This window comes from Streptomyces sp. NPDC058662, from assembly GCF_042716255.1.
In the GTDB taxonomy this organism is placed as follows: domain Bacteria; phylum Actinomycetota; class Actinomycetes; order Streptomycetales; family Streptomycetaceae; genus Streptomyces.
Genome location: NZ_JBHXRU010000003.1, coordinates 1 through 55882, shown reverse-complemented (window position 1 = coordinate 55882; position 55882 = coordinate 1). Strand labels below are relative to the sequence as shown.

The following is a 55882-nucleotide window of genomic DNA, read 5'->3' as shown; positions in this document are numbered from 1 at the left end:
GCCCTGCAGCAGCTGTGGATCATCGACATCTACGGCCTGGTCCTCGGCGGTCTGCTCGTCACGACGGGCGCGATCGGCGACCGGTACGGGCGCAAGCGCCTCTTCCTGGCCGGCTTCGTGCTGTTCGGTGCGGCCTCCGTGGTCGCGGCGACCGCCACGGGCCCCGCCACGCTCATCGCCGGCCGGGTCCTGCTCGGCGTCGGAGGCGCCATGGTCATGCCGTCGACGCTCTCGCTGATCCGCAACATCTTCACCGACCCGCGGGAGCGGACCCGCGCCATCGGCATCTGGGCCGCCGTGGCGGGCGCCGGCGCCGCGATCGGCCCGCTCGTGGGCGGACTGCTCGTCGAGCAGTACGGCTGGTCGGCGGCCTTCTGGGTCAACGTCCCCGTCGTCGTCGTGACCGTGGTCGCGGGCCTGCGGCTCCTGCCCGAGTACAAGGCGGCGGGCGCCCATGCCCTGGACTGGCCCAGTGCCGCCCTGTCCGTCGTCGGCGTCGTCGCCCTCGCCTGGGGCGTCAAGCACGTCGCCAGGGGCGCTCCGGCACTCTCCGACCTGGCCGTCCTGGCCTTCGGGCTGCTGGCACTGGTCACGTTCACGCTCCGCCAGCTGAGGCTGCCGGACCCGCTGCTCGACGTACGGCTCTTCCGCAGCCGGCCCTTCACCGCTGCGGCCCTGGTCACCCTCATGGCGATGCTCGCGGCGGGCGCGGCCCTCTTCCTGGTCTCCCTGTGGTTCCAGTACGTGCACGGCTACTCCCCCTTCGAGGCGGGGCTGCGCACGCTTCCGGTGGCGGCGGCCATGCTGGTCGGCTCCCTGCTCGCCCCGCGCCTGCTGCACGGCCTCGGGGTACGCGCGGTGATGGGAATCGGCCTGGCCGGACTGCTGGCGGGCTTCCTCCTGCTGGCACTGGCGCCGGAACCGACCTCGTACGGCTACGTGGCCGCCTTCCTGGCCGCCCTCGGCCTGGGGGACGGGCTGGCCGTCACCTCCGCCGCCGCCGTGCTGGTGTCCGCGGTCCCGGCGGCGCGGGCCGGGCAGGCCGGGGCCGTCTCGGAGACCTCGTACGAACTGGGCGTGGGTCTCGGGGTCGCGCTGCTGGGCTCGATCCACGGCGCCCTCTACGCCGCCGCGATGCCGCGTACGGCGCCGGCGTTGGCCCACGAGTCGATCGGCGGCGCGAAGGAGGTGGCCGAGGCACTGCCCGGTCCCGCCGGGGCACGGCTCCTCGACGCCGCCCGGCACGCCTTCGACAGCGCGCTCACTACGACCTCGTACGTGTCCGCGGGCATCGTGGCGGTCGTGACCGTGCTCGTCCTGTGGATGGTGCCGCGCGATTTCAGGGCGCCGGGCGGCGGCCACTGAGTGCCGCGGGTACGGCTCCTCAGCCGGGACCGGCGCCGGGCTCGAACCCGGCGAGCATCCGCTCCAGCGCCTGCTGGTCCGGCCCGACGAAGGGGTCGATGCCCGGGGCGCCCCCGAGGGTGTCGAGGAACCGCGCGGTCAGGCCCTGGGCCGGGGGGAGGTGGGTGGAGAGGATGGTCAGGGGATCCATGGACCGCAGCGGTTCGACGGTGGCCAGGAAGCGTTCCTTGTCGACGAGTTGCACCCAGGGACTGTCCACGCTCGCCCAGAACAGCTGGGCCGCCCGCAGGTCCTCGGCGCCCACCCCGGCCACATCGGCCCCGGTGGCGACCTCCGCGGTGGGCATGGGGCCGCCGAAGCAGTCGGAGCTGAAGCAGGTGCGGGAGCGGTCGTCGTAGAAGCCGACGGTGGCCGGGTTGTCGAACAGCGGCGGCCGGAACGCGTGCAGCGTGCGGTCGCCCGCGTCCAGGCTCTGGCCGGGGTTGAGGAGGTGCACCCGGTCCATGGGCAGGGGGCGCTCGGTGGACATGATCCCGGCACCCAGGAACGTGGTCACCAGACGGGCCCGGGGCGCGGCTTCGAGCAGCGCGAAGAGGCCTCCGGTGTGGTCCCGGTCCGGGTGCGTCAGCCAGATCCACCGGACGTCGGCGGGGTCGATGACGGAGCCGAGGGCGTTGAGGAAGTCCCGGTCCGGCAGCCCGCAGCCGGTGTCGACGACGACCGGCTGCTCCGCGTGGACGACGAAGGTGTTGATCGGGAGGAAGCCGACCCCCGGCACCTCCAGGCAATCGGCGAGGACGGTGGTGTCGGGTCCCGCCTTGTGCGTGCTCATGGCGTCCTCCACGGCGCTGCGCCGAACGCGGCCCCCTCCCTCCATCGTGACGCCGCCGGGTTGCGGGCGCGCGCGGGGCATGCGGGGGCGGCGGGGCGGCCCCGGGGCGGCTCCCGGGGCATCAGGGGCAGGGCAGCGGGGTCGGGGCAGCCGGGTCAGGGCAGCGGTACGCCCCTGGCGGTGATCCACAGCTCGTACCACTCCTCGTGCGTGAGGTCCGGCTCCCGCATGGCCGCGTCCCGGCAGGCGCGGATGCGGTCGGGGCGCGCGGTGCCGATGACCGGCGCGATGGCGGCGGGGTGCCGCATCAGCCACCACAGCAGGACCGTTTCGGGCGTCGTGCCCTTGCGGTGGGCGAGGTCGGCCAGCAGGTCGGCCGTGGCCTGCTCGGCGGGCGTCTGCTGCTGCCCGGTGAAACGCCCCTGCGCCAGCGAACCCCAGGCCTGGAGGCCGATCCCCTGGTCGCGGCAGTACTCCAGGGTGCCCAGGGGGAAGCCGTTGCGGCCGGCGTCCGCGGTGTTGACCACCACGCCGGCCTCGACCCAGTCCCGGCTGTGCAGGCTCATCTCCAGCTGGTTCGCGGCGAGCGGTACGTCGAGCACGGCCTGGAGGGAGGCCATCTGGGCGGCGCCCATGTTGGAGACGCCGAAGCTCCGTACGAGGCCCTGCCCGTGCAGCGCCGTCAGCGCCGACGCGATCTCCTCCGGGTCGGCGAGCGGGTCGGGGCGGTGCAGCAGCAGGACATCGATCACGTCGGTGCGCAGCCGGGTCAGGCTCTCCTCCACCCGCCGCGTGATGCTCGCGGCGCGCAGGTCGTACCTGCCCGGTCCGTCCTCGTCGGCGAGGCGGATGCCGCACTTGGTCTGGAGCGTGATGCGCTCCCGGAGCCCGGGGGTGCGGGCCAGTACCTCGCCGAACACCGCCTCGGCCTTGCCGTGCCGGTAGATGTCGGCGTGGTCGAAGGCGGTGATCCCGCTGTCCAGTGCCGCTTCGACCGCGCTCTCGGCGGCGTCGATGTCTCCCGGTTCGTACGTGCCGGGCTCCCAGCTGCCGCCCAGCCCCATGCAGCCGTACAGCACCCGGCTGTCCTTCGTTCCCGCATTCGCGTTCGCCGTCACGGGCTCACCCTATGCGCTGTCGCGGGCCGGGCCCCGGGGGTTGCGTCCGCCGGCGGTACGGTCGCGGGGCCGGCCGGCGGCGCGGAGGTCCGTCGGGTCGGCGTGTTGACCCGCCTGAGCGGGAACGCGTACCGGCCGCGGGCGGCAACCGCCGTAGGCCCCCCGCCGTACGCCGGCGGGCGGTATCCGCTCAGCTCCTCGCCGTGGCGGGTGGGGCGGCGGCGATCTGGTGCACGCGCTGGCTGGTCAGTTCGTACCGGGCCGCGACGACGGCCAGTTCCCGGGCCTCGATGCGGGCGGTCAGGACGGGCTCCGCGGCGAGCCGGGTCCGTACCAGGCCCACGTTCGCGGAGATCGCCGCGTCCACGCGCGCGGCGCCCGTCAGGCTGTGGTCGATCGCCGGGCGGATCTGATCGGCTAGGTACTGCATGTGGCCCGCCAGCCGGCCTCCGGTCTCGTCGGCGTGGACGGCGGCGGCCACGGCTCCGCAGGACTGGTGCCCCAGGATCACGACCAGCGGAATGCGCAACTCCTCCACCCCGTAGACGATGCTGGCGAGGACCGCCTCGTCCAGGACCTCGCCCGCCGAACGCACGGTCAGCAGATCGCCGAGGCCCTGGTCGAAGACCAGCTCCGGCGGCACGCGCGAATCGACGCAGCCCAGGATCACGGCGAAGGGGTGCTGTCCGGCCACCAGCGTCTGCCGCACCGCCCTCGTCTCGTCGGGATGCCGCTCGTGGAGGGTGCGCCAGCGCCGGTTCCCCGTGGCGAGGGCGCGCAGGGCGGACGCGGGCGTGTGCGGCCGCGGGCCGTTGAGCCCGACCGAGGCGTCGGGCGGGAGGACGGGGGTAGCGGAGACCAGCCCCGCCGTCACGGCGACCGCTCCCGTCAGCCCGGCCCGCACGAACCGGCGCCGCCCCGGATTCCCCTGGCGTTCAGCATCGACGGTCATGCCTGGAGAAGGTAGGCCCACCCCGGGCCCGAGGGGCGGTCCGGCACCCGCCCTTGATCGAGCCTTGGGCAAACCATGGGCAGACATCACACGGTCGGCCACGGGTGGTCGGGATCGGGCCGCGCCGGGGGGCGGGGCGCGCCGGGGGCAGGGCGCGGGCGCAGGCCGGGCAGGGTCCGTACGGGGTGCCTCAGCGGCGCCGGGTGTCAGGGCCGGGTGGCGGTGACGAGGTAGTAGTCCAGGATGTCCTGCTCCCAGGCCGCCAGGAAGTTGCGGGGCCAGGTGCCCGGCTCCCAGAGGCGGGCGAGCCACCGGTCCCAACCGGGCCAGACCTGCGGGCCGATGGAGCGGACCCGGACGTCGACGAGACCGGCGTCGGTCAGTGCGTCGGCGAGCCGGGAGACGGGGCGGGCGATGTCCAGGCCGCTGGCGAAGGAGTCGAGCAGCCCGGCGAGCCGGTCGGCGTGCGCGGGGGCGTCGTCCACGGTGAAGAAGCTGGCGACGGCCACCCGCCCGCCGGGCCGCAGGACGCGCGCCGCCTCCCGGGCGAAGGCGGGCAGGTCGGGGAAGTGCTGCGCCGCCTCGACGCTGTACAGGCAGTCGAACTCTGCGTCGTCGAGCGGCAGCTTCTCCGCCGCCCCCAGGGCGAAGCGCAGCCGCTGAGGCCGGGCCCGCAAAAGCGGGGCGTTGGCTTCGCGGGCCCGTCGCAGTTGGTGGGGGTGGATGTCCACGCCGGTGATCGCCGCGGGCCGGTACTCGTCGAGGGCGAGGGCGCATCCCAGGCCGAGTCCGCACCCGATTTCGACGGCGCGTGCGCCCTCGGGGGCAGCGGCGTCGAGGACGTGCCGGTAGAGGTCCTGCTCGCTGCGGACCCGGTCGCTCTCCGCGAGGGGCCGTTCCAGGTCGATGGACCGCCAGTAGCCGAAGTTGATGAACCCGCCCGCGAACACGGGAACGGCACTGAGGTCGGCCGGTCCGTACGTCTCCCACACCTCGGGCCGTACGGCCGGAGCGGGCTGCTGCCCGGGCTCGCTCGTCAACACCCCACCGCCTCCGTGGACACCGCCGCCGTCCGGCGCCGGGGCCACCAGTGTGGCGCGCGGAAGGCGCCGACGACAGACCGCCTTGCCGAGCGGCCGCGTGTCGGGGCCGGCCGCCGGGCGGCTCCGGGCGGCTCCGGGCGGCTCCGGGCGGCTCCGGCCGTCTCCGGGCGGCGCCGGGCGGCTCCGGGCGGCTCCGGCCGTCTCCGGGCGGCGCCGGGCGGCTCCGGCGGGAGGGTCCGTACGGGTCGGGGTCTCCTACGCGGCGGGGTCCGTACACATCGGGGTCCCTACAGGTCGGGGTCCGGCCACCGCCGTGGTCGTCCCGCGCCCGTGGTGCGGCCGGGGCCGTTTACCCTGCAGTGTGCCTGCTCTGTTAGCCCTTGTTGGAGGTCAACCGTGTCCCGGACCCTGCTCGTACTGGCCCATCCCCGGTCGGATTCCCTCTCCGCCGCGGTAGCCGACCGCACCCGTCGCCTCCTGGAGGCCGATGGCGGTTCCGTGGACCTGCTCGACCTCTACGCGGAGGGCTTCGACCCCCGTATGACGCCCGTCGACGAGCCCGACTGGAAGAACCGCGAGAAGGAGTACTCGCCGGAGGTCCACGCGCACATGGAGCGCATGGAGGCCGCCGACGACGTGATCGTGGTCTTCCCCGTCTGGTGGTTCGCGCCGCCGGCCATCCTCAAGGGCTGGATCGACCGGGTCTGGAACTACGGCTTCGCCTACGGCCGCAGCAAGCCGCGCCTGGCGGGCAAGGGGATCCTGTGGCTCCCCCTGAACGGCGAGGCCGGAAACTCCGCCCTGACCGACGCCCTGGTGGTCCAACTGCGCAGCGGTATCTCCGAGTTCTGCGGGTTCAGCCACGCCGAGGTCCGGGTCCTGTACGGGACCGAGCTCTCGGGCTGCGCCGAGGACGAGCGGGAGACCCGTGCCAAGGAGGTGTTCGCCGAGGCCGAGAGCGCGGTGACCGCGTTCGCCGCCCGCACCCGCGAGCCGGCCGCGGCCCCCGCCTCCGCTTCCGCCTGACCCGCGCCCGCACTCGGCCACGCGGCCCCGGTGTCCCGCCCGCATGGGCCAGGGTGCCGGGGCCGTCGGCGTCTCCGGCCGGGGTGGGAGAGGGGCAGTGCCTGGGACGGGGTCCGGCCGCCGTGCCCAGGACGTCGCACAGCGGCCCGGCGGCCTCGGCGGAACAGGACTCCCGCCGGATCCTGAGGGGCGAGGCCAACTACTTCCGGCCAATGTTCGGCGCCCGAGTCGCGCCCGTGCGGGGGCCGGACGGTGGCCGGGCCGGTCTCTCCGGCATCGGGGGCACCCCGTACGCTCGGCCCGGAACGGCGCGCGTACGGAAGAGACGATGACTGAAGCACCCCGGCACGGTACGGAACCCATCGAGGGCGAACAGGCTCCGGTCGCGACCGTGCGCATATTCATCGCCCTCGCGCCGCCCGACGAGGCGAAGGCCGAACTGGAGCGGGCGCTGCGCCCCGCCTACGAGGCGTACCCGCGCATGCGGTGGAACCGGATCGAGGACTGGCACATCACCCTCGCGTTCCTCGGGGAGCTCCCGGTCGGGACGGTCCCGCTCCTGCGGCCGCCGCTCGCGGACCTCGCGACGGCGCGACGGCCGGTAGGGCTGTCGTTGCGCGGCGGCGGCCACTTCGGCGAGCGGGTGCTGTGGAGCGGTATCGACGGGGACCTCGAAGGGCTGCACCGGCTGGCCGCCGAGGTACGGACGGTCGTCAAGGAGTGCGGAATCCCCTTCGAGGACCGTCCTTTCCGCCCGCACCTGACGCTGGCCCGCGCACGCCGTGACGATCCGACCTGCGCGGCGGAGGCCGCCGCCGGACTGGCCGGGTTCACCGGCAGCCGGTGGGAAGCCGCGCGCCTCCACCTGGTCGGCAGCAACATCGGACGCGGCCCCGGGCCCATCCACTACCGCGACATCGAAGCATGGCCCTTCCCCCCGAACGCCGCCCCGACGCCCCCGCACTGAGCCCCGCGCCCACCCGCTCCACACCCCGTCACGCCCCTCCACCCGACCGAGGCACCGAGACTCTCGGCACCTCCAGCGTGCACCTCTCATACAAATGTGATGCGAATGAGCACACTTCTGGTGCACGCTGACGGCGACCGATGACGACGAAAGGAACTGCCATGGACGAACTCCCCTCCCACCCCGACAGCGAGCGGTACTCCGTCACCCTGTGCCCTCCGGCGGTCACCACGGTCGCGGAACTCACGGCCGCGAGCGGCGTGAGCAAGTCCGACGTGATCAACCGCGCGGTTCTCCTGCTCGGGTTCATCGAGGCCGAACGAGCCAAGGGGCACGACCTGATGATTCGCGACACCGCAGGTTCCCTGGAGCGGATCCACATCATCTGAGCCGGTGGCGACCGCTCATCCAGCCGCGGCACCGAAACCATTCCTCGCGGGTGGCCGGCCCCAGTTGGCCGGCTACCGGCGAGGCGTATCCAGTGAGGCGTGGATGCGGGCGATGGCTCGCAGCACCTCGTCCCGGTTCCTGGCCTGCTGCATCCATACGGGCAGGCGGGCCACCACGGTCATCTTTCGGCCGTGGTCGTGCCAAGGGATCCCTTCGCGCAGCGATGCCTGCACAAATCGCCTGATCAGGTCCAGGTGCTCCAGGTTGTACGCCCATACCCACCCGTGCCGGGTCTCGGTCTGCAGCCAGAGCCGCGTGCCGAAGTAGGGGTCTGTGGCCGGCGCGTGCCGGTCCCGGTGGAAGGCCACACCACCACGGCTCCACTCCTTCACCATGCCGCAGCTCCGACACACGAGACGCCGCCCCGGCGCGGCGAGGCCACAGTCGTGCACCCCGGCCGGGTCCGGTGCTGTACCGACATACGCGACCTTCCCGCAGCCGGGACAGCACACGAGAACCGACGCGAGGAAGTCGTACTTCGTACTGCGCGGGTCCCGGAACCGGCGGTGGGCGGAGTCCGAACTCATCCCACCAGTATGCGAGCCCCGCACCGAAGCTTCTCCCGGGTTACCTCTCACGCTGCGCTCGACGTGCAACCCGCGACCCCTCCGCGTGGACCAACCGATCCAGATCAACTCGCGAGACCGGTGGACGCGCCACCCCGGAGGAACCGTCGCAGGGAGATAGTCTCCGGCTGAGAGCTGTCCCGTGACTACTGATCGGGGCGGACGCCCCGGACATGTGCGACCACGTCTGGTTGGCCCAGACCGGCACGGTTGATCCGGCCTCGGCCTCGGCTCACGCCCTCTGCGGCCAGTCGTTTCCGCAGTGCGTCGGGTGCCAGAGGGGTCTCGAAGCCCTCGCTGAGGCCCCGCCCCGTATCCGCGTACTCGTAGCGGACCGCGTACATCCTTCCGGCGTGATGCCATGCGCAGCGGACCAGAGGTCGCGCGAGGATTGACTCGAACCAGTCTGCTGCCCTGTTCGCCAGCTCCGTAGGGCTCCCCGCGGCTTCGAAGGCGAACTCAGACGCGATCTGCCGGATGGTGAAGTCCTGGTTGTGGAGTTCGCCCGCACGGACCACGGAGCCGTCGAAGTGGGCGCCCACCGTCAGAACTCCCTGGTTGCGCTACGGGTCACCGATGTCCAGATAGACGATCAGCTGGCCGTTGGAGGTGTTCGCCGATGGCAGCACGACAGTGTCGAGCGGGTCCACCAGCCAGGAGCCCGCTCGTTCGGCCAGAACGTCCACGAACGCGCGTTGCGCGATGTCCAGGTCGTCTTCCTCGTACTCGAAACAAGGGGTCTCATCCACGACCGCACTCCACGGGCGGCACGAAGGGCGTCCAGGAGCTGGCGGTCGCCGGAGAGATGATCTCGGTGCGGTTGGTGTGATCACGGGCATCGGAAAATTCTGCCAAAGCGCTTTGGGGTGATGCATACGCTGCCCTCATGGGTGATTGGAAGGCAACCGCGACCGACTGCTACCGGCTGGTCGAGCTCGTGATGCCGCCTGCCGAGCCGGTGGACGCCCCCCCGGGAGGGGACCCGAGGGCACGGGCTGCGGGCGAGGGGACAGAGTGAGGGGTCAGGGGTGGCGGGTTAGTTCGGTGGGGGCGCCTGCTGACTGGGCTCCTTCCGCTTCCAGCGTGACGCGGTCGGGAGCCGCCAGCGTGAGTACGTAAAGGTTGCCGCGGGGGCAGTCGAAGGAGCCCGAGCGGTCGGTGGGGTGGCTGGTGACGGCTGCGAAGACCAGGGTGTTCTCCCGGATCTGGCGTAGTTCGAGGGCTTCCGTGCAGCCCAGGTTCCGGCCGGAGGCGGTCTCCTTCACGTCGCTGACCTGTCGGCCCACCAACTCGCCCACCGCGCCGCCGTGCAGGGTGACCGTGACGTCGAACTCGCCTGTGCGGGCGCGGGTGATGCCGTCCGCGTCGGGTGTTCCGGGCCCGGTGCCGGACCAGGTGCCCACCCATGCCGCCGGCAGGGACGACGCCGTGGCGGCGGTGGAGGTGCCCGGCTTGGCGCCGTCGCCACTGCCTCGGCCGTCACCCGCCCCGGACCCGCCCCCGCCCCAGGCTCCGGAGAGATGGATCGCTAGCGTGATCAGCGCCGCTACGACTACGGCGCCGGCGGCGGCGCCGATCGCCCGCTGCCTGCGGGACGCCCACCGGGAGCGGCTCCCGGCAGGAGCGGCAACGGGAGCGGCCCACGGGCCGACCGGCGACGTGGCAGGGGGCTGGTGGGGCACCGGCGGAGGCACCGGCGCGGCGAAAGCGGGCATGCTCGAAGCCGGTGCGGCTGGAGCTGATGCGCCAGGTGTCGGCATACCCCACCCCGAAGCCCCCGCAGCGCCCCGAGCCCCTGAAGTGCCCGAAGCGCTTGGAGTTGGCGTGCCCCACGCCGGAACACCGGGAGCCGGTGCGCCGGGAGCCGGCGTGCCCCACGCCGGAACGCCGGGAGCCGCAGTACCGGGAGACGGCGAGCCCAGCGCCGGTGCCTCGGGAGTCGGCGTGTCGGCATGCGGCATGCCGGGCGGCGGCGGCGTGTCCTCAGGGCGAAGGGGCGGGAGCGGTGTGGGGGCGGCCGCCGGGGCCGGGGGGCTCGGGCGGGGTGTGGTCAGGAGGCCGTGCAGGTCGCTTCGGCGACGGGCGGCGTCCGCGACCAGGGCCGGCGGCAGGGACTCGCTCCAGTCCGACTCCGCACCGGCGCCGAGCCGCTCCCGCAGGGCCTCGGCCGTGGGCCGCCGGTCGGGGTCCTTGGCCAGGCACTCCCCCACCAGCGCACGGAGCGCGGGCGGGACCCCGTCCAGGAGAGGCTCGTCATGGACGATGCGGTAGAGCAGGGCGGGCAGGCTCAGTTCCTCGCCGTGCGCCAGGAACGGGCTGCGCCCGGTGGCCGCGTACACGAGGACCGCCGCGAGGGAGAACACGTCCGCCGGCGCTCCGGCCACGGTCCCGGTCGCCTGCTCGGGGGCGAGGTAGCCAGGGGTGCCGATGACCGTGCCGGTCTGCGTGTGGCGCGGGTCCCGCACGGCGCGCGCGATGCCGAAGTCGATGAGGAAGGGGCGTTCGGGGCCGAGCAGGACGTTGGCCGGCTTGATGTCGCGGTGCACCACACCCGCCGCCCGGACGGTGACGAGCGCCGCCGAGAGCTCCCGGGCCAGGCACCGTACGGCCGGTTCCGCCAGCGGCCCGTGACGGTGGACCCAGTCGCCCAGTGACGGCGCGGGGATGTACTCGGTCGCCAGCCACTGCGGCGACTCCTGCGACGGGCTGAAGTCCACCACCGAGACCGTCCAGGGGCAGCGCACGCGGTCGTTGGCGCGAATCTCGCGGGCGAAGCGCTCCGCGAAGTCCGCCTCCAGGCTCAAGTGCCGGTGCACGGTCTTGAGTGCCAGTGGCCGGCCGGACGCCGTACGGGCCAGGAACACCTCGCCCATACCGCCCTCGCCGAGCCGTGCCAGCAGGCGGTACCCGCCGATCTCCGGCGGGTCACCCGGCCGCAAAGACTCCACCGACTTACCCCCGCCCTCGGCACCGCTGTCGAACGGCAGTGTACGGACCGCCGACCGACCTTTGGACCGCGCCGCCGGAGGGTGCCGTGCGGCCGCCGGACACCGTGCCCGAGCGCCCCGGGGGACGGCCGGTCCGCGCCGGGCGCCTTCACCCCAGGCGTCGGTCGTCCAACTCCACCGACAGCCCCGGCCACGACCTCGCCCAGCGCTCCAACTCGGCCGCCGCCAACCCGCCCAGCGCGCGCACCGAGGCGTTCGGCAGGAAGTGCGCCCGCGGCTCGTCCTCAACGCGTCGAGCGGCCTGGCCGCCTGGGCGACCACGGCAGAGGGCCCCATCCGGCTCGCGATGGTCGCGGCGACGTACGGAACCCGCAGGCTCCACGTGTCCAGCGACACCGTGTTCTCCGGCGCGCGAGTCCACCGAAGCAGGTATGAGATAAGGCTCCTTCAACGGGCAGTCCGGCGCGGCCTCGTACAAGCCGGGAGGACTTCGAACAGTTCCCGGCGTCCTGCCGAGGAGCCACACTTTGGACCCCCACCACCCGAAAGACACGAAAACGGCTGGCGTTGCCCAATGCCGACATTTCTGCGACCCTCCGCTGCACAGGGCACGGGATCAAGACCAGGTTGACCCTCGAACGCAACCCCTCCACCACGCGCCCGGAAGGCACACGGACCGCAGCACCCCATCCCACCCACAACCAGCTTTTCGACCATCAGTAGCCACTGCGCCAAACGGGTTCAAGGCCTCGTAGCAGCCTCAAGCCTTGATCCACGGGTGGACGAGCGAAGCCCCAGGGACGGATGCGCTTACGACGTGATCAAGGGTCGGCGCCCTGCCCTGCTTTGGCGCCCGCCTCAAGGCGATGGCGTCCACCACGCCATGCTCGGCATCGCCCGGATGCACAACCTCGCCCTCGCTGGACAGGCAAGGAGGCCCCACGATGGTTCGCCATGCCCGGGGCGACGAGGAGATCATTTACGGGACAGTCCTTTTCACGCTTCTATGGGACGGCGGGCCGCCCTCCCAAGATGCGCCAGGATTGCCGTGGTGGGACTCTCATGGTGCGGAGATCTTTTCAGTGGCTCCCCCGACGGCGCGGTGCCCAGCAGTCGAGATCACACCTGTTCCTGTGAGGTCGAAGATGAAGGTTGGACATGCTGTAGCGGCTGCGATTCTGTTGGCACCCACGCTGTTAGTGGGCATGACGAAGCCCGCTGCGGCCGCCAACACGCACGCCGTGAACCTTGAAGGATTCGTGAAAGCGTACGACTATGAGCCCACAGGAGGTGAAAATCGGATTAAGCGTTTCAATGAAACCATCAACATCTCCCATGACGCACCGAATAAGACATACAGCATCGAGGTGTGCGCTGGCAACGAAGCCGTGGCCCTGCTAACCGTGAGTCTGTTCCTGAGGAAGGACGAAGGGGTTGTCGTCGGATCAAACATCAAACTGTACGAATTCGACGACTGTAACCACTCCGACCTGGAGCGCAGCCACAGCCCTGCTCCCACCGTTGTCCGCCCGGGCACCCAATGGACAATTCGCCTCTCCGCACACAGCCGCGAATTTCAGTCGCCCGACCATGCGGAAGCCGCTTATTACATAACTAATGAGAAGTCGGCAGTTGACATCGGGCGACCGAACGAACCTTCGAATGTGATCGTCCAGGCGCCCGCCCTTCGCGGCATATGTGCGATAACGAGGACAAATTGCAAGGAGAAGACCGTATGGGTAGATTGGCAGGACAATGCGAACAATGAAACCGGTTACGAAATCCGTAATACGACTCTAAATCAGACCTTCGGCGTCGGGCCGAACACCACGCATTTCTCATTCAAGAACCTCGCCCAAATAAGGCACTGCTTCCAGGTCCGCGCGGTAGGGGCCGCGGGCCCGTCCGACTGGACGCCCGTGGGTACGCGGGTGGAGTGTGCATGACGCGTTCCGGTGTCACCTAGGGAAGAGCGAATGCACTCCGCCCTCACTCCCGTCATCCGATGCCAGGTGGAAGTCAACGAGGGCTGCCCGGCCGCGATGCTTTGCCTGCACCTCGACGTCCCTGCGGGTCCGGAGCCCAGGGGGCCGATCGAAGTGACCGTGTCAATCCGAAACGACAGCCCGTTCAAGGTCGACATCCACCATGGCTTCAACGATGCACCCGGCCGAAGTGATGGTCACGCCTGCGGAGAACCGCAGCTCACTGACATCCGAGCCGCCCTCTGCGAAGAAGCCGAAGCGGTGATGGAGCCGCAGTTCAGGTCCCGCAGCATGCTCTTCGATCAAGATGGCAGGCACCAGCATCGTCCGCATCAGTGGCGTTGACATCGGTGAATCATCACCCAGCGCAGCAGCGCAGGCACGTGAGTTTCGCTCACCAGGCCGTCCCGACCTTCCAACGTCGCTACCGGTGATGCCACCGGTCACCGTCATTCGAAGGCGCCCGCCGGCCCCCACTTCCGCCGCCGGACTGGAAGGGGCCGTCTGGAGCAGCGAAGTCGACATGGACGCGGGACCGCGTGTTTTTCTGGGACGAGGTCGTTGCATCGCAGCGGCTTGTCGGCCGGCAACGGAAGAGGACCGCGTGTTCAACGTTCCGAAGGACGCAGGCCAGGCGCCTGCGCGGCTCGCGGAGTCCGGATACGTGCCACTCGCGGACTTTCTCACCGCCGAAGGGCTGACACTCCTGTGGCAGGAGGCGGCGCGGCTGGGAGACATCGCGTTGCGGCGGGACTTCTCCATGGCCTGCATGGACGACTCACCGCGCCGCATGACCACTCTCGGCGGCCAGATGATCGCCGAGAAGTCACAGATGATCCCCCGCCTGTACAAGGGTGAGGAACTGATCTCACTGCTGGGCCGTCTGACGGGCCAGGACGTGGCCCCCGTGCCGGACCCGATGGAACGCCACGTCCTCAACATCCTCCACCAGCACGGTGACACCCACGGCGGCCACACCGACGACTACCCCTACGCCCTCGTCCTCTTCCTCGAAGCACCCAGCGACCCGGAAGACGGCGGCCTGCTCGAATTCACCCCCCACACACCAGACCTGGCCGCCCTCGGAACACCCGCGGCCGTCACTGCCCACCACCAAGCCGGCGACGCCTACCTGCTGCGCAGCGACACCACAGCCCACCGCGTGACCCCCCTCACCCGCCCCGGGGCGCGCCGCACCGTTCTCAACTTCGCCTACACCCTCCCCAACCACACCGTGCACAAGACAAACTCCGCCGACCAGCTCTACCGATAAACGCGCCAGCGAGACAGTGCGCGAGTGGCTGCCGTGAGCGTCCGCCACCGCCCCGCCAGGAAGCGTGCGGCACACACGGGCGGCGATCACACCGCCCGGCCGGGCAGCGCACACGAAAGGCTCACCGAGCCCCTGATGCCGCAACTACTCTCCCCGTAACAGGTGGGTCAGACCAAACTCCGCTGGGCCCTGACGGCCGACGACCGCGAACGCGAGGCCCTCCTGGGACTCGCCGAGGACTGCCCCGGCGCCACCGTCGCCTACCAGAGCGTCCCCTTCGACACCACGAAGTAGACGCCCCACCAGGGTCAGGCGAGGCGGGACCCGAGACGAAAACGCGTCTCCCCCACAGCTTCGCGCACCCACTCCTCGGGGCCCGTCAGTGAGCACCCCGAGGAGCACCATCACCGCCCGCGCCTCGTCCTCGGTGAGCAGTCCCCTGCACGGCTCGGTCGCCTGGTCGAGGAGTACCTCCAGCAGCTCGTCCATGACCGGCACAACACCGCGCCGCCCATATGAGTCACCCGGCCGTGGGGGCGACCTGCGGACAGGAGGCGTCCAGCGCGGCCGGGCAGCAGCCGGTGAACGCCACACAAGGAGGCCACCCTCCGAGATGGCCGCCTCGTCAGGCGTTGGCGCGGCTCGGCCGGCCCCGGGGAGGGAACCCTTCGACCCCGGCCAGGACCGGATCCGCGACGGGGGTCACGTACTCGGCGACCGCCCGCCAGCACCACGCCGTCTCCAGGCTGCCGGTCGCCTCGACCTCGGTGTCGAGCTGCGCCTCGGCGATCCGTTCCGCGTCCGCGGGAAGCAGAGCACGCCACTGATCCCGGACCGACGACGACCAGGCCCGGCCGCCCAACCCATCGGCCCGACGACCCGCTTACCCCGCAGAACGTCGAGCTGCACGAGCGCCTGGTCGACCAGCGGCGGCCCTCACCACAGCCGACCGCGAGGACGTCGCCCCGCAATCCCGGGCCAGCACGCGATGAAGGGCGGCGTGCTGCTGCTCGGCCGAGGAACCCGGGCGCCCCGGCCAGTCCGTCACCTGGACCGACACGTCCCGGAGGCCTCCGGACCCCCGCACCGAGGACGCCGGCACGCCGACCAGGAGGAGGCGGGTGAGCGATCCGCGACTCCGAAGCCGCGATCAAAGCCGTGGGCCGGAAACGAGACTTCCTCCCGCTAGGGTCCACCCATGAGGTCTCTGCCCGAATTCAGGAGGCCGCGCGGGTTCCCGCGCCGGCGGGAACATCTACGGGACACACTGTGGTTCGCGCCCACCGCCGGGTTGATGGTGGCTTTCGTGCTGTGGGACATCGCCCAACTGGCGGACGCGGAACTGGCCAAGGCCCTCGCCGATACCGGGACCGGAGTGCGGGACTTCACCGACGACGCCAAGACGATCGTCACCACCGTCAGCCAGGCGATACTGACGTTCCTCGGGGTCGTGTTCAGCATCTCGCTGGTGGCCTCGCAGATGACCAGTGGTCAGCTGACACCGCGGGTGGTGCGGATCTTCGTGCGCAGCCGGATCACCAAGGCGACCTTGACCGTGTTCTTGTCGACGTTCATGTTCTCGCTTCTGGTCCTCACCTCCTACAACGACCCCGTGGTCGAGGAGGGTGCCGCACCAGTGCCGCTGCTGCAGTCGCTGTTGACGCTCCTGCTGGTCGGCCTGAGTCTGCTGCTGTTCATCGCCTACGTGAACTCCACGGTGCGGCTCATGCAGGTCGGCCCGGTCGTCGACCACATCACCCGCGAAGCCTTGCGCGCCCTCGCCCGGCAGCCGGCAGCCGACGGTGCACCGCCGGAACTGTCGGCACAGACCGGCCTGCTCGCCTACCAGGGACGGGCCGGGGTCCTGCGCTCAGTGGACGAGCGACGGCTCGTGCGCTGGGCCCGCCGGCACGATGTGGTGCTGCGGACGATTCCGCGAGTCGGGGACTACCTGGTGCCCGGCATCCCCCTGCTGGCGGTGCACGGCGATCGCGGCACGCTCCCGTCGACCATGAGGTCGGTGGCGTGGGTGGGCAGCGAACGCGGTGCGCTGCAGGATACGGCGTTCGCGCTGAGGCAGCTGGCCGATATCGCGTTGCGGGCGCTGTCGTCGGCGGTGAACGACCCGCACGACCGCGGTGCAGTGCCTGGACCGCATCGTGCACCTGCTGGCAGTTCTCGGCACACAGCGGTTGGGGCCCCTGTCCCACCACGATCGAGCAGGCCGGGTGCGGCTCGTCCAAGCCGCACCCGAGTGGTCGGAAATCGTCGACGTCGGTATCGCCGAACTCCGTGCCGCAGCCGCAGACCAGCCCCAGGTGACCCGCCGTCTCCACGCCGGCGTCAACGACCTCCTCGCCCTGGTCCCTGAAGAGCGACGCGAGCCGCTGCTCCGGCACAAAACGCTGCTGGGGCAGGCCGTGCACGCAACCCACCGCGACCGCGCCGAACGCGCCTTCGCCCTACAACCGGACCGGCAGGGCATCGGATCGTCCAACGGTGTCGGACGGAAGGCGGCGGGGGCGGGAGTCCGGCCGACCGACCGCCAGCCACACCGCAGCTCGTGGCCCCGCGTGCTGAAGCGATCATTCTCCGGTGAAGCCGGACGTGCCCCCGCCGCGCTGCGGCTGTCTGCTGGAGCTCGTTCCTGGCCGCCGATATTGGGGCGATGGCTGCTGGTCGTCCGTCAGCGCACCATGTTCTCGGCACCGAACACCCTTCCAGCATGCCTTCCGGCGGTGCCAGGGCACGCCCGCGCCCGGGTCCGGCGGTCAGGCCAAGCGGACGGATCACCGGCACCCTCCGCCAGAACGCTTGACCGGCGACCCGCCGTCGAGACCCGCGGCCTCACCGGCATAAGCCATGGCCGGCCCGTCGACCCGGGCAGCGGGACCACGCGGTGCGGGGCCGCCGGCGCCTGTTTCCTCGCCATGAACCTGTATGCGGCGTACCGGCTGGGGGCGGCCTGGCGGCTGGGCGGTCGGCGCCCGGTCTCGCGGCCGTGCCCCCGCGGGGACCGGGTTCAGGCGCCGGTGCGCGGGGCGCCGGTGTGCAGGGCGCCGGTGTGCAGGGCGCCGGTGTGCAGGGCGTCGCCGCGCAGGAGGGCCTCCGCGGGGGCGTGGGCCGGGTCGGTGCCCTGATCGGTAACGCGGTTGTGCCCGTCGACGAAGAGCACGCGCGGGCGCAGATCACGGGCCTCGGTGTCCGAGACGGTGGCGTAGGCGATGATGATCACCAGGTCGCCGGGGGAGACCAGCCGCGCCGCCGCGCCGTTGATGCCGATGACACCGCTGCCGCGGGGTCCCTCGATGGTGTACGTCGACAGCCGGGCGCCGTTGTTGATGTCGACGATGTCGACCTTCTCTCCCGGCAGGATGTCGGCCGCTTCCAGCAGGGCCGCGTCAATGGTCAGCGAGCCCACGTAGTGCAGGTCGGACTGGGTGACGGTGGCTCGGTGGATCTTGGACTTCAGCATGGTGCGCAGCATGGGGACGCGGCCTTCCGGTGAGAGTGGGACGGCCCCCAAGGAGTAGTCGCGGGCGCCGGGCGCTCACAAGCGGACCGTTCGGGTATGTCAACGCGGCCGGCGCCTGGTGCGCGCCGTTGACACTTCCGGCACCCGGTGAGCCCGCATAGTTTGGCGGGCGTCGGAGAGCGCCGAGTGCCGGGAGGTGGAAACGCGGTGCGTGCTTCCCGCTGTCAGAGCAGCCCGATCTTGAGTGCGGTGATGACCGCGGTTGTCCGGTTGGGCGCCCCCAGCTTCAGCAGGATGGAGCCGACCAGGCGCTTCGAGCCGTGCGCGGATATGCCGAGGCAGCGGGCCACCTGCTTGTTGCTCAGCCCGTCGGCCAGGAGCCGCAGGGTCTCGGTCTCCCGTGGTGTCAGCGGGATCGTGACCGGCTCCGCTTCCCTGCGCCGACTGCGGTTGCTCATCAGCAGGCGCTTGGCGAGCAAGGCGGGCATGGGCACCTCGCCCATGGCCAGCCGCTGCAGGGCGTTCTCCAGCGAGCACGCGGAGAGGGTGTCGAGCGGAAGGAATCCGTCGGCGGGGAGTGAGGCGAAGTCGGCGCCATTGCGGTCGTACAGGTCGTCCCCCAGCACCAGGACGGGCGGCAGGTTGTCGCGCTGCCTCTCGTCGAGCTCGCCGAGCAATCCCCACTGTTCCGCCGCGACGATCAGCACACCGTAGTCCTCGGCGGTCACCGCAATCGATTCGGTGTCCAGGGGAAGCGCTCGTACGGTTCCCACATCCGGCAGCTTGCGCAGCACCGTCTCCATCCCGGCCCGCACCACTTCGCTTTCGATGAGGATGGCCACATCGAGCGCGTCCCTTAATTCCTCAGCCGATATCACGCCTGCATTTCGGTCCTGCACCAGACCTCCCCCATGGCTCGAACGTTGATCAAGTTAAACATCGGTCAATCTGACCACGCAAGGTCTTCCTGCAAGTTCCAGAGACTCCTTTCGTGGTCGCACCAAGAAGGACAGTAGATGGAGCAATCACCCGTAACCACCAGGAAGGCCACCAATCATGAGGAGTCCCTCGCCAACTGGTTCCGCCGCGGTCTCGCGGTAAATCCCGAGGGCGTCGCGGCCCGTGACGCGACCACACGGCTGACCTACCGCGAAATGGACCGCCTGGCCCTCGCGCTCGCCGGTCTGATCCGCCGGACGGCGCCCCGGGCCGAGCGGATCGGTGTGCTGATGGACCGTGGCCCCCATGCCTACGCGGCCCTGCTGGGCGTCCTGTACGCGGGTGCCACCGTCGTTCCGATGAACCCCGAGTACCCGGCGGAGCGCACCCGCTTCATGGCGGAGTCGGCCGGGGTCCAGGCGGTCGTCGCGGACACCACCGGGCGGGCGGCGGCCGGCTCCTGGGGGACGGTTCCGGTCGTGCGCGCCGAGGACTGGTTGGGTAGCCCCGAGGAGGGGCTGCGGTCCCCCGAACCGCCGGCCGAACTCGCCTACATAGTCTTCACCTCGGGGACCACGGGCCGGCCCAAAGGCGTGCCGATCGCCCAGCGGAACATCGCGCACTACCTGGAAGTGATCCACGCGCGCTACGCGTTCACCCCGGACGACGTGTTCTCCCAGATCTCCGATCTGACCTTCGATCTGTCGGTCTTCGACCTCTACGCCGCCTGGGGCGCGGGCGGTTCCGTCGTCACCCTGAAGCCCGCCCACTTCCTGCGGGTGGCGCGGTTCACCGCCGCCCACGGCATCACCGTCTGGCTGTCCGCGCCCAGTCTGGTGGCCCTGCTGCGCAGAAACTCCGCGCTGGCTCCCGGCTCCCTCTCCGGCCTTCGCTGGAGCCTGTTCTGCGGCGAGCCCCTGCTGGAGCGGGACGCCGCCGACTGGCTCCGGGCCGCGCCCGGCTCCACGGTGGAGAACCTCTACGGCCCCACGGAGACGACGATCACCTGTTGCGTACACCGCTACGTCCCGGAGGCGTCGGCGCGGCTCGTGGTGAACGGCGCGCTGCCGATCGGCACCCTGCACCCGGGCCTGGCGGCCGTCGTCGTCGATCCCGAGGCACCGGAGGTGGAAACGCCGGTCGACGAAGGTGAGTTGTGCGTCACCGGTCCCCAGACATTCGGCGGGTATGTGGATCCGGCCGATGACGAGGGCCGCTTCCTCACCCACGACGGGCGGCGCTGGTACCGGACCGGCGACCTGGTCCGGCGGCTGCCCGACGGGGAGCTGGCCTTCCTGGGGCGGCGCGACCACCAGGTCAAGATCCGTGGACGGCGGATCGAACTCGGTGAGGTCGACTGGGGACTGCGCCGCTGCGCCGGGGTGCGTGAGGCCGTGACCGTGTTGGTCGACGACCATCTCATGGGCTTCTGTACCGGAACAGAAGCCGATCCCGGCCTGATCCTCAAAGAGCTGGCCGGGATCCTGCCGAGTCACAGCCTGCCCCGTCGCGTGGTCGTACTGACGGAGTTCCCGCTCACCCCCAACCGGAAGATCGACCGGCGGGCCCTGACCGATCTGGCTCGCACCCCGGCATGACGGGGGGCCGTCACGGCCTTATCAGATGCTGACGGGCCAGCAGGTCCTCGGGGCGGTCGCGTTCGCGGACCAGGTGCGGCCGGCCGTCCCGCACCAGGACCTCGGCCGGGTAGCCGTGGCTGAGGAACTGCACGGGCGAGGCGGTCGGCCCGTACGCGCCGGAGCGCAGGACGCCGATGAGGTCACCGGTGCGCAGCGGCGGCAGCAGGACGTTCTTGCCCAGGGTGTCGTTCGGGGTGCACAGCGGACCGGTGATCTGCCACGGCGCCGGCTCACCGGAGACCTCGCGACTGAGCAGGCGCATCGGGAAGTTCCGCTTCACGAAGGAGCCGATACCGACAGCGGCCATGTGATGGTGGGTGCCGCCGTCGACCACCGCGAAGTTCTCGCCCTGCGACGTCTTCAGATACCGCACCCGCACGAGGTACACCCCGGCCGGCGCGGTGAGATAGCGGCCCAGCTCCATGATGAGCCGGGTCTGCGGGTGGCGCGTGTGGAACTCCTCGACGACCGGGTTGAGACCGGCCGCCAGTGCGGCGGTGTCCAACTCCTCCTCGCCGTCGAAGTAGGGGATGCCGAGCCCGCCGCCCACGTCCACGGTCTCAAGCGGGATGTCCAGCTCCGCGCCGACGCGCTCGGCCAGTTCGAAGATCCGCCGGGTGTTCTCCGTGACCACCGCCGCGTCGAGGATCCGGGTGCCCATGTATGCCTGCACGCCGATGATGCGGGTGGCCGGGAACTCCTTGGCGAGGCCGGGGCGGGCCAGCAGCTGCTCCTCGTCCATGCCGAACTGACGGGGCCGGCCGCCCATGGTCAGCCGGGAACCCTTGACCGAGAAGGCCGGATTGACCCGCAGGATCACCGGCGCCCGGGTGTCCCGGGCGCGCGCCAGGCCGTCCAGCAGCGCGAGTTCGTCGAAGGACTCGCACACCACGGCGTGGATGCCGTGCTCCAGGGCAGCGGTGAGTTCCGCGCGGCTCTTTCCGGGGCCCACGAAGATGATGTCACCGGGGTCGACGCCCGCCCGGACGGCTGTCAGCAGCTCGGCGGCCGAGCACACCTCGGCACGGGCTCCGCGCGAGGCGAGAGCGGCGAGGACGGAGATGTTCGGGTTGGCCTTCAGCGAGTAGAAGTACTCCAGTTTCGGGTGGAGCGCGGTTCTGAGCGTTCCGTACTGTACGACGAGGACGTCCTCGTCGTACACGTAGAGCGGGGTGCCGAACTCCTCCGCCAGCTCGGTGTAGGCAATGCCCTGGACACGGGGTCCGTCGGTCATGTGACCGGTCCTTTCCTGAAGTGGGGCCGATACGGATTCACAGCCGGCTGAGCCGGGCCCCGGCGGGGTCGAAACGGAACGACTGCTCCGGCATGCTGTGCGCCGCCATCGCCGCGCGCACCCCCTCCCGGGCCGCGGCCGGGACATGCAGCAGGAGAAAGCCGCCGCCGCCCGCGCCGAGGAGCTTGCCGCCGGTCGCCCCGGCCGCCAGCGCGTCCCGGTAGGCACGGTCCACCCCGGGCAGGGAGACCCGGGCACCGAGGCCCCGCTTCAGCTCCCAGTGCCGGCCGAGGATCCGGCCCACCTCCGTGCTGTCGCCCCGGGTCAGCGCCTCTCGCAGCGGGCCGGTCAGCTCCTTGATCTCGTGCAGCCGGGCCTCGGTGCCGCGCTCCCCGGAACCGGCCGCGCGGGCCTGGTCGCCGAGGACGGCACCCGCGTCCCGGCTGGTCCCGGTGAAGTGCAGCACCAGTTCCTCGTCGAGGCGCCGTACGACGTCATCGGCGACGGGGACGTCCTCCACGGCGACCCTGCCGTCGGTGGCGAAGTGCAGCTGACGGAAGCCGCCGAGAGCGGACAGGAAGTGGTCCTGCCGGCCCACCGGGCGGCCGAGGCCGTCCATCTCGATGCCGCTGGCCGCCATGGCGAGGTCGTGCGGGGACCGCTCCTTCGCGGACAGCCCCGCGACCAGGGCGACGCAGAACGCCGCCGAGCTGCCCATGCCGCTGCCGCCGGGCACGTCGCCCGCGGAGAACAGGTCCAGCGGGGAGCCGTCCCAGTACCGCTTGAGGGCCTCGCGGGCGTAGGGGTTGGCGATGCCGTCGACGGAGTCGGCGCTGCCGCACGAGTCCAGGCAGGCGCGGATCACCGTCGCGGTACGGGCTCTTCTGCCGAATACGGTGACCCGCAGATCGACGCTGGCGCCGAGCACAGTGCCGCCGAACCGGCGCGCGTAGGCGGGCAGGTCGGTGCCGCCGCCCGCGAGGGAGATCCGCAGCGGGGCGCTGCTCACCCACAGGTCCGCCGTCCCGCTCACGCGCTCACCTTCTCGTGCTTCCAGGCCGGATCGGCGGCCCTCAGCGCCTCGGCGGCGCGCTCGGGGCTGGCCTCGCTGACGAAGGCGCCCGCGCCCAGCTCACCGGCGGCCGGGCGCTTGACCACGGTCGGGCTGCGGTGGCCGGAGAAGACCTGGGCGCGCACGTGCGCGAGGTGCCGTTCCCGGCGGGCGGCCGCCTGCATCCACACCGCCATGTAGGGCAGCGGGGCGTCGGCCACCGACTCGAAGCGGTGCAGCAGCGAACGGTAGATCCGGGCGAGGTCGTCGCGTTCCTCGTCCGTCAGCGCGTCCAGGTCCGGGACATGGCGGCGGGCGTACAGATGGACCTCGTACGGCCAGCGGGCGGCGAAGGGGACGAACGCCGACCAGTGCGCGGTGCGCGCCACGACCCGGCTGCCCGCCTCCTCCTCGGCTTGTCGGACCCGGCAGAACACACAGCTCTCGCCCCGTAGTCCGGCGGACCGCGCGGACTCGTGCATCCGCCGGAACCGCTCGGGCATCCACGGGTAGGCGTAGATCTGCCCGTGCGGGTGGGACAGGCTCGCGCCCACCTCCGCGCCCCGATTCTCGAAGCAGACGACCTGTTCCACCGCCGCCATCCGGTTCAGTTCCCGGGTGCGGTCCGCCCACGCGTCCACGACCGTGCGCACCCGGGCCAGCGGCAGCCGGGCCAGCGGCGTGTCGTGGTCGCTGCTGAAGGAGACGACCTCGCAGCGGCCCGGCGCGGGCGCGCTGGCCAGCAGGGCACGGTCGCCGCCGACCGGAGGCCCGCCCGGCCCGCCGAGCGCGGGGAAGCGGTTGTCGAAGACGGCGACGTCATAGGCTCCGCCCGGGATCTCCGTGACCTCGGGCGGCGACGAGGCGCACAGCGGGCAGTGCGGACCGAGGGCGGTGCGGGCGGCCCGGTGCGGGGCCATCAGGACCCAGTCCTCGGTCGTCGCGTCCCAGCGCAGGGTGGAGGGCACCGGGGCGGCGGGCGGGGCGGCGGGCGCGGACGGGCGGACGCGGCCCGGCTGCTCGTCGTAGTAGTGGATGCTGCGCCCGTCGGGCAGTGTGGCGCTGATGCGGTGTGTGCGGGTCAACGGCCGCTGCCCTGCGCGGAGGCTGGCACGAACCGGCCGACGCGGACGAACTCGCGCATGTGGCGGGTCAGCAGATGGGCGATCATCATATGGATGTCCTCCTGCTCCTCGATGGACTCGGCCGGAGCCGTCACCCAGCGGTCGCACAGCGCGGACGCCCGCACCGCCGTCGGGCCGAGCAGCCCCACCGTCAGCGCGCCGAGTTCGCGGGCGTGCCGCAGCGCCTCCAGCACATTGGGGGAATTGCCACTGGTGCTGATGCCGATCACCACATCGCCCTCCCCGGCCAGGCCGGTGAGCTGGCCGCTGAAGACCGATTCGTAGCCGACGTCGTTGGCCCAGGCGGTGATCGCGGGTACGTGGTCGACCAGGGACATCACCCGCAGCGGCGGGGTGCCGGGCTGCCGGGTGTTCTTCGACAGATCGACCGCCAAATGCGAGGCAGTGGCGGCACTTCCACCGTTGCCGCAGGTGAAGACGGTACGTCCATCGGTGTACACGCGCTCCAGGATGGCGGCCACATCACTGAGCTCGGTGAGCGAGACCTTGCCCACCGCCCGCTGTACGTCCGTGAGATAGCTCTGCATGTGCGCCGTGCGCCGGGTGTCGTCCAACATCCTGTCGCCTGTCCGTTCGGAGAAGATCGGGGTCCGGTGCGGAGCCGGTCCGTCAGTCACGCGCCACCACCTGTTCGTACAGTCGCGCGGTCTCCCGGGCGGTGCGGTGCCACGTCCAGTCCTGGTCCATCAGCCGCCGCCGGGTCCGCTCGACCTGGTCGGGGCTTGAGCCGAGCCACCGCACCGCGTCGGCGACGGTGGCCTCGACGGCCTGCGCGGTGAGCGCGCTGAAGCGGAAGCCCGTACCCTCCTGCGGCGCGCCGCGCAGTTCGCTCACCGTGTCGCGCAGCCCACCCACGGCGCTGACCAGCGGCACCGTCGCGTACGCCATGGCGATGAGCTGGTTCAGCCCGCAGGGCTCGACCCGGGACGGCATGAGGGTGAAGTCGGACCCCGCGTAGACCAGCGACGCGACGTCGTGGTCGAAGCGCGCCCGGTGGTGGACGGCTCCCGGGGCGAGGCTGTGCAGCTCCGCGAGCGCCGTCATGTACGCGGTGTCCCCGGAGCCGACGACCACCAGCTGGGCGGTGCCGTCCAGCAGCCGGGGCCCGAGGGCGGTCAGCATCAGGTCGACGCCCTTCTCGGGCACGAGCCGCGCGCACACCCCGAAGAGCGGGACGTCCGGGTCCTCGCGCAGCGCCGCGAGGTGTTGCAGCGCCCGCTTGTTGGCGCGCTTGCCCGAGGTCACCGTGTCCCGGTCGAAGGGCACCGCGAGCGTTCCCGGCGCCGCGGGGTTCCAGACCCGCTCGTCGACGCCCGCGACGATGCCGGTCAGGGCGAGCGGTTCCAGCACGTCGCCGAGGGGCGAGCCGGCGAAGTCCGCTCTGAGTTCCCGCGCGTATCCGGGGCTGCCCGTCGTGGCCGCGTCCGCGGCCAGCAGTCCCGCGAGCAGCAGGCTCGGCCGTCCGCGCGCGGCGGTCAGGAACGGCTCCCGGAACGCGTCCGGCAGACCGAGCCCGGCGACCTCGGCCACGCTCACCTCGCCGGGGTAGGCGCCGTTGTGCACGTTCATCAGCAGCACCGGCCGCGCGGCGGATCCCCGGGCCTGCCGCAGGTGGGCCAGCGCGGCGCCCGACTGCCAGTCGTTGCCGTGCACGAGGTCGTAGGACCGTCCGGAGATCTCGGTCCAGCGGGCGGCGGCGCACCCGAAGAAGGCCGCGCGGGCGGTGGCGTCGGCGAACTCGACGTAGCGACGGTCCCGGTAGATGCCCTCGCGGTCGTACCAGACGTCCGCGCGCAGCAGGAAGACCTCGCAGGAGCCGTCGTGGTCCAGCACCTGCTCCACCGTCGCCTCCGCGGTGACACCGGCGATCCGGATCCCGGGCAGCCGCGCGACCTCCTTGGTGCGCAGCCCCCGTTCCGCGACCAGCCACGGGTAGTACGGCACCAGCAGGTCGTGCTCGATCCCGTGGTCCCGCTGGAGGAGCTCCGGCAGCGCCCGCGCGGCCTGCCCGAGGCCGCCCTCGGCGAAGTGGGGTGCCAGCTCCTGGACCAGATAGAGGCATCTCATGCCGCGGCCTCCCGGACGACCCACACACCGAACAGATGCAGATCCGGGTTGTACGGCAGCTCCAGCACGGAACAGGACGCGGCGGCACGGCAATGCACGGTCGTCTGCCACAGGTGGGGACGCGCGTCGGCGATGGCCTCACCCTCGGCGTCCAGGAGGAAGTCGCCCTCGGCGCAGCAGGCCTCGCCGGGCAGGGGGCGCAGGGACAGGGAGTCGCTGAGGCCCACCAGCACCTCCGTGCTCGTTCCCTCGGGGGTGCGCAGTCGCAGGACGTCCTGGACGTTGCCGTAGGTGCCCGCGCCCACCACGTGCAGCGCGGTGACGGCTCCGGAGCCGGGGAGGGTGATGCGCTGGCCCTCGCAGGTCACGTTGTCGGGGACGCCTGATCCCCAGCCCGGTGGCAGGCCCAGAGGGTCGGCGATGGCGTCGAGGATGCCGGCGGGGTAGGTGCGGCCGTAGCCGTCGAATCCCTCACCGCCGACCGGGTGGCCCTTGGTCGAGGTGCCGGTGTTGTTGCGGTGGGCCGAGACATCGACGGGCACCGCGCCGGCGGGCAGCACGATGCCGTTCACGCGTGTGCTCCCGCCGCCGTGGCCAGTCGGGCGGCCGTCGCGGCGAGGGCGTCCCGCGCGGTGTCGAGCCGGGCCTCGATCTGCCCACGGAATGCCTGGGCCCGGGGGGAGTCCAGGGGCATCACGCCGAGGCGCATCAGCAGGTTCCGCACCACGAGCACGTCCCGGCATGCCTGGTCGGCCGAGGCGGCGGGCTCCGGGCCGAGCGGCACGGTGCCGTCGTCCGCCAGCGCGCCCAGGTACCGGGCGAACCAGCGCAGCACGTTGTGGTACCACCACAGGCCGAGCAGCAGGTTCTGGCCGGCCCCCCAGTTCAGCTCGTTCCCGGTGGCACCGCGCGGCCGCTCCGCCACCAGCTCCACATATACGGCCAGCTGGGACCGGATGCCCTCCAGGAACTCGGTACCGCCGAGGAACCCGCCCTCGCCACCCGCCAACTCGCCGGCCGCGAGTACGAGTTCGCGCCGAATCAGGTCGCCGTGCGGGAGCGGCGCAGCGGTCCGGGGCAGCAGTTCCATCCAGGACTGCCCGGCCTCCTCCGCGCACATCGCCGCTTCGATCTCGGCCAGGGGGACCCGGCCGTCGTGGAAGAGTTCCAGACCTGGGTCGAGCAGGCGCAGGGTACCGGTGACCGAGTCGGGGTCGCTGACGACCACCGCGTGCAGGGCGTGGCTGCGGCCACGGTTCGGCCAGAAGTGGGTCAGGTGGAAGCCGTCGGCGGCGGCGACGATCGTGCGGCCGCGCTCCAGGTGGCGCAGCGCCTGGAGCCAGCCTTCCCGGTCGCGCACCGGATGCTCGACGAGCCGGTAGCCACGTCGCTCGACCATCGCCGAGAGCGGAACGAACGGCTCCGCGAAGGCGAGCAGGCCGTCGGTGTCCCAGGTGGCGCACGTCGAGACGCCGCTGCCCAGCACCAGAGCGGGATCGACGGCCGGGTCGACGGATCTGAGCACGGCGGCGACGGCCGCGTGGTAGCAGCTGGGGTCGACGAGGGAGGAGGCGTCGTTGACCGGGGGGATGTCGTCGTTCACCTGTTCACTCCAGAGAAGGGGGCGTCGGTGCGGGCGCTCGGGTGCTTCCCCGGAGGAAGCGAAGACGTGGATCGGCCGCGACCGGAGCCGGGTTGGCGCGGTTGCCGGCGTAGGTGAGGGCGTCCGGCACCGTCACCGCCGTCGGGACGGTTTCCCGCTCCGCCTCGGATACCAGCAGGGACCGGACGAAGTGCGAGCCGGTGAAGCCGGCGCCCCCGGTGACCAGAATGCGCATGATCTGCTTGGAGCCTTTCTGTACAGCGGTGGCGCGGTCGTCTGCCCGGCCCGTCCACCGTGTGGACCGCCGCACGCGGCCGCCGGGACCGGCGGTACTCCGTCACCGCGACCGCCGACTGCCGCTGACCCGGCCGGTCGCCGTACTGACCCGATTCTGCGGTGAGCGGGCCGGGAAGTAGACCTCCTCTTTGGGGCATGCCTGCCCCAGCGTCCTGGTGGGGCGGTCGGCGAGCCTTGTCCGGGGCACCCGTCTCGGGGATCGTCGCTTCGTCGCCCCCGGTGATCAGGTCCGGGGGACGGCGAAGGAGAGGAGACCCGCCGTGCGCAAGCCGTCCGAAGCGGGCGCGGGAGCGGCCCGGCCGACCCCGGGCGAGGACCCTGGGGGGCCGCTCGTCCTGCTGGGGAACTTCGAGGTCGAGGACCACTGGGCCGAGGGCGAACTCGGCCTGCCCAGAGCGCCGTTCAGCGGTGGACGAGCCGTCGTCAACCGCCTCGACGAGTTGGCGCTGCTGCTGGCCGAACCGCGCGACCACGTGGTGCTCAAGGCACCGCCCGACGACGACTGGCTGGCGTATCTGCGCACGCTCGGCGTCGAGTTGCCGGGCATCCTCACCGTGCGGCACCAGGACCCCGGCCGCACGGTCGGTGAGGACGCGATCGAGGACACGGCGTTGAAGGCCGAACTCGCCCGTCTCGCCGAGGGCGGGGCGCGGCTGTGGCCGCACGGGGTCTCGCGGGTGGAGGAGCGCCTGGCCGACCTCACGGGACTGCGTCTGGCGACGGCGCCCGCCGCCGTCTGCAAGGCGGTCAACAGCAAGATCTACAGCCGGAACCTGAACGACGAGTACGGCCTGCGCCAGCCCGGGGGCAGGACCTGCCAGGACCTGGACGAGTTCGCGGAGGCATGCGCGTGGGCCCGTGAACGACTGAGCCAGAACGGCACCGTCGTTCTCAAGGACGCGTTCGGGGTGTCCGGCAAGGGCGTCCTGGTGGTCGCGGAAGCCGCCGCGCTCGACCGCGTCCAGCGCATGATCACGCGGCGGGCGGAGCGGCAGGGGCGCCGGGACCTGGCCCTGCTCGTCGAGGAGTGGGTGGCCAAGCAGGCCGACCTCAACTACCAGTTCGCCGTCGGCCGCGACGGCACCGTGCGCTTCGACTTCGTCCGCGAGGCGCTGACCGAGGGCGGCGTCCACGCGGGGCACTGGATGCCCCCGCGCCTCTCCGACCGCCAGCAGGCGCAGCTGCGGGACGTCTCCGCCGTACTGGGCCGACGCCTGGCCGCCGACGGCTACTCCGGTGTCGTGGGCGTGGACGCGATGGTGGACCCCGACGGCGGGCTGTACCCGGTGGTGGAGATCAACGCCCGCAACAACATGTCCACGTACCAGGAGCGGCTGCGCTCCACCCTCCTCTCCGACGCCGCCGGGACCGCCCTCGCCGGTCACTTCCCGCTCCGGCTGGACCGGCCCGTCTCCTTCGCCGAGCTCCAGGACCGGCTCAGCGGCCTGCTGTTCGACACGGACACCGGCACCGGCTTCCTGGTGAACGACTTCGCCACGGTCAACGCCGCCGCCACACGGCCCGAGCGGCCCGACGGCCCCTTTGACGGCCGTCTCTACGGCATCACCGTGGCCGCCTCACGCCAGGCGGCCACCGCACTGCACCGGGCGGTCGCCGACCGTCTGGGGGATCTGTCCCGGCCGGGAGGGTCCCGCGCCGAGGAACCGCATCGAGAACGGAGCACAGCATGACGGACGGAGCAATCGGGCACCGCGACATCACCGTCGAGGTGATCGCTTCGCTGGCCGCGATGGTGGGCCGCGACGCATCCGAACTGTCGGAGGAGACACGGCTCTTCGATGACCTGTACTTCGACTCGACCAGTGTCCTGGAGCTGCTGATGAAGCTGGAGGAGGACCTCGGAGTGGAGTTCGACCCCGAGACCCTCCAGCCGGCGGACTTCGAGAAGGTCGCCGGCCTCGTCGCATACGTCCGGCGCGAGGCCGAGGCGTAACGATGACAGAAGCCCTGGCCGGGCCTCCGGCACTGGAGGAGACGCTGCGCCGGGCCGGGCACGCGGCGGCGAGGTCGCGGGGCCTAATCCCTGCCCTTCTGCTGCTGCACGCCGGACTCGGCCGGGGGACCGCCGTCCGCGGGGCGGACGGATGGATCGTCGCGCCTTCGCGGGTCACCCGACGGCTGTGGAGCGGCGAGGGGTACGTCGGCCTCCCGGCGGAGGACGCCGCGGAGGCCACACCCGCCGTTCTCGACGGCCTGGGACTGACGGTCCTGCGCTGCCGGACGCCGGGGCCCGCCGCCGCCGGACCGGCGTACGGGGCCTGGGTCGCGGCCCTGGCCTGGGCCCGGCTCGGCCATTCCCGGCACCTGCTCGACCTGGCGGTGGCGCATCTCGGCCGGCGCACCTTCGACGGCGCCCCGCTGCTGCACCGGCAACTGGTCAAGGGCACGCTGGCTGACGCGGTCGTCGCCCATCTGGAGACCGAGAGCGCGCTCGACGGCGCCGCTTCGCACCGCGCCGCCCTGGCCGAAGCACACGCCCGGATCACCACCGTGGACCGTGAGCTGGTCCGCCTGTTCGGGGCCGGCGGATACACGGCGGACGGACCGGGCCGCTCGGCCCATGCCTCGGAACTGCTGGCCGACGTCTACGCGGGAGGAACGCCGTGCACACGGACGACGACGAGCGCCTGACGCCCCTGCGCGGGCAGGCCCGGGAATGGGCGGCGGACATCGAGCCCCACATCGCTGCACTGGACCGCGACCCCGGCACGGTGGCCCGCCTGGTCCACCTGCCGCTGCTCTCCCGGCTCGCCACCCTGGGAATCCCCCCGGAGTACGGCGCGCCGCCGCTCACTGTCGGCGGACAGCACTACCGCCTGCGTACGGCCCTGGAGAAGGCGGTGTTCTTCGAGGAAGGCGCACGGGTCGACCTCGGACTGCTGTTCTCCGTACCCGGCCCCGACATGTCCGGCACCCTGGTGGACACCCTCGGCGACCGGGCCCAACGGGACTGGTTCTACGGCCGTCTCCTGGAACGCCCGACCTGGACCTGCTTCGCGATGACGGAGGCCGGCCGGGGCTCCGACGCGGCCCGTATGTCCACCACGCTCACCCGCGCGCCGGACGGCGACTCACTCCTCCTCACCGGCGCCAAGCGCTATGTCGGCAACGCCGTCCGCGCCGGTGTCGCCGTGGCCTTCGCCCGCTTGGCCCCGGGTCCGCTGGGCATCCGGGCCGTCCTGGTGGACACCGCCTCCCCCGGCTTCTCGGCGGAGCCCGTCCCCACCCTCGGCCTGCGCTGTCTGCAGCTCGGCGCGATCACCCTGGACGCGGTCGAGGTGCCCGAGGACCAGCTGCTCGGCCGTCATCTCCCCGCCGTCCGGCAAGGTATGTGGGGCTGGCTGCGTACCTTCAACACCTGGCGTACGGTGATCGCCGCCATGGGCGTCGGCGCGGCCGCCGCGGCCCACGCCTACGCCCTGCGGGAACGGCCGGCGGTCACCGGGGCGGACCGGGACCACTGGGACGCGCTGGCCCGGCGCATCGAGGGCGTCCGCGGACTGACGTACCGGGCCGCCCGGGCGGTGGACGACGACCCGGCGGACGGCGAACTGGCCTCGGCAGCGAAGCTCACCGCGGCCCGCCTCGCCGACGACCTCTGCCGTGCGGCGCTCCGCCGGCTGGGCCCGGCGGCCCGTCTCGAACACCCCCGGCTGGACAAGATGGCCAGGGACGCGCAGGGCCTTGAGCTCATGGAGGGCACGGCCAATGTGCAGCGCCTCGCGGTCTTCGGTGCCCTGGTGCGCGGCGGGGCCGCGCGGCGCCGGTGACAGCTGCCGCCGATGAGGTGCACCTCTGGCAGTTCCCGCTGGATCTGCCGCCCGGCGCGTACCTCGCCCTGCTCGACCCACGGGAGCGCGCCCGCCACGAAGCCCAGCCCAACGGCACGGGCCGGGACCGTTACGCCGTGGCGCACGGCACCAAGCGGCTGATCCTCGGTAGTTGCCTCGGCCTGCCCCCCGAGCGGGTCCCGCTGCGCGTGGGCCGCTGGGGCAAGCCCGAAGTGGGCGGCTCCGGGATCCGGTTCAGCCTCGCCCACTGCGGGGATCAGGCGCTGATCGGCGTCTGCGGCCACCGTGAGATAGGCGTCGACATCGAGCGTCCCCGGTCCGGTCTGGACCCCGTACGCTTCGCCGCCCGCTGGTTCCGCCCGGAAGAGGCCGCCCGGGTGGCCGAGGCCGGACCCGCGGACCGCTGGGACGAGTTCCTCAGGCTGTGGACGCGCAAGGAGGCCTGTGTGAAGGCGGCCGGGGGGCGGCTCGCCCAGAGCCTGAACCTGCCGGTCGGCCACGGCCCGCACACCGTGGCGGATCCCTCGGGACGGCTGCCGGGTCCCTGGTGGGTCGACGACGTCCAGGGCCCCGAGGGCTGCACCGCGGCCGTGGCGCTGGCGGGCACCGGGCCGTTTCGCCCGGTCCCGCGCTCGTGGGCGCCGGTCACACATGGACCTGGCTGTGATCCCCCAGGGTGAGCTGATGCGCCACCGGTCGGCGCCGCGCGGACGTCACCATGGCCTTCCGGCCGATCAGCGACGACTCGACCCGTCGCACACCCTCAAGCCGGGCCCCGGCGCCGGCAGCACCTGCGCGTCCGCCTCACCGGCCCGGAAGTCGTCGACCACCTGATCGATGCCGTCCTGGATGAAGCTGTCGCCGAGGTGCATCACCAAGTCGTCGCCGCCCAGCCACTCCCGGGCCATCAGCACCGCGTGCGCCGGACCGAGCGGCGCCCGCTGCGGCAAGTAGGCGGCGCGCAGCCCGAACGCGGAGCCGTCGCCGACCGCGGCCCGGATCTCCCGGGCCCCGGCGCCGACGACCAGTCCGACCCTGGGTGACTCCCGCCACGACGGTTCGGACTTCGGTGGCTACGACTGCTGGGCGACGGGTTCCGGACGGGGAACCGCGGAACGCAGGCGCGAGAATCCGGCGAGCGCGACGATCAGGGCGAGGCCGGCCGCCGTACCGGGCAGCCAGTAACCCGCGTCCGGGCCGAACCGGTCGATCGTCCAGCCGCCGGTCGCCGAGCCCAGGGCGATACCGCCGAGCAGCGCGGTGGTGGTCATGGCCATGCCCTCGTTGATCTGGCTGCTGGGCACGACCTCCTGGACCAGGCTCATACTGATGATCATCGTGGGCGAGGAGGCCATGCCTGCGACGAACATCAGCCCGATCAGCGAGAGCAGACCTCCGGCCAGGACCAGCGGCAGCATGCACACCGTCATGCCCGCGAGCCCCAGGAGGAAGTACCTGCTGGTCTCCCCGCGCAGCGTCACCAGACCGAACAGCAATCCGGCGATGGCCGATCCGACGGACTGAAGCGCGAGCACCACGCCTGCCGCGCTCTCGTGCCCGAGGTGCTCGGTGTAGGCGACGGTCACGACCTCCAGAGAGCCGAAGATCGTGCCGGTGAACAGGAACGTGCTGACGATGACCTGGAGCCCCTTGTTGCGCCATGGTGAGACGGCGGTGTCCGCGTCCGGCGTCTCCAGCGGCGGCTCGGTGCCGCGCTGGGCGGCGAAGAGGCTGGTTCCGACGAGGGTCAGCGCCGCCGCGGTCAGCACACCGGCCGTGGGCGAGAGGCTGGTGCACAGGGCCACCGCCACGATCGGGCCGACGATGAAGCACACCTCGTCCAGAACCTGCTCGAAGGCGTTGGCGGTGTGCAGGGACTGCTTGTCGTCGCGGTAGATGTGCGCCCACCGGGCACGCACCATGCCACCGGTGTTGGGAGCGGTGGACAGGATGCTCGTCGCGAACAGGGTCCAGTCCGGGGCGTTGTGGTGGGCGCACAGCACCAGGGCGACCGAGCCGATCGAGGAGATCACGACCGCGGGCACCGCCACCCTGGCCTGGCCGTACCGGTCGATCAGCCGGCTGATGCGGGGCACCAGCACCACGGTGGCCGCCATGTCCACGGCCGCGACCGTGCCGGCCAGCAGATAGGAGTCGCGCAGCGTGGCGATCATGATGACGGTGCTGACGCCGTACATGGACAGCGGAAGCCGGGACAGGAACCCCGTGACCGTGAAGGCCACGGTCCCCTTCGGGGTGAACAGACGGCGGTACGAGGCTAGCAAGGGGGATATCTCCTAATGATCCTGGTGTGCGGCAAGGGGTCCGGCGGACCGCAGCGCGATCTCACGCAGAACGTGTGCGGTACCGGCGGCGCGCAGGTCCGGCCGGGGACCTTCGCTGGTCCCCCGCATCGCGGCGAGCCCGACCAGCGCCGTACGGCAGCCCGCCCGCAGCCCCGCCTCGACGTCGGTGAGGAAGTCCCCGACCATCCACGACCGGCCCAGGTCCAGGCCGAGTTCCCGCCCGGCGCGCAGCAGCATGCCGGGCGCGGGCTTACGGCACTCGCAGGCCACCGACAGCTCCGGCACGGTGCCGTCGATGTGGTGCGGGCAGACGTAGATCCCGTCCAGGGCGATGCCCGACGCGGCGAGCAGCGCCCGCAGGTGGACGTGCATGGCGTCCAGCGCCCGCCGGTCGAACAGGCCACGGGCCAGGCCGGACTGGTTGGTGACCAGGACGAGGGCGTACCCCGCGTCCCGCAGCGCGCGCAGCGGAGGAGCGATCCCCGGCTGGAGCACCAGGTCCTCGGGCCGGCACGGATAGTGGCGGGGTTCGGTCAGGGTGCCGTCGCGGTCGAGGAAGACCGCCGCCTTGGTCGTCATGTTGCGCAGTCCACCCGTTCCCCCCGACACGTCAAGCAAGGTGTCCTCTCCCGCGAGGTGATCGAGCGGAAAAGCTCCGGCAGGTGAGTGCCGAGAGACTATGAGCCCCTCTTCAGCCGCCGCAACCAGCCGTTTCGGGTATGGCCCTTAGGCCACCACTTAGGCCGCGCCTTCTGCTCCAGACCCCGCGCCGGACCTCCCCGACAATGACCGCACCGGTCCTGGGCAGCGAAGGGAGTGCGCACACCGTGGAAACGCAGCAGCGCGTCGGCACGGTCGGCTCGTGGCGGACGGTGAGCCTGCCGCGCCACACCGACGGCCGCGGCAGTCTCTCCGCCGTCGAGGCCGACGAGGCACTGGGGTTCGAGATCCGGCGGGTGTACTACCTCTACGACGTGCCCGGCGACGCGGTGCGGGGAGGGCACGGCCATCGCCGCCTCGAACAACTCCTCCTCGCCGTGCACGGCAGCTTCCGGATCACGCTCGACGACGGGTTCTCCCGGGACACCGTGGTCCTGGACGACCCTGCCCGCGGCCTGCTCATCGGCCCGATGGTCTGGCGGGAGCTCACCGGCTTCTCCCCGGGCGCGGTCGCTCTCGTCCTGGCCTCCCGGCCGTACGAGGACGCCGACTACTACCGCGACCGCGACACGTTCCTGCGCGATGCCAGGAGGCAGCCGTGAAGGTGCCCTTTCTCGATCTGCGGCCCGACTCCCTGGGCCTCGCATCCGAACTCGACGACGCGGTCCGCCGGGTGGTCGCCTCCGGGCGGTATCTGCTCGGTCCCGAACTGCGCGCGTTCGAGGCCGAGTTCGCCGCCTACTGCGAAAGCGGCCACTGCGTGGGTGTCGGCAGCGGCTTCGACGCGCTGGAGCTGACGCTGCGCGCGCTCGGCATCGGAGCCGGGCACGAGGTGATCGTCCCGGCGCACACCTTCATCGCGACCTGGGGCGCGGTGGCCGCCGCCGGCGCGGTCCCGGTCCCGGTGGAGCCGGACGAGTACACCGCCGGCCTCGATCCGGCCCGCCTCGACGCGGCGGTCACCCCGCGCACCCGGGCGATCATGCCGGTGCACCTCTACGGCCATCCCGTCGACCTGGACGCCGTGCACGAGGTGGCCCGCCGGCACGGCCTGCACGTCGTGGAGGACGCGGCCCAGGCGCACGGGGCCCGCTACCGGGGCCGCCGGGTCGGCCACGGCTCCACGGCGGCGGCGTTCAGCTTCTACCCGGGCAAGAACCTGGGCGCGCTGGGTGACGGCGGGGCGGTGGTGACCTCCGACCCGGAACTGGCCGACCGCATCGCGATGTTGCGCAACTACGGTTCCCGCGAGAAGTACCGGCACGAGACCGTGTCCCGCAACGCGCGGCTCGACGAGATCCAGGCGGCGGTGCTGCGGGTCAAGCTCGGGCGCCTGGACGAGTGGAACGAACTGCGGGCGAAGACGGCGGACCGCTATCTGACGGAGCTGGCCGGTCTGGACGGCCTGGTGCTGCCGACGACCGCCGAATGGGCCGAGCCGGTCTGGCACCTGTTCGTCGTGCGTACGGCCCACCGGGCCCGACTCCAGCGGCGGCTCGCCGAGGCAGGCACCGAGACCCTCGTCCACTACCCGGAACCACCGCACCTGTCCGCCGCCTTCGCCGACCTGGAGTGGGCGCCGGGAAGCTTCCCCCTGACCGAGCGGCTCGCCCGGGAGGTTCTCAGCCTGCCCATGGGGCCCCACCTGACGCCGGAACTGACGGACCGGGTGATCGCCACGGTCCGCGAGAGCCTAAGCGCGAGCTGAGGGGGTTGGGGGCCCGATGATCTCCGGAAAGCCCCTTGAGGTGCTGGTGGGCCCCTGTCAGTCGCCCTTCGACAGCAGCGCCGCCACCTCGGCCGCCCCCGGCGCCGTCATCAGCCGTTCCAGGGTCACCGCCCGCCCGGCGGAGTCCGCCAGGGGCCAGCGCCAGTTCGGGTAGCCGGAGCGGACGCCGGGAAGGTTCTGGGTGCGGAGATCGCCGACGGTGTCGGGGAGCCAGACACAGACCAGCCGGGCGGGAGTGCGCAGCAGAAACCGGTGGAAGGCGGCGACCACCGGGGGCAGACCCAGCTCGGCCGAGGAGACACCCCCCCTCCCCGCCGCGGGGGGCAGCGCCCAGCCCTCGCCCGGACCCGGCCCGTCGGCCGGCAGCAGCCCCTCCCGGTCCAACGCGGCCAGCCATTCGCGGATCTGGGTGAGTTCCGCGGTCCGGTACTCCTCGATGGAGCCGTCCCGGAGGCCGTGGCGGTGCAGCACCTCCACATGGGCGCCGCTCAGCCTGGCAGTGGTCGTCGGCAGATCGTGGTTGGTGAGCGCGGCCAGGCAGTTCTCCCGCCACAACGGCGCCGGCAACGGCCGATCCGCTTCCTCGCGGTCGCCGGTGCGCTCCAGCCACAGCACCGAGGCACCGAGCACCCCGCGCTCGGCGAGCCGCTCCCGCACCCCGGCCTCGACGGTGCCCAGATCCTCCCCGATCACCGCCACCCCGGCCCGGTGCGCCTCCAGCAGCAGCACGCCCAGCATGGCCGCCCAGTCGTAGCGCACATACGTGCCTTCGGGGATCGGCACGCCGTCCGGGATCCACCACTGGCGCCACAGGCCCATCGCATGGTCGAGGCGCAGCGCGCCCGCGTGCCGCATGACGCCCCGGAGCAGCCGGGCGTACGGGGCGTACCCCTCCTCGGCGAGCCGGTCCGGGCGCCAGGGCGGCAGATGCCAGTTCTGGCCCTGCGCGGTGAAGGTGTCCGGCGGGGAGCCCATCACCACACCGGCTGCCTGCAGCCGCCGTAGCGCCCAGGACTCGGCCCCGCGGGGGTGGGCGCCGACCGCGAGGTCGTGGATCACACCGACCGCCATGCCGGCGGAACGGGCGGTCCGCTGTACGGCGGCGAACTGCTCGTCGGCGATCCAGGCGGCCCAGCAGCGGAGCTCCACCTCCTCCGCGTGACTCTCCAGCCCTCGCGCGGTGGCCGGGTCGCGCAGTTCCTCCGGCCAGGTGGGCCAGTCCGGCCCATGGGCGTGCGCGAGGGCGCACCAGGTGGCGAAGTCGATGAGGTCCTGTCCCTCCCGCTCGACGAAGGCCCGGTACGCCGCGTGCCGTTCCGCGCTCGGCTCCACCCGGTGCAGCAGCCGCAGCGCGGCCAGCTTCACCGCCCACACCGCGTCCCGGTCGATCAGCCCGCCATCGCCCAGTGCCGCCTCGCGCAGGTCACCGGACCGCTCCAGCAGCTCGTCCATCGCCGCACGATCCGCGCCGGCCAGCGCGCCGTACTCGGGGATGTCGGTGATCCGGACATGCACCGGGTCCGGGAACCGGCGCGTGGACGGCCAATAGGGTGAGTGGTCGGAGAACGTCGTGGGCAGCAGCGTGTGCAGCGGGTTCACCAGGCAGAATCCGGCTCCCTCGGCGGCGGACCAGCGCACGACGTCTGCCAGGTCGGCCAGATCACCCATGCCCCAGGAACCGGCCGACAGCAGGGAGTAGAGGTGGGCGGCGAATCCCCATTCCCGCCGCTCCGGCCCAGCGATCCTGTCCGGTACGACGATCAGCGGCGCCTCGGCTCTCCGGGCGCCGTACCGCACGTACAGCCGGTGATAGCCGAGCGGGAGGTCTGCGGGAACGCCGCGGCCGGATATCGCCCGGGTACCACCGTCCTCCAGGACGACACGGACCTCGGCCCTCTCCGGCAGGGCCAGCAGGGCGGGCGCCGCGGGCCGGGAGATCACACAGGCGGGAAGCAGCCGGGTGGCGGTCAGCCGTCGGTGGGCGGCGAGGGAGGCGGCGACGGTCTCGGGGGTGGCAGCGTCGACGTCCAGCGCGGCCAGGACGGCGACGACCGTACGCGCCGGTACGTCGACGCGGTGGCCCTTCTCGGTCAGGTACCAGGTGTCCACACCGTGTGCGCGGGCGAGTTCGGCGAGATCCTCGGACAGAGGTGAGTCGGGCACGGTGGCTTCTCCCAGGAAGGTCGGACGGGGCTCAGAGGGGGGTGACACGAGCGGGGGAAACCGTGTCCCAGGCCGATCTGCCGTACGGCAGAGTGAGCAGGAGGACCAGCGGAGTGCCCTGGTACGGGCCGGGGAACGTGGCCCGGAAGACGTGGTCCGCGCGTTCCGCGACCACGGCGAGATGGCCGGCGGCGCCGGGGAGGAACATCTCCACCCGCTCGGCGAGCGGGAACCGGTACTCGGCCGTCCAGGTGTCGCCGTCCCGGCACGCGGTCAGGCGTTCGCGCACGGTGGCCGCAAGGTCCTCGTCGCCGAGGTGGCGGGCGAGCGCGGCGCAGTCGGCGAAGCGGGCCCGGTCGTAGGCGTGCCGGAACGCCTCGCGCAGCAGCGCGGGATCGTCGGGGGCCTCGCGCAGCAGGACGTCCGCCGCGCCCGTGGCGACGGCAGTCCGCACGAGGAGGTCGCGGTCGGCGGCCCGCGCGGCGTCGTCCAGCAGGTCGTACCAGCCGCGCGCCACCAGCAGGGGCACGGGTACCGACCGAGCGACCTCCCGGTGCTCCACCAGCCGCCGGAACTCCGCCTCACGCAGCGCGCCGCTGCGCGCCCAGGTGAACCGGCGGGCTCGGGCACGGGCGTTGCCGGACAGCCGCCGGTACTCGGACCGGTCCCCCTCGAACAGGCTGACGGCCTCCTCGAACCGGCGGACCAGGGCTGCGCGCAGCAACTCGTCGTCGGTGCGGAAGGAACGCGGCACTGCGAACCCGGTCGCCTCCGGCTCGCGCGGATCGAAGGACTGTCCGAAGTGGCGGGTAACCTCCTGCCCGGTGGCGATCGGCACCGCCCCGCAGGCCATGGCCTCGCCCTGGGCGATGAGGAAGGTGTCCTGCTCGTACTTGCCCGGGAAGACGCAGAAGTCGGACGCCGCCGCGTGCTGGAAGAGGGTGTCCTCGTCGACCATCCGCCAGTCGAGATGGATCCGCCCCGAATGCCGCGCGGCGATCTCCGAGAAGAACGCGTCCCCGCTCCCCTCGGGCGGCCGAGCAGCGGTACCGAGCGAGAAGCGCAGCAGGAAGTTGGCGGCGCCGCCCGCGGTCAGCACCTCGTTCACGGCGCGCATCAGCTCCAGCTGCCCCTTGTGCTCCACGGAGTAGCGGGCCGCGTGGTAGAAGGTCGGCAGGTCCGGGTCCAGACCCAGGGAGGTGAGCACCGCCTGCCGGTCGACCGCAGCGGGGTCCCGGGCGAACCAGCTCTCCGACATCGCACAGCCGCCGACAAAGAACTTGTGGGCGTTCTCCCGGATCACCCGTGAGACGGACAGCCGCCGGAAGTACTCCTCGAAGGGCGTGCCGCCGAAGGTGGTGTACGTCTCGGCCTGGCCCTCCACCATGAAGTCGACAGCGTCGGCCTGGTCCACCGTCAGTGCGTACACGCACACATCACCGGGCCCGGCCTGACGGGACGCCCGGACCGACGCCAGGTGATCGCGCATGACCCGTCCGGGCAGGTCGTCCTCGGCGAGCGGCACGTCGGTGCAGCGGTCCAGGTCCGCCTTGGCCCCGAGCAGTTTCAGCACCGCCTCCACCTGCGGCCGGTACACCTTCAGGTTCACGGGCATGTTGGTCGCCACCGTGCTCACCACCGGACAGCCCGGCTCGGCCCGCAGCGCGGCCGGGACCGCGTAGTGATGGACCGGCTCATATGCCTGCACGAGATCGGCTCCGGCCCCGAAGAACGTCCTGATGAACCGGACGCCGTCGGCCTGGAACGCCAAAGTCTTGAAGTACGACAGATCCGCTCCCTCGGCGGACTCGTCCGGATAGAAGGTGTCGGGCAGCCGGTCCAGCAGATCGTTGGAGAGGAAGTACAGCTCGACCCCGTCCCGCTCCATCCGCAGGGCCGTGGTCCGCAGGGGTACGCCGGTCTCGGGCGGGAAGCCTGGCCAGACGGCGGGGTCCAGGCTCAGGGGGAGGACGTAGGAGTCGTGATACTCCACGTCTGTGGCGCCGTGGACGGAACGCAGGTGATCCCCGCGGCCGTGGGCGGGGGTAACCACGGACACCCGGTGACCGCGCGCGGCCAGCTCCCGGGCGGAGTACCAGACGAGTGACGAGGTTCCGCTGCGCATCAGTGCGGGGTCGAACGCGCCCGCCTCGAAAGCGAAGTTCACCACGTGCATGCCCTGCCCACCTCATGACTCGCGCACCATCGGACCCTCAGTCTGGGCCCGCGGCCGGACCGCCCAGCAGACCTCTTTGAGGTATGCCTGACCAGAGGCTCCTCCGGACGGCCTGACGGGGGCAGCGGGCTTCGGTGGTCGGCAGCGCGCCGGCGAGTCGCGAGATCGCCCCCACCGGTCTGCGTCCAGCCCTCCACGCTGCCGATTGCCTCGCCCAGCTACTCCTTGCGATCCCGCGGTCGGCAGGGCAGCCCTCTCCCATTCGGGAGGTTGAGCCGCCAGTTGCTCCCGAAAGAGCTGGTGGGAACCCTCCAAGTCCGACTGGACATCGTTGCGCCGGTCAAGATCACCGTGCTCCTGCCCATGGCCGCAGACTGGCAGGACGCGGTGGTGCCCCGCGGCGACCGCCTCGCCGGTAGCCCCCGCTCGGCGGCAGCTCCGGGGTCAGGGGCCGCGCCGTTACGGCAGGTCGCCGGTCGGGGGGTCCGTCGTGTAGACGTGCGGGGTGTCCGACTCCCACTCCAGGAGGGGGGTCCCGCCGAGGACCACGTCGTCGGGGTCGGGCATGCCGGCCCGGCGCAGGAACTCGATGACGTCCGCGTCCGAGCGGGCCACCCCGAGGGACGATTCGCCGCCCGGGGTGCGCAGCGTCACCTGTCGGCCCCCTGACGGGAAGATCCGGTGTACGACGACGGGTGCATGGCGCATACCCCCAGCCTGGCCCCGCCGGGCCGCCCCGGCACCCCGGCGGGGCCGTCAGGGGGTGGGGCCGGCCGCGCGGGCGCCGGCCCGGGCCGCGGGCGCTTGCGCGATGCGGAACGTCGAGGGGTCCGGGTAGGTGGCCTGCTCGGCCCGCAGGACCTCCTCGATCTCCGCCGTGAAGCCGGCGTCGAAGAGCTCGACGTCCAGCAGGAGCCGCAGCCCCCGTACGGTCGGGTCCAGGAGCGGGCGGCCCATGCGGGAGCCGCCGCCGGATATGCCGGTGAACCCGGCGCGGGCCCGCACCGCCGCGTTCGCGACCCGCTCGTCGAGGCCGGCGGCCGTGTAGCCGGCGATCAGTGCGAGCTCCGAGAGGTACTTGCGGGCACCCCGGGCCATCTCCTCCGCTCCCTGGAGGGTCTGTACGGAGCCGCCCGCCACCTTGAAGTCGTCGCTGACCCGCTTGAGGCCGCGCGCCTCGTACACGGCGTGCGCCTCCTCGAAGAGCCGGCCCGCCTCATCGACCGCCTTCATCGCCGTCACCAGCTGATCGATGCCGTTCTCGCGCTCCACGCTGCCTCCTGGTCCGGAACTGTGCTGCACCGACCGTAGGAGGCAAGACCTCTGCTACGGAACACCTCTGCGCGGGGGAGATAATTCCAGCCACCGCCGGGAGGGCCTCCGCCGGGGTGCCGTCGGGCCGCACGATCCGTCCGCCCGGGGGCCGGTCTGCCGAACCGCCCCCCGGACGGCCCCGGGGCGGAGATACTCGGGGGATGAACGCGATCACCGCCGTCCCCCGCGGGACCGGTCCGGCGAGCGCCGGACCCCGGGGGGCGTGAGGCGCGCGTGGAACTCCACATCGATCACCGCTGGCTGCTGGAGCGGCAGGAGGCGCTGTTCAAGGACGTGGCGGTCGCCGACCACTCCGCCCTGGCCGCGGCCGTCGCCCGGCACCGGGTGAACACCCCCAGCCTGAGCGTGGACGACCCCGACGCGTACTGGCGGGCGGCCGCCCTGCTGCACGCGATCGTGCTGCTGCGGCCGCTCCCCGACTCCAACGAGTACTTCGGCTACGGCGTGGCCGTCGCGTACATCGAGGCATCGGGCGAGGCGGTCGAGGCCTCGTACGAGCAGTGGCGCGAGCTCGTCACCGACATCCGGACGCTGCGCGCCGACGCCTTCGACGTGGCCGACCGGCTTCGTTCGTGGCGGCCCGTGTAGCCCCGCCGGGAGCCACCGGGCCGGCCAGTCGGCGGCGTGCCGGTCAGCGCCTGCGCTGGGCCGCCGCGTTCACCTGGAGTGCGTCCGTGACCAGCCGGACGCCGCGCGCGAGGCGGCTGAGCTGCTCCAGTTCGACCGCGTACATCCTGATCGCGTTCTCGATGACCGACTCGGCCACACCGAGCATCGGCAGTTCCGCGCGGCTGGTCTGGAGGGCCACCCGCACCGCGCGTATCTCGTGCTGGAGCTGGAGCTGCACGTGCCGGGCCAGGATGGCGGGATGACGGTTGAGGGTCAGATAGCCGCCGTAGCGGGCCGGGAGCAGGTCCCGCAGCCAGCGCGTGGCCGTGCGTTCCCAGTCATGGGTCCCGGGGGCCTTGACCTGCAAGGGCCAGTCGGGACTGCGCGTGATGGTGGCCGTCTGGGGCATTCTCGTCACTTCCGAGTGGTGTCGAACTCTGATCGAGACGTTGCTGGGGCGGCCTCGGCCCAGGGGTTGACCGAGGCCGCCAGGGCGCTCATCGGGATCCGAAAGCCTGACGGCCCGCGGGTGCGACGTGAGGAGGGCGTCGTACCGCGAGTTGTTCTAGGGGGACGTGGGGACGTCCTCCTTGGCATCTGGTGGATCCGGAGCGCCGCCGTCAGTAAACATATATACCGTCGAGTAAGCAAGAGTATGAAAAATTTCATGCACGCCGATGGCTGAATACAGCCTTGAAAAACCCCGCCCCTTCCGGCGTGTGCCCCGGCGCCCCCGCCGGCTCCTACAGGAAGAAGCCGTGCTGGTCAGCAGCCTGCTCGTACTCTTCGAGCCGTGCCTGCGTACGCTCGGGATCGGCGTCCGCCATCGCCTGGAGCAGGGCGGCGGACAGCATCCCCGGCGCCGCGTACGAGTCGAAGACCAACCGCGAGCCCGTCCCGGCGGTGAGCACCGCGTCGGCCTCGTCCACCAGCGGTCCCACGGTGGGGTCCGTGATCAGGACGACGCGCAGTCCCGTGCTCCGGGCGGCCCGCAGGGCGGCCAGGGTCTCCTTGGCGTGCCTCGGCATCGCGAAGGCCAGGACCCAGCTGCCGCCCGCCGACCGGGACTGGAGCAGCGCGTCGTACGCGACGCTGCCGCCACGTGTCACCAGGCGCACGTCGGGATGGATACGCCGGGCCGCGTAGGCGAAGTACTCCGCGAGGGAGACCGAGATCCGCAGTCCGAGGACGGTCAGGGGCACGGAGGCGGCCAGCGCCCGGCCGATGTCCAGCACCTGGTCGGTGTCGGCGAGCAGCCGGCGCACGTTCTCCAGGTTCTCGATCTCGGCGTCCACGGCCGCCTGCAGCTCGTTGCGGCGGATCTGCTCGCGGATGTCCGGGGATCCGGCGACCGCGCTCAGCGCGATCGGCTGGAGCACCTCGCGCAGCGCCGGGTAGCCGCTGAACCCGAGGGAGGCCGCGAAGCGGGTCACGGAGGGCTGGCTCACCCCGACGCGGTCGGCGAGCTCGGTGATCGAGAGGAAGGCGGCCTCGGTGAGGTGGTCGATCAGGTACTGGGCGATGCGCCGCTGGCCCGGCGACAGCCGACGGCCGTCGAAGAGCGCCAGGAGCCGGTCCGCCGGGGGACGACCCTGCTCCGACGGCTGACTGCCCGGCGTGATCGCGGCGGCCTGGGCCCGCGCCTGCTGCCCCGATGACACCGGAGGGCCTCCTTACTCAGGTCACTCGCGCTCAAACATAGCTCACGCCCCGTGGCCGACGAAGATCAGTCCTGGGCGCGGGAGGTCACCGGCGCGTCGGTGCGGTCGCCGAGGAACTCGTACCAGCGGCGCTGCAGGCACAGGTAGCGGGTGTCCGCCTCGGCGAGGTCGAGGAAAGCGCCGATCGTCGCGGCCAGCCGCTCGCCGAGGCCGGCGTCGGCGAGGGACCCGTCCGCGGCGAAGGCCTGGTGGGCCATGGCGAGGCTGAACATGTCGGGGTAGACGCGGGCTCCCAGGTGCTCCAGCGGTACGCGCAGGGCCCACAGGCCCCGGTTGCCGCCGACCATGGAGGGGGACGCCGAGGCGAGCAGGGTCTGCTTGTCCTTGAAGGGCTGCGGCCGGACCCGCGAGACCCAGTCGACGGCGTTCTTCACCACGCCGGGCACGGAGGCGTTGTACTCCGGCGAGGCGATGATCAGGGCCTGGGCGTCGGCGATCCGGTCGCACAGGGCCTGCGCCGCGGGCGGCAGGCCCTCGTCGGCCTCCACGTCGCCGTCGTAGGGCGGCATGGGGAAGTCTCCGAGCGTCGCCCGGTCGGCGGTCGCGCCGGCTCCGGTCACCAGGTCCGCGACCAGGGCGGCGAGGCGGGTGTTGACCGACCCGCGGCGGGAGGAACCGGACAGGACGAGCACGCGCAGGGAAGAGCGGGCGTGCGCGCCGACGCCCGGTCGGGCCGGATCCGCGGGGAAGTGGTCGTGGTCGGTCGGGTTCAATGCCGTCTCCTGCCGTCTCCGCTGTCGCTTGCTGTGGCTTGCCGTGCCGTCGCTTGCCGTGCCGCTGCCTGCCGTCGCCCGCCCCCGCCCGCCCTCGTCGGGCACGCGGCGGGACCCGCACACGCCGTGTGCGGGTCCCGGCCCGTCCTTCGTCACTTCACGCCGGGCTTCTCCCAGCGGTAGAACTCGTGGGCCATCGCGTCCTGCGGACTGCGCCAGGTGTCCGGGTTGTGCGGACTGATGTAGGCCGTGAGCCGGTCGCTGAGGTCCTTGAACTCCGGATGGTCGGTGACCTGCGCGATGGCGGGCCCCGGTGGCCGCTCGGACTCGATCAGGTGCAGGTAGACGTCGCCGAACTGGAACAGGCTGCGGCGTGAGACACCGACCAGGTGCGGGAGTTCGCCCGCGTCCGAGCCGGCGAACAGTTCGGCGATGTCCGGGGCCGAGCCCGGCGCCATACGGGCGACGATGAGAGCGCGGTGCATCTGGATGGCTGCCTTTCGCTTCAGCGGCGGCTGACGGCGGGGGTGCTGCTCTCCCGCTCGCGCTGCTCGATCTTGTCCCGGATCAGCTCCAGCTGGACCTTCGAGTTGCGGTTGATGTTCGCGGTCATCCAGTCGTCGTCGACGGGCGCGTCCGGCTTCATCGCGAAGTCCTGGGTCCACTTCATCCGGGTGCCGCCGGGCACCTGGAAGTACTGCCAGTGGATGTCCATGTGCGCGAAGGGGCCGGTCTCGACCCGTCGGGCCCGTACGGTGCGGCCCGCGCGGTCGGTCGTCCGTTCCGAGACCCAGCTCCAGACGGTGCCGTTCTCGTCCGGGTGCATGGTCAGCCGGAAGCGGGTGGTGTCGCCCTCCTGCGCGAGGATCTCGATCGACGCGTACTCGCTGAACAGGTTCGGCCAGTTCGGCAGGTCGTTGGTCATGTCCCACACGACGTCGACGGGCGCGTTGACGATGATGTCGTTCTCGGTGTGTCCTGGCATGTCAGGCTCCGGTCATGAGGCTGTTGTTGACGAGGTCGAGGAATTCCCTCGGGGTCTTGCAGCGGTCGGCGTCGGCGGGCAGTGCCCGACCGCGCCGGTTCTCCAGCTCGCCGACGATGCCCAGCAGGCCCAGCGAGTCGAGGCCGTAGTCGTCGAAGGCGGACTCGGGACGGCCCGCCAGCTCGCTCGGGTCGACGGTGATGCCGGCGGTCTTCATCAGGGCCGCCAGCTCCTCCATGGTCAGTCGGTCGGACATGGTGACTTCTCTCTTCCTGGGAGGGGACTACAGGGACGCCTACGAGCCCTTGCGCAGCACGAGCGCGGAGTTCGAGCCCATCCGGCCGCGGCTGAGCACGAGCGCGGTGCGCAGGTCCGCCGTGCGGGCGCTGCCGGTCACCACGTCGAGGTCGTGGCACACCTCGTAGACGTTCGGAGTCGGTGGGACGACGCCGTGCTCCAGGGCCAGGGCCGCCGCGGCCGTGTCCAGGGCGGGCGCGGCGCAGTACGCCCTGCCCGTACCGGTCTTGGGCGCGGTGACCGGGACCGTACGGCCGTGCGCGCCGAGGGCGTCGGCGATGGCCGCCGCCTCGGCCGTGTCGGCCTCCGGTGTGCCCAGCGCGTCGGCGAAGACCACGTCGATCTCCTCCGGGGCGCAGTCCGCTTCCCTGAGCGCGCCCCTGATGGCCCGGGCCAGGCCCTCTCCGGCCGGGTCCCGGCGCCGGGTCCCGGTGAAGGTCGCGGCGTGGCCCGCCAGTACGGCGCGCACGGTGGCGCCCCGGCGGCGGGCCTCCTCCTCGTCCTCGACGAGGAACATGGCGCCGCCCTCGGCGGGTACGTAGCCGCCGGCCTTGGCGGTGAACGGGCGGTAGGCGCGCTCGGGGTCGTCCCCCGTGCTCAGCCCCTCGTACTGCAGCTGGCAGACGATGGAGTACGGCGCCAGCGGCGCCTCCGTCGCCCCGACCAGCATCGCGCGGCTGCCCCGCCGGATGGCCCGGTCGGCGTGTGCGAAGGCGTCGAGACCGCCCGCCTCGTCGCCGGCGACGACACCGCAGGGGCCCTTGAGGCCCCGGCGGATGGAGATCTGGCCGGTGCTCGCCGCGTAGAACCAGGCGATCGACTGGTAGGGGCCGACGTAGTGCGGGCCCTGTTCCCAGAGCCGCTGCAGTTCGCGCTGGCCGAACTCGCCGCCGCCCGATCCGGCGGCGGTGACGACGCCGATCGAGAAGGGGTCGCCCTCGTAGTCGGCCCGGCCGAGCCGGGCGTCCTCCAGGGCGAGGTCGGCGGCGGACAGGGCGTGGTGGGTGAAGCGGTCGGTCTGGACGAGGAAGCGCTCCTCGACCATGGCGCCGGGGTCGAAGCCCCTGACCTCGCCCGCGACCCGCAGCGGCAGGTGCTCGCAGCCCTGGCGGGTGATGCGGTCCAGCACGCTGAGGCCGGACTGCGTCGCCTTCCAGAAGGCGTCGGCGCCGATGCCGTTGGGCGCGACGACCCCGATGCCGGTGATGACCGTACGGCTGGTCACGAGACCTCCTCCTTCGGCCGGGTCATGACCACCGCGGACTGGAAGCCGCCGAAGCCGCTGCCGACGGAGAGCACGCTGCGCATGGTCCGGCTCCGGGCGGTGCGCGGTACGTAGTCCAGGTCGCACTCGGGGTCGGGCGTCTCGTAGTTCGCCGTCGGCGGCACGACGTTGTGCGTCATGGCGAGCACGCAGGCGGCCAGCTCGATCGCGCCGATGGCGCCGAGCGAGTGCCCGACCATCGACTTGATCGAGGTCATGGGCGTCTTGTACGCGTGGTCGCCGAGGACCCGCTTGACGGCCGCCGTCTCGTGGCGGTCGTTCTGCTTGGTCCCGGAGCCGTGGGCGTTGACGTAGTCGATGTCGGTGGCGCTGATCCGGGCGTGGTCGAGGGCCGTCTCGATGGCCCGGGCCATCTCCAGGCCCTCGGCGGTCAGCCCGGTCATGTGGTGGGCGTTGCCGAAGGTGGCGTAGCCGCCGATCTCGCAGTAGACGGTCGCGCCGCGGGCGCGGGCGTGTTCCAGCTCTTCGAGGACGAGGACGGCGCCGCCCTCGCCGAGGACGAATCCGTCCCGGTCCGCGTCGAACGGGCGCGAGGCGTGGGCCGGGTCGTCGTTGTTCGGCGAGGTCGCCTTGATGGCGTCGAAGCAGGCCACGGTGATCGGCGATATGGGTGAGTCGGAGGCGCCTGCGATGCAGACGTCCATCCGGCCCTCCTCGATGGCGTGGACGGCGTACCCGACGGCGTCGAGTCCGGAGGTGCACCCGGTGGACACGGTCTGCACCGGGCCGCGCGCCCCGGTCTGCTCCGCGACCGCGGAGGCGAGGGTGGCGGGCGTGAACGCCCGGTGCAGGAACGGGCCGGCGAGCTTGTGGTCGACGTCCCACCAGGAGCCGGACTGGCTCACGGCGACGTAGTCGTGCTCCAGGCGGGTGGTGCCGCCGACGGCGGTGCCGAGGGAGACCCCGGTCCGCCAGGCGTCGTCCTCGGTGAGTTCGAGGCCGGCGTCGTTCAGGGCCTCTCGGGCGGCGACCAGCGCGAACTGGATGTACCGGTCCGCGCGGGCCGTGTCGCCCTCGTCGAGGCCGTGCGCGGCGGGGTCGAAGTCGACCTCAGCGGCTATCCGGGAGCGGAACCCGGCCGGGTCGAAGAGGGTGATCCCGCGGGTCGCCGTCCGGCCGTTGGACAGCAGGTCCCAGAAGGCCCGGACGCCGATGCCGCCGGGGGCGACGACCCCGACGCCGGTGACGGCCACCCGGCGGCGGGTCACGAGACCGCTCCCGTCCGGTCGGGGGGCTGCGCCCAGGCCGTGCTCTCCGGGTGCGGTGCCTCTTCGGTGTCGACGTGGCCGAGTTCGGGGCGCGGGGCGAGGGGGCCGAGGTGGAAGACCATCCGGGCCTCGGTGTCACCGACGTTGCGGAACCGGTGGCGCACGTTCAGCGGAACGAGCAGCCCCTGGTCGGTGCGCAGCGGGTGGGCCTCACCGTCGAGGTCCACTTCGAGGCGCCCGGCGACGACGTACACGAACTCCTCGGAGTACGGGTGGTAGTGCTCGGCGATGGACTCCCCGGGGGCCATGACAGCCAGGCCCATGAAGCCGCTGGTGGAGCCCACCGAGGTCGGGGTCAGCACGGCCCTCAGGTCGCCTCCGCGCCGGCGGTTGGGCGGCGTCTCGTTGAGGTCCACGATGCGTGGGTGCTGTCTGGTCATGGCGGGTTCCTCCTGGCGTGTGGGGTGCCTGGACGGGGCTGGGGGGTCGGGGCTGGGTGCGGGGTGGGGGGACGGTCCGCGGCCTGGCCGGTCGGTGACCGGGGTGGCCGGCGGGGTTACGGGGCCGGGGCCTCGGTCGGGGACCTGGTGCGCGGCCCGGTCCGGGCCGGCCCCCGGCCGGTCCGGGGGGATCAGGACTGGGCGGCTGCCCGGCGGTCCGTGATCAGGTTCATGGTGTGGTGCGCGGCGCCACTCCGCTTCCCGGATACGGCCATCAGGCGGTCGAGTACGGCCGCCTTGCGCGCGCCCCGGACGCCGAAGGCCGTCTGTGAGGCGGCGTCCAGCGGGCCGCGCACGTCGATCAGGCGGACGACGATGTCGTCGCGCTGGAAGATGCTGCTGCTCCGAACGGTGCTGTCGGGCAGGTGCGCGGCGGCCTCGTCCTGGCGGGCGAGGAACTTGGCGAGGGCGGCTCCGCAGCCGGGCTTCGCCGGGTAGAGGAGCGCGTGCCGCTGGATGTCGGCGGCTTCCGCCTCCTGGGCCGAGATGTGGTGCACGGCCGGGAGCGCGGCGCGCATGAAGAACATGCGGGCGGACTCGGGGTCCCCCAGGTTCCGGTCCTGTTCGAGGTAGGGGTTGATGGCCTCCTCCACCGCGCGTACCTCGGGCTGCTCGGAGACGTGCCGCAGGGCGGCCATCAGGTCGCCCTGGACCTCCACGGTGCGTACGACGCGGTTGCCGTGCATGAACAGCGAGGTGCGGCAGAGGCGGGTGTGGTCGTCGACCCGGGCCGCCGGGGAGGCGTAGCTGGAGAGGATGGACGCGACCTGCTTCTCGCTGCCGGGCTTGACGGTGAAGGTCAGGGCGTGGCGGACGATGCCCGCGCCGAGCCGGGGTACGGGCTGCAGCCGTGCGGTGGACGGGCGCGCCGCCTGGTCGTAGCCGCGGCCGGTCTCGCGCAGCACCGTGAACTTGAGCGGGCGCATGGCGCGGGCGCAGATGCCCAGCGGCTTCACCTGTTCGGCGTGGTGCTCGCTGTTGACCCAGGCGAGGTACTGCGGGGCGCTCTCCCACTCGCTGGTGATCAGCCATTGCGAGGGGTCCTCGAACGACTGGCACAGCTGGTCGCTGATGTGTCCCGGGACCGACGCGATGTCGTGGCGGAGCTGTTCGTACGCCTCGAAGAACTGCTGCTGGGTTCCCTCGTGGAGGTCCATCAGAAGGACGACCCGGAGCATGGAGCCGTCGAAGGCTGACTGCGACACCCGTTCGGACAGGGTGGTTGTCATCTACTCACTCCTTCATGAGGGGGTGGAGATCCATCGCGTACGGACCCCTCGTCCGTCACCGGTGGCACCGCCCGGGCCGACGGCCGCCTCGGCCGGGGGACGGCGGGCGGGCGCATCTCAGGGGAGCCGCTGTCGCTCATCGTCGTCCCGGTGGGCACGTACCGCTACATGTCCGGATCAAGCGGGTGACAACGGGCGAATCAACCGGGCCTGATCGACGATCGGGGGCATAAAGGGACCACTCCCCCACACAGAAAACAGGAGCCCGCAGCTGATGGAAGACAACGCCGATGTTCGCGTACCGGTTCTCGTCGTGGGCGGCTCTCTCGTGGGCCTGTCCACCTCGCTTTTCCTGAGCCGCCACGGAGTGAGGCACCTGCTGGTCGAGAAGCACGCCGGCACCTCCACGCACCCGCGAGGCCGCGGCATCAACGCCCGGACCATGGAGCTCTTCCGCACTGCGGGAGCGGAGCGCGCGATCCGCCGGGCGGCGTCCGTGCTGGAGGAGAACCAAGGCATTCTGCAGACCGAGTCCCTGATCGACGGCGACCGCAACTGGCTGATCAAGTCGGTCGACCCGTCCGGGGCGCTGGCCCGGTTCAGCCCCACCGGCTGGTGCCTGTGCAGCCAGAACAACATCGAGCCCGTGCTCGCCGCGCAGAGCCGCTCCATGGGCGCCGATATCCGTTTCTCGACCGAGCTCATGGACTTCGACCAGGACGAGACGGGTGTGAGCGCCCTGGTGAAGGACCGGGAGACGGGCGAGCACCTGACGGTGCGCGCCGACTTCCTGATCGCGGCGGACGGCCCGCGCAGCCCCGTCAGGGAGGCGCTGCGGATCCCCCAGACGGGCAACGGCGAGCTGTTCCACAACGTCAGCGTCACCTTCCGCTCGGAGCAGCTGGCCGAACTCCTGGGCGATCTGCGCTTCATCGTCTGCTACCTGATGAAGCCGGGGGCCGACGGGGCCCTGCTGCCGGTGGACAACACCTCGCAGTGGGTCTTCCACGCCCCCTGGCACCCGGAGACGGGCGAGACCCTGGAGGACTTCACCGACGAGCGCTGCGTGGAGCAGATCCGCAAGGCGATCGGCGCGCCGGACCTGGACGTGGAGATCGGCGGCAAGGCTCCGTGGCACGCCGCCGAACGGGTGGCCCAGCACTTCGCGTCCGGGCGGGTGTTCCTGGCGGGCGACGCGGCCCACGAGATGTCGCCCACCGGGGCGTTCGGTTCCAACACCGGCATCCAGGACGGGCACAACCTCGCGTGGAAGGTCGCGGCGGTCCTGAACGGCTCGGCGGGCATCGGGCTCCTCGACACCTACGAGGTCGAGCGGCTGCCCGTGGCCAAGGCCACCAGTGAGCGCGCCTCGGCGCGCTCCGCCGAGCACAGCCACCCCGGGTACGCGCCGCCGCCCACCCTGGGCGGCGGGCCCGGCAGCGGGGTCCTGCCCACCGCGATGGGCTACTGCTACCCCGAGGGCGCGGTGGTCGGCGGAGAGCCGGGGCGCCCGATCATCCCGCAGGCGCTGCGCCTTGTGGGTGACACCGGCACCCGGGCCCCGCACCTGTGGCTCGCCCGGGCCGGCGAGCGGATCTCCTCACTGGACCTCTACGAGCAGTCCTTCGTGCTGCTCAGCAGCCCGGGAACGCCCTGGCGGGAGGCGGCGGAGCAGGCCGCGCGGGAGCTGTCGGCGCGCCTGGACGCCTACACCGTCGGTTCCGGCCCGGGCGCCGACCTGCTCCCGGAGAACGGCGCCGACTGGGCGCAGGCCCACGGGCTGACGCCCGAGGGGGCCGTGCTCGTACGGCCCGACGGGTTCGTGGCGTGGCGCTCGGAGGGGGCGGTGGCCGATCCCGGGGCGACGCTGCTCGACGTCCTCTCGACGGTGCTGCACCGGGCGTGAGGACCTGGCACCCTTCCGCGCCGGCCGTGCGTGCGGCCGGCGCGGAGGGTTCAGCGGCAGGCCCAGCACCCTGCCCAGCAACCGGCTTCCGGCCGGGTACGGGGGCGGCGCCCGGACGCGGCGCGCGCGCCGTTCGCCCCGTCGCGCCCCTGGCTCGCGGCGCCGGCGGACCGGCCGGCGAAGCAGGCGACCACGACCGCGATCGCGGCCAGTTCCTCGGGTGCGGCCAGGCCCTTCTCGACACGCAGCAGGCTCGTTATCGGGACATCGTTCGGCATCGGCACGGCCTCTCGTACGGGGGCTGCGCGTGCCCCCGGCGGCGCGAGGGGCGGACCGGCTCGGCGCTGACGCGGGCGGCACACGGGTGGCTCGGCGCACTGCCGGGGCATGGCCCGGGCGTGCGTACCGGCCGGCGAAACCCTGTCGGGTCACCAGGACTCCTGACGCCTTCGACGCTACAAGCGCGCGGCGGACCCGGCACTCCGGTGCGCGGTCCCGGCGGCCCCCTCGGCCGCCTCCGCGCGCGGCGCCCCGGGCGGGCTCCGGGCGGCCCGCTTCCGGCGCGCGGGGCCTCGTCCTGCCGCTCCGGCCCCGCGACGGGGCGACCGTGAGCGCCCACCCGCCCCTGATGTGCCGGGGCTGCGCCGGGCACCTGTACTCCGTACGTACCAGGGATCCCGCCGCCGGCGAGGCGTCCTGGTTGTGGGAGGTGGACCACGAGACGCCCGTGCCGTGCCCCCTGGACGGGCTGCTGCCCCTGACCGGGACGGCCGCGGGGGTGCACGACCTGCCCGGCGCCGAACAGGTGCTCGGGCCGCCGCCGCGTTGAGGGGCCCGAGTTGCGCCGCACGGGTGAACGCGGCCGCGGACGCGGGGGGTCCGCCGGGTGCGGCCGGGGCTCGCCCTCCGCTCCACCGGCCGTACCGGTTACGCTGCTGTCCGGCGAGGTCACCGCCCCTGGACAGATGGAGGAGCCCGTGCCCGAGACGCCCTCCGGCAACCGACCCACCCTGGAGGCCGTCGCGGCGCTCGCCGGGGTGTCCCGGGCCACCGTGTCGCGTGTGGTCAACGGGGGTGAGGGGGTCCGCCCCCACGTGGCGGACAAGGTCCGTGAGGCGATCAGGGACCTGGGATACGTCCCCAACCACGCCGCCCGCACCCTGGTGACCCGGCGCACCGGCGCCGTGGCGGTGATCATCGCCGAGCCGGAGGTCCGGATCTTCTCGGACCCCTTCTTCTCCCGCCAGGTGCGCGGCATCAGCAAGGAGCTCACGGCGCACGACGCCCAGTTGGTCCTGCTGCTGGTGGAGGACCGGGGCGACTACGACCGGATCGAGCGCTACCTCGCGGGCGGCCACGTCGACGGGGCGCTCGCCTTCTCCCTGCACACCGACGACCCGCTGCCCGCCATCACCCGCCGGATCGGGATGCCCACGGTCTACGGCGGCCGCCCGGGCTGGACGCCCGGCCCCGGGGAGTCCGACGGCGTGGCGTACGTGGACGCGGACAACCGGGGCGGTGCGCGGGAAGCCGTACGGTACCTGCGCGAGCAGGGGCGGCGGCGGATCGCGCACATCGCCGGCCCGCTCGACCAGACCTCGGCCGCCGACCGGTTGGGCGGCTACCTGGACGAGCTTCCGGCCGACAGCCCCGAGCTGTTCGCCGAGGGGGACTTCACCGCGGCGGGCGGCGCCCGGGCGATGGCCGAGCTGCTGGACCGCGACAGCGCGATAGACGCCGTGTTCGCGGGGAACGACCTGATGGCGACGGGCGCGCTGCGGGTCCTGCGCGAGCGCGGCCGGACGGTTCCCGGGGACGTGGCACTGGTCGGCTTCGACGACGCCGAACCGGTGGCGGAGAGCGCCGATCCGCCGCTGACGACCGTACGACAGGACATCGAGGGTATGGGGCGCCTGATGGCGCGGCTGCTGATGCGCACCCTGAACGGGGGCGGGGAGGACCGCGTGCGGCCGGATCCGGTGATCACCGCCACGCAACTGGTGCGGCGGGCGTCGGCCTGACGGGGCGGTGGGCGACGGAGCGGGACGGTGTGGCGCGGGGCGGCCCGTTGGCGCGGCGCGGCTCCGGGGCCCGCACGGTGTCGGCGGGCCCCGGAGCGGCCGGGAGGGTCGGCCCGGTCAGCGGACGGGGCACTGCTTCCAGGAGAAGTGGTAGACGCTGTTGATGCTGCCGTCCGTCGAGTCGAGGGCCATGAAACTGGTCTTCGACGGGTCGGAGGTGCCGACTTCCGCGCGGAGCTCCGTGTTGATGTTGAAGTTGCGCTGCTCGCCGCAGGGGGCGAAGGCCAGCGCCTCGATGCCGGTCAGGTCGGTCGCCTGCCAGTTGTCGTCCAGGGCGCCGTTGAACTTGTGGGTGCGGTAGGCGGTCTGGCTCATGCCCTGGAAGTAGTAGCTGGCCTTCTGCGTGCCGACCGCGCCCGGCTGCAGGCTGCCGAAGCCCCGGTAGTCGACGCGGGCCACGGCGTAGGTGTAGCCCTGCGGGACGTGGACGGTGAGGGACAGGAGGCAGTTCTTGCGGCCCTCGACGGCGGGGGCCCCGCCGCCGGCCTGGGCCAGGTACTCGCTGTAGGTGACGGTGAAGGCCGAGTTGTCGGGCGCCACGGCGACGGCCGCGCTGCCCGGGCGGCAGCCCGATCCGTTGACGCTGGCGACGTCCACCCTGACGGTCTCGGAGGGTGCCGAGGGGGAAGCCCCGGCAGAGGGGGCGAGCGTGACGACGGAGGCGGTCACGACGGCTGCGGTGAATCCGGTACGGAGCGACTTGATCACACCGCCATGGATAGCCGTGCGCGGCGGGCTCCGGTCGGCGGCGGGTACGCGGCCTCACCTCGTCGGCCGAGGCCGTTCACCGCAGAAACGATCATTCAGGCTCTTCGCGGCGGCCGAACGGCCCAACCGACGATCGGATCCCCGGGCGGACCCCTGGGCGGACTCCCGGGCCCGCCCGGGGCGGGCGGTCGCCGCGCCGACGGCTCCCGCGTGTCGCGCCGATCGATCGATGCATCAGGTTTGTCCTAGTATCAGCGGAATCCGTAGGCCCGTCAGCTGGTTCCGGCGCCGGCCAGAGCGCCGGAGCCGGGGCTCCCGCGATGAGGAGTCCCATGTACCGCGCCCACCGCCGCGCCGCACTCGCGGCCTGGCTGATCGCCCCGGCCCTCGCCGCGGCGCCCCTGCACCCCGCTCCGGCCGCCGCCGCCCCGGGTACGGGCGCACCGCTCCTGACGCCCCGGCACGCCGGCGACGGCGCCGAGC

At 72.3% G+C, this 55882-nt stretch carries 57 protein-coding genes and 2 pseudogenes (1 of these 59 cut by a window edge); 21 read left to right on the top strand and 38 right to left on the bottom strand.

From position 1 onward, the window contains the following. Positions 1-1365, top strand: partial view of an MFS transporter gene (locus ACFWUQ_RS02435; RefSeq protein ID WP_384531739.1) — the 3' portion only. 171 nt of this gene lie to the left of the window's left edge; the window shows 1365 of its 1536 coding nt (coding positions 172-1536); its start codon lies off the left edge, out of view; the stop codon is at positions 1363-1365. A 19-nt stretch (positions 1366-1384) separates the two neighbouring features. Here the strand turns inward: ACFWUQ_RS02435 and ACFWUQ_RS02430 are convergent, their stop codons facing one another. The 4 genes from ACFWUQ_RS02430 to ACFWUQ_RS02415 form a co-directional block, all read right to left on the bottom strand. Next, positions 1385-2197, bottom strand: coding sequence for an MBL fold metallo-hydrolase (locus ACFWUQ_RS02430; RefSeq protein ID WP_384531738.1), 813 nt, complete (start codon positions 2195-2197; stop codon positions 1385-1387). Between the two features lie 155 nt (positions 2198-2352). After that, positions 2353-3315 carry an aldo/keto reductase family oxidoreductase gene (locus ACFWUQ_RS02425; protein WP_384531737.1) on the bottom strand — a complete coding sequence of 321 codons (963 nt, stop codon included), beginning with the start codon at positions 3313-3315 and terminating at the stop codon, positions 2353-2355. A gap of 190 nt (positions 3316-3505) precedes the next feature. Beyond that, the gene (locus tag ACFWUQ_RS02420) at positions 3506-4267 is read right to left on the bottom strand and encodes a carbonic anhydrase (RefSeq protein ID WP_384531735.1); all 762 of its coding nucleotides are present in this window, start codon (positions 4265-4267) and stop codon (positions 3506-3508) included. Positions 4268-4473: 206 nt separating this feature from the next. Next, entirely contained in the window at positions 4474-5310 is an 837-nt protein-coding gene (locus tag ACFWUQ_RS02415) for a class I SAM-dependent methyltransferase (RefSeq protein ID WP_384531734.1), read from the bottom strand. A gap of 396 nt (positions 5311-5706) precedes the next feature. On the opposite strand from ACFWUQ_RS02415, the gene ACFWUQ_RS02410 reads away from it, so the two are divergent. From ACFWUQ_RS02410 to ACFWUQ_RS02400, 3 genes are all read left to right on the top strand, one after another. After that, entirely contained in the window at positions 5707-6336 is a 630-nt protein-coding gene (locus tag ACFWUQ_RS02410) for an NAD(P)H oxidoreductase (protein ID WP_384531732.1), read from the top strand. Between the two features lie 328 nt (positions 6337-6664). Further along, entirely contained in the window at positions 6665-7303 is a 639-nt protein-coding gene (gene thpR / locus ACFWUQ_RS02405; RefSeq protein WP_384531731.1) for an RNA 2',3'-cyclic phosphodiesterase, read from the top strand. 161 nt (positions 7304-7464) lie between these two features. After that, positions 7465-7692, top strand: a complete 228-nt coding sequence (locus ACFWUQ_RS02400; protein WP_384531730.1) for a hypothetical protein — start codon at positions 7465-7467, stop codon at positions 7690-7692. Positions 7693-7764: 72 nt separating this feature from the next. Here ACFWUQ_RS02400 and ACFWUQ_RS02395 read toward each other — a convergent pair whose 3' ends face one another. The 3 genes from ACFWUQ_RS02395 to ACFWUQ_RS02385 all read right to left on the bottom strand — a co-directional run bounded on the left by ACFWUQ_RS02395 (position 7765) and on the right by ACFWUQ_RS02385 (position 11267). After that, a complete protein-coding gene (locus ACFWUQ_RS02395; RefSeq protein ID WP_384531728.1) occupies positions 7765-8280 on the bottom strand; it encodes a hypothetical protein in 516 nt (171 codons plus the stop codon). 602 nt (positions 8281-8882) lie between these two features. Beyond that, positions 8883-9068, bottom strand: a complete 186-nt coding sequence (locus tag ACFWUQ_RS02390; RefSeq protein WP_384531726.1) for a hypothetical protein — start codon at positions 9066-9068, stop codon at positions 8883-8885. Positions 9069-9341: 273 nt separating this feature from the next. Then, positions 9342-11267 (bottom strand): protein kinase, encoded by a 1926-nt coding sequence (locus ACFWUQ_RS02385; RefSeq protein ID WP_384531724.1) that lies wholly within the window; start codon positions 11265-11267, stop codon positions 9342-9344. 265 nt (positions 11268-11532) lie between these two features. Between ACFWUQ_RS02385 and ACFWUQ_RS02380 the strand changes: the two are divergent. Together ACFWUQ_RS02380 and ACFWUQ_RS02375 are read left to right on the top strand one after the other, a co-directional pair. Further along, positions 11533-11688 (top strand): annotated as a pseudogene (locus tag ACFWUQ_RS02380) (dTDP-4-dehydrorhamnose reductase); the annotation flags it as partial. A 784-nt stretch (positions 11689-12472) separates the two neighbouring features. After that, positions 12473-13213 carry a hypothetical protein gene (locus ACFWUQ_RS02375; RefSeq protein ID WP_384531723.1) on the top strand — a complete coding sequence of 247 codons (741 nt, stop codon included), beginning with the start codon at positions 12473-12475 and terminating at the stop codon, positions 13211-13213. 162 nt (positions 13214-13375) lie between these two features. On the opposite strand, the gene ACFWUQ_RS02370 is transcribed toward ACFWUQ_RS02375, so the two are convergent. Further along, positions 13376-13600: a hypothetical protein gene (locus ACFWUQ_RS02370; protein WP_384531721.1), complete on the bottom strand. Its 225-nt coding sequence runs from the start codon at positions 13598-13600 to the stop codon at positions 13376-13378. A 256-nt stretch (positions 13601-13856) separates the two neighbouring features. On the opposite strand from ACFWUQ_RS02370, the gene ACFWUQ_RS02365 reads away from it, so the two are divergent. Together ACFWUQ_RS02365 and ACFWUQ_RS02360 are read left to right on the top strand one after the other, a co-directional pair. After that, the gene (locus tag ACFWUQ_RS02365) at positions 13857-14525 is read left to right on the top strand and encodes a 2OG-Fe(II) oxygenase (protein ID WP_384531720.1); all 669 of its coding nucleotides are present in this window, start codon (positions 13857-13859) and stop codon (positions 14523-14525) included. Between the two features lie 162 nt (positions 14526-14687). After that, positions 14688-14819, top strand: a complete 132-nt coding sequence (locus tag ACFWUQ_RS02360) for a hypothetical protein (protein ID WP_384531718.1) — start codon at positions 14688-14690, stop codon at positions 14817-14819. Positions 14820-15150: 331 nt separating this feature from the next. Here the strand turns inward: ACFWUQ_RS02360 and ACFWUQ_RS02355 are convergent, their stop codons facing one another. After that, positions 15151-15387 carry a hypothetical protein gene (locus ACFWUQ_RS02355; RefSeq protein WP_384531717.1) on the bottom strand — a complete coding sequence of 79 codons (237 nt, stop codon included), beginning with the start codon at positions 15385-15387 and terminating at the stop codon, positions 15151-15153. 336 nt (positions 15388-15723) lie between these two features. Between ACFWUQ_RS02355 and ACFWUQ_RS02350 the strand changes: the two are divergent. Beyond that, positions 15724-17014 (top strand): annotated as a pseudogene (locus ACFWUQ_RS02350) (DUF2254 domain-containing protein); the annotation flags it as partial. A 533-nt stretch (positions 17015-17547) separates the two neighbouring features. On the opposite strand, the gene panD reads toward ACFWUQ_RS02350, so the two are convergent. Together panD and ACFWUQ_RS02340 are read right to left on the bottom strand one after the other, a co-directional pair. After that, the gene (panD, locus tag ACFWUQ_RS02345) at positions 17548-18012 is read right to left on the bottom strand and encodes an aspartate 1-decarboxylase (protein WP_384531716.1); all 465 of its coding nucleotides are present in this window, start codon (positions 18010-18012) and stop codon (positions 17548-17550) included. A 212-nt stretch (positions 18013-18224) separates the two neighbouring features. Next, positions 18225-18842 carry a LuxR C-terminal-related transcriptional regulator gene (locus ACFWUQ_RS02340; RefSeq protein ID WP_384531714.1) on the bottom strand — a complete coding sequence of 206 codons (618 nt, stop codon included), beginning with the start codon at positions 18840-18842 and terminating at the stop codon, positions 18225-18227. Between the two features lie 174 nt (positions 18843-19016). Between ACFWUQ_RS02340 and ACFWUQ_RS02335 the strand changes: the two genes are divergently transcribed. Then, the gene (locus ACFWUQ_RS02335; RefSeq protein ID WP_384531712.1) at positions 19017-20537 is read left to right on the top strand and encodes an amino acid adenylation domain-containing protein; all 1521 of its coding nucleotides are present in this window, start codon (positions 19017-19019) and stop codon (positions 20535-20537) included. 10 nt (positions 20538-20547) lie between these two features. On the opposite strand, the gene ACFWUQ_RS02330 is transcribed toward ACFWUQ_RS02335, so the two are convergent. The 8 genes from ACFWUQ_RS02330 to ACFWUQ_RS02295 are packed head-to-tail and all read right to left on the bottom strand — an operon-like array spanning position 20548 to position 27914. Next, positions 20548-21813 carry a type III PLP-dependent enzyme gene (locus tag ACFWUQ_RS02330; protein ID WP_384531711.1) on the bottom strand — a complete coding sequence of 422 codons (1266 nt, stop codon included), beginning with the start codon at positions 21811-21813 and terminating at the stop codon, positions 20548-20550. A 37-nt stretch (positions 21814-21850) separates the two neighbouring features. After that, complete coding sequence (locus tag ACFWUQ_RS02325) at positions 21851-22846, bottom strand: hypothetical protein (protein ID WP_384531709.1); 996 nt, start codon at positions 22844-22846, stop codon at positions 21851-21853. Further along, positions 22843-23949, bottom strand: a complete 1107-nt coding sequence (gene galT / locus ACFWUQ_RS02320; protein ID WP_384531708.1) for a galactose-1-phosphate uridylyltransferase — start codon at positions 23947-23949, stop codon at positions 22843-22845. Before galT ends, ACFWUQ_RS02325 begins: the two co-directional genes overlap by 4 nt. Then, positions 23946-24566, bottom strand: a complete 621-nt coding sequence (locus tag ACFWUQ_RS02315; RefSeq protein WP_384531706.1) for an SIS domain-containing protein — start codon at positions 24564-24566, stop codon at positions 23946-23948. The genes galT and ACFWUQ_RS02315 overlap by 4 nt, the downstream gene beginning before the upstream one ends. Positions 24567-24618: 52 nt before the next feature. Further along, positions 24619-26076 (bottom strand): glycogen synthase, encoded by a 1458-nt coding sequence (locus ACFWUQ_RS02310; RefSeq protein ID WP_384531704.1) that lies wholly within the window; start codon positions 26074-26076, stop codon positions 24619-24621. Beyond that, entirely contained in the window at positions 26073-26648 is a 576-nt protein-coding gene (locus ACFWUQ_RS02305; RefSeq protein ID WP_384531703.1) for a hypothetical protein, read from the bottom strand. Before ACFWUQ_RS02305 ends, ACFWUQ_RS02310 begins: the two co-directional genes overlap by 4 nt. Then, on the bottom strand, positions 26645-27679 hold the full coding sequence (locus tag ACFWUQ_RS02300; protein WP_384531701.1) for a hypothetical protein: 1035 nt from the start codon (positions 27677-27679) through the stop codon (positions 26645-26647). Before ACFWUQ_RS02300 ends, ACFWUQ_RS02305 begins: the two co-directional genes overlap by 4 nt. A gap of 4 nt (positions 27680-27683) precedes the next feature. Beyond that, positions 27684-27914: an NAD-dependent epimerase/dehydratase family protein gene (locus tag ACFWUQ_RS02295; protein WP_384531700.1), complete on the bottom strand. Its 231-nt coding sequence runs from the start codon at positions 27912-27914 to the stop codon at positions 27684-27686. A gap of 322 nt (positions 27915-28236) precedes the next feature. On the opposite strand from ACFWUQ_RS02295, the gene ACFWUQ_RS02290 reads away from it, so the two are divergent. The 5 genes from ACFWUQ_RS02290 to ACFWUQ_RS02270 are packed head-to-tail and all read left to right on the top strand — an operon-like array spanning position 28237 to position 32468. Beyond that, entirely contained in the window at positions 28237-29667 is a 1431-nt protein-coding gene (locus ACFWUQ_RS02290; protein ID WP_384531698.1) for an ATP-grasp domain-containing protein, read from the top strand. Further along, the gene (locus ACFWUQ_RS02285; RefSeq protein ID WP_384531696.1) at positions 29664-29930 is read left to right on the top strand and encodes an acyl carrier protein; all 267 of its coding nucleotides are present in this window, start codon (positions 29664-29666) and stop codon (positions 29928-29930) included. The genes ACFWUQ_RS02290 and ACFWUQ_RS02285 overlap by 4 nt, the downstream gene beginning before the upstream one ends. A gap of 2 nt (positions 29931-29932) precedes the next feature. Next, positions 29933-30628: a hypothetical protein gene (locus ACFWUQ_RS02280; RefSeq protein WP_384531694.1), complete on the top strand. Its 696-nt coding sequence runs from the start codon at positions 29933-29935 to the stop codon at positions 30626-30628. Next, positions 30601-31767: an acyl-CoA dehydrogenase family protein gene (locus tag ACFWUQ_RS02275; protein WP_384531692.1), complete on the top strand. Its 1167-nt coding sequence runs from the start codon at positions 30601-30603 to the stop codon at positions 31765-31767. Before ACFWUQ_RS02280 ends, ACFWUQ_RS02275 begins: the two co-directional genes overlap by 28 nt. Next, complete coding sequence (locus ACFWUQ_RS02270) at positions 31764-32468, top strand: 4'-phosphopantetheinyl transferase family protein (protein ID WP_384531691.1); 705 nt, start codon at positions 31764-31766, stop codon at positions 32466-32468. Before ACFWUQ_RS02275 ends, ACFWUQ_RS02270 begins: the two co-directional genes overlap by 4 nt. Positions 32469-32522: 54 nt before the next feature. On the opposite strand, the gene ACFWUQ_RS02265 is transcribed toward ACFWUQ_RS02270, so the two are convergent. The 3 genes from ACFWUQ_RS02265 to ACFWUQ_RS02255 all read right to left on the bottom strand — a co-directional run bounded on the left by ACFWUQ_RS02265 (position 32523) and on the right by ACFWUQ_RS02255 (position 34673). Next, positions 32523-32738, bottom strand: a complete 216-nt coding sequence (locus ACFWUQ_RS02265; RefSeq protein ID WP_384531689.1) for a hypothetical protein — start codon at positions 32736-32738, stop codon at positions 32523-32525. A 123-nt stretch (positions 32739-32861) separates the two neighbouring features. Then, the gene (locus ACFWUQ_RS02260) at positions 32862-34073 is read right to left on the bottom strand and encodes an MFS transporter (RefSeq protein WP_384531687.1); all 1212 of its coding nucleotides are present in this window, start codon (positions 34071-34073) and stop codon (positions 32862-32864) included. 12 nt (positions 34074-34085) lie between these two features. Next, a complete protein-coding gene (locus ACFWUQ_RS02255; protein ID WP_384531685.1) occupies positions 34086-34673 on the bottom strand; it encodes a D-glycero-alpha-D-manno-heptose-1,7-bisphosphate 7-phosphatase in 588 nt (195 codons plus the stop codon). Positions 34674-34921: 248 nt separating this feature from the next. Between ACFWUQ_RS02255 and ACFWUQ_RS02250 the strand changes: the two genes are divergently transcribed. Both ACFWUQ_RS02250 and ACFWUQ_RS02245 read left to right on the top strand, forming a co-directional pair. After that, positions 34922-35356 (top strand): sugar 3,4-ketoisomerase, encoded by a 435-nt coding sequence (locus ACFWUQ_RS02250; RefSeq protein ID WP_384531683.1) that lies wholly within the window; start codon positions 34922-34924, stop codon positions 35354-35356. Beyond that, positions 35353-36462: a DegT/DnrJ/EryC1/StrS family aminotransferase gene (locus tag ACFWUQ_RS02245; protein WP_384531682.1), complete on the top strand. Its 1110-nt coding sequence runs from the start codon at positions 35353-35355 to the stop codon at positions 36460-36462. The genes ACFWUQ_RS02250 and ACFWUQ_RS02245 overlap by 4 nt, the downstream gene beginning before the upstream one ends. Before the next feature lie 57 nt (positions 36463-36519). Here the strand turns inward: ACFWUQ_RS02245 and malQ are convergent, their stop codons facing one another. From malQ to ACFWUQ_RS02225, 4 genes are all read right to left on the bottom strand, one after another. Next, positions 36520-38646 carry a 4-alpha-glucanotransferase gene (gene malQ / locus ACFWUQ_RS02240; protein ID WP_384531680.1) on the bottom strand — a complete coding sequence of 709 codons (2127 nt, stop codon included), beginning with the start codon at positions 38644-38646 and terminating at the stop codon, positions 36520-36522. A 31-nt stretch (positions 38647-38677) separates the two neighbouring features. Then, the gene (locus tag ACFWUQ_RS02235; protein WP_384531679.1) at positions 38678-40822 is read right to left on the bottom strand and encodes a glycosyl transferase; all 2145 of its coding nucleotides are present in this window, start codon (positions 40820-40822) and stop codon (positions 38678-38680) included. A 459-nt stretch (positions 40823-41281) separates the two neighbouring features. After that, the gene (locus ACFWUQ_RS02230; protein ID WP_384531678.1) at positions 41282-41530 is read right to left on the bottom strand and encodes a hypothetical protein; all 249 of its coding nucleotides are present in this window, start codon (positions 41528-41530) and stop codon (positions 41282-41284) included. Positions 41531-41578: 48 nt separating this feature from the next. Next, on the bottom strand, positions 41579-42094 hold the full coding sequence (locus ACFWUQ_RS02225) for a hypothetical protein (RefSeq protein WP_384531676.1): 516 nt from the start codon (positions 42092-42094) through the stop codon (positions 41579-41581). A gap of 276 nt (positions 42095-42370) precedes the next feature. Here ACFWUQ_RS02225 and ACFWUQ_RS02220 point away from each other — a divergent pair, with 276 nt between their 5' ends. Then, on the top strand, positions 42371-42745 hold the full coding sequence (locus tag ACFWUQ_RS02220; protein WP_384531674.1) for a toxin Doc: 375 nt from the start codon (positions 42371-42373) through the stop codon (positions 42743-42745). 43 nt (positions 42746-42788) lie between these two features. On the opposite strand, the gene ACFWUQ_RS02215 is transcribed toward ACFWUQ_RS02220, so the two are convergent. From ACFWUQ_RS02215 to ACFWUQ_RS02170, 10 genes are all read right to left on the bottom strand, one after another. Continuing rightward, positions 42789-43175, bottom strand: coding sequence for a hypothetical protein (locus tag ACFWUQ_RS02215; RefSeq protein WP_384531879.1), 387 nt, complete (start codon positions 43173-43175; stop codon positions 42789-42791). Between the two features lie 334 nt (positions 43176-43509). Continuing rightward, positions 43510-44427: a MurR/RpiR family transcriptional regulator gene (locus tag ACFWUQ_RS02210; RefSeq protein ID WP_384531672.1), complete on the bottom strand. Its 918-nt coding sequence runs from the start codon at positions 44425-44427 to the stop codon at positions 43510-43512. 65 nt (positions 44428-44492) lie between these two features. Then, positions 44493-45125 (bottom strand): NADPH-dependent FMN reductase, encoded by a 633-nt coding sequence (locus ACFWUQ_RS02205; protein ID WP_384531878.1) that lies wholly within the window; start codon positions 45123-45125, stop codon positions 44493-44495. A gap of 227 nt (positions 45126-45352) precedes the next feature. Continuing rightward, entirely contained in the window at positions 45353-45685 is a 333-nt protein-coding gene (locus ACFWUQ_RS02200) for a TcmI family type II polyketide cyclase (protein WP_384531670.1), read from the bottom strand. 20 nt (positions 45686-45705) lie between these two features. Continuing rightward, positions 45706-46185 (bottom strand): SRPBCC family protein, encoded by a 480-nt coding sequence (locus ACFWUQ_RS02195; protein ID WP_384531669.1) that lies wholly within the window; start codon positions 46183-46185, stop codon positions 45706-45708. A 1-nt stretch (position 46186) separates the two neighbouring features. Then, entirely contained in the window at positions 46187-46441 is a 255-nt protein-coding gene (locus tag ACFWUQ_RS02190; protein ID WP_384531668.1) for an acyl carrier protein, read from the bottom strand. 39 nt (positions 46442-46480) lie between these two features. After that, the gene (locus ACFWUQ_RS02185) at positions 46481-47707 is read right to left on the bottom strand and encodes a beta-ketoacyl synthase N-terminal-like domain-containing protein (RefSeq protein ID WP_384531666.1); all 1227 of its coding nucleotides are present in this window, start codon (positions 47705-47707) and stop codon (positions 46481-46483) included. Then, positions 47704-48975 carry a beta-ketoacyl-[acyl-carrier-protein] synthase family protein gene (locus ACFWUQ_RS02180; protein ID WP_384531665.1) on the bottom strand — a complete coding sequence of 424 codons (1272 nt, stop codon included), beginning with the start codon at positions 48973-48975 and terminating at the stop codon, positions 47704-47706. The genes ACFWUQ_RS02185 and ACFWUQ_RS02180 overlap by 4 nt, the downstream gene beginning before the upstream one ends. After that, positions 48972-49415 carry a cupin domain-containing protein gene (locus ACFWUQ_RS02175; protein WP_384531663.1) on the bottom strand — a complete coding sequence of 148 codons (444 nt, stop codon included), beginning with the start codon at positions 49413-49415 and terminating at the stop codon, positions 48972-48974. Before ACFWUQ_RS02175 ends, ACFWUQ_RS02180 begins: the two co-directional genes overlap by 4 nt. Before the next feature lie 191 nt (positions 49416-49606). Next, positions 49607-50704: a SchA/CurD-like domain-containing protein gene (locus ACFWUQ_RS02170; protein ID WP_384531662.1), complete on the bottom strand. Its 1098-nt coding sequence runs from the start codon at positions 50702-50704 to the stop codon at positions 49607-49609. A 274-nt stretch (positions 50705-50978) separates the two neighbouring features. On the opposite strand from ACFWUQ_RS02170, the gene ACFWUQ_RS02165 reads away from it, so the two are divergent. Then, positions 50979-52610 carry an FAD-dependent oxidoreductase gene (locus ACFWUQ_RS02165; RefSeq protein ID WP_384531660.1) on the top strand — a complete coding sequence of 544 codons (1632 nt, stop codon included), beginning with the start codon at positions 50979-50981 and terminating at the stop codon, positions 52608-52610. 50 nt (positions 52611-52660) lie between these two features. Here ACFWUQ_RS02165 and ACFWUQ_RS02160 read toward each other — a convergent pair whose 3' ends face one another. Continuing rightward, on the bottom strand, positions 52661-52888 hold the full coding sequence (locus ACFWUQ_RS02160) for an acyl-CoA carboxylase subunit epsilon (RefSeq protein WP_384531658.1): 228 nt from the start codon (positions 52886-52888) through the stop codon (positions 52661-52663). A gap of 329 nt (positions 52889-53217) precedes the next feature. On the opposite strand from ACFWUQ_RS02160, the gene ACFWUQ_RS02155 reads away from it, so the two are divergent. Continuing rightward, on the top strand, positions 53218-53439 hold the full coding sequence (locus ACFWUQ_RS02155; RefSeq protein WP_384531657.1) for a hypothetical protein: 222 nt from the start codon (positions 53218-53220) through the stop codon (positions 53437-53439). 148 nt (positions 53440-53587) lie between these two features. Continuing rightward, entirely contained in the window at positions 53588-54631 is a 1044-nt protein-coding gene (locus ACFWUQ_RS02150) for a LacI family DNA-binding transcriptional regulator (RefSeq protein WP_384531656.1), read from the top strand. A 117-nt stretch (positions 54632-54748) separates the two neighbouring features. Here ACFWUQ_RS02150 and ACFWUQ_RS02145 read toward each other — a convergent pair whose 3' ends face one another. After that, a complete protein-coding gene (locus ACFWUQ_RS02145) occupies positions 54749-55399 on the bottom strand; it encodes a DUF4360 domain-containing protein (protein ID WP_384531654.1) in 651 nt (216 codons plus the stop codon). Positions 55400-55882: the final 483 nt, after the last annotated feature.

What these genes read in the sequence shown, in the direction of transcription:
- ACFWUQ_RS02430 (WP_384531738.1), bottom strand. Translation starts at nt 2,197, where the DNA reads ATGAGCACGCACAAGGCGGGACCCGACACCACCGTCCTCGCCGATTGC.
- ACFWUQ_RS02420 (WP_384531735.1), bottom strand. Translation starts at nt 4,267, where the DNA reads ATGACCGTCGATGCTGAACGCCAGGGGAATCCGGGGCGGCGCCGGTTC.
- thpR (WP_384531731.1), top strand. Translation starts at nt 6,665, where the DNA reads ATGACTGAAGCACCCCGGCACGGTACGGAACCCATCGAGGGCGAACAG.
- ACFWUQ_RS02400 (WP_384531730.1), top strand. Translation starts at nt 7,465, where the DNA reads ATGGACGAACTCCCCTCCCACCCCGACAGCGAGCGGTACTCCGTCACC.
- ACFWUQ_RS02395 (WP_384531728.1), bottom strand. Translation starts at nt 8,280, where the DNA reads ATGAGTTCGGACTCCGCCCACCGCCGGTTCCGGGACCCGCGCAGTACG.
- ACFWUQ_RS02375 (WP_384531723.1), top strand. Translation starts at nt 12,473, where the DNA reads ATGACGAAGCCCGCTGCGGCCGCCAACACGCACGCCGTGAACCTTGAA.
- ACFWUQ_RS02370 (WP_384531721.1), bottom strand. Translation starts at nt 13,600, where the DNA reads ATGTCAACGCCACTGATGCGGACGATGCTGGTGCCTGCCATCTTGATC.
- panD (WP_384531716.1), bottom strand. Translation starts at nt 18,012, where the DNA reads ATGCTGCGCACCATGCTGAAGTCCAAGATCCACCGAGCCACCGTCACC.
- ACFWUQ_RS02335 (WP_384531712.1), top strand. Translation starts at nt 19,017, where the DNA reads ATGGAGCAATCACCCGTAACCACCAGGAAGGCCACCAATCATGAGGAG.
- ACFWUQ_RS02330 (WP_384531711.1), bottom strand. Translation starts at nt 21,813, where the DNA reads ATGACCGACGGACCCCGTGTCCAGGGCATTGCCTACACCGAGCTGGCG.
- ACFWUQ_RS02315 (WP_384531706.1), bottom strand. Translation starts at nt 24,566, where the DNA reads ATGTTGGACGACACCCGGCGCACGGCGCACATGCAGAGCTATCTCACG.
- ACFWUQ_RS02310 (WP_384531704.1), bottom strand. Translation starts at nt 26,076, where the DNA reads ATGAGATGCCTCTATCTGGTCCAGGAGCTGGCACCCCACTTCGCCGAG.
- ACFWUQ_RS02295 (WP_384531700.1), bottom strand. Translation starts at nt 27,914, where the DNA reads ATGCGCATTCTGGTCACCGGGGGCGCCGGCTTCACCGGCTCGCACTTC.
- ACFWUQ_RS02285 (WP_384531696.1), top strand. Translation starts at nt 29,664, where the DNA reads ATGACGGACGGAGCAATCGGGCACCGCGACATCACCGTCGAGGTGATC.
- ACFWUQ_RS02280 (WP_384531694.1), top strand. Translation starts at nt 29,933, where the DNA reads ATGACAGAAGCCCTGGCCGGGCCTCCGGCACTGGAGGAGACGCTGCGC.
- ACFWUQ_RS02255 (WP_384531685.1), bottom strand. Translation starts at nt 34,673, where the DNA reads ATGACGACCAAGGCGGCGGTCTTCCTCGACCGCGACGGCACCCTGACC.
- ACFWUQ_RS02235 (WP_384531679.1), bottom strand. Translation starts at nt 40,822, where the DNA reads ATGCACGTGGTGAACTTCGCTTTCGAGGCGGGCGCGTTCGACCCCGCA.
- ACFWUQ_RS02230 (WP_384531678.1), bottom strand. Translation starts at nt 41,530, where the DNA reads ATGCGCCATGCACCCGTCGTCGTACACCGGATCTTCCCGTCAGGGGGC.
- ACFWUQ_RS02215 (WP_384531879.1), bottom strand. Translation starts at nt 43,175, where the DNA reads ATGCCCCAGACGGCCACCATCACGCGCAGTCCCGACTGGCCCTTGCAG.
- ACFWUQ_RS02200 (WP_384531670.1), bottom strand. Translation starts at nt 45,685, where the DNA reads ATGCACCGCGCTCTCATCGTCGCCCGTATGGCGCCGGGCTCGGCCCCG.
- ACFWUQ_RS02195 (WP_384531669.1), bottom strand. Translation starts at nt 46,185, where the DNA reads ATGCCAGGACACACCGAGAACGACATCATCGTCAACGCGCCCGTCGAC.
- ACFWUQ_RS02190 (WP_384531668.1), bottom strand. Translation starts at nt 46,441, where the DNA reads ATGTCCGACCGACTGACCATGGAGGAGCTGGCGGCCCTGATGAAGACC.
- ACFWUQ_RS02175 (WP_384531663.1), bottom strand. Translation starts at nt 49,415, where the DNA reads ATGACCAGACAGCACCCACGCATCGTGGACCTCAACGAGACGCCGCCC.
- ACFWUQ_RS02170 (WP_384531662.1), bottom strand. Translation starts at nt 50,704, where the DNA reads ATGACAACCACCCTGTCCGAACGGGTGTCGCAGTCAGCCTTCGACGGC.
- ACFWUQ_RS02165 (WP_384531660.1), top strand. Translation starts at nt 50,979, where the DNA reads ATGGAAGACAACGCCGATGTTCGCGTACCGGTTCTCGTCGTGGGCGGC.
- ACFWUQ_RS02160 (WP_384531658.1), bottom strand. Translation starts at nt 52,888, where the DNA reads ATGCCGAACGATGTCCCGATAACGAGCCTGCTGCGTGTCGAGAAGGGC.